The sequence below is a fragment of the Gilliamella sp. Nev6-6 genome, assembly GCF_001690605.1.
GTDB classification, from domain to species: Bacteria; Pseudomonadota; Gammaproteobacteria; order Enterobacterales; family Orbaceae; genus Gilliamella; species Gilliamella apicola_C.
Genome location: NZ_LZHP01000102.1, coordinates 1 through 47,959 on the forward strand (window position 1 = coordinate 1; position 47,959 = coordinate 47,959).

General features: G+C 37.4%; 63 protein-coding genes and 1 rRNA gene. 46 read left to right on the plus strand and 18 right to left on the minus strand.

Going from position 1 to position 47,959, the window contains the following annotated elements; genetic code table 11:
• The first annotated feature begins 80 nt into the window (after positions 1-80).
• Positions 81-1,540 (plus strand): IS1182 family transposase gene (locus A9G42_RS12680; RefSeq protein ID WP_257006433.1). Its coding sequence is split into 2 segments (ribosomal slippage): positions 81-654 and positions 654-1,540, totalling 1,461 coding nucleotides; the frame shifts between segments, so codons are not numbered across the junction.
• A 47-nt stretch (positions 1,541-1,587) separates the two neighbouring features.
• Here A9G42_RS12680 and A9G42_RS12685 read toward each other — a convergent pair.
• Positions 1,588-2,154, minus strand: a complete 567-nt coding sequence (locus A9G42_RS12685; protein ID WP_065653590.1) for a peptidylprolyl isomerase — start codon at positions 2,152-2,154, stop codon at positions 1,588-1,590.
• 468 nt (positions 2,155-2,622) lie between these two features.
• Between A9G42_RS12685 and A9G42_RS12690 the strand changes: the two genes are divergently transcribed.
• The 3 genes from A9G42_RS12690 to robA all read left to right on the plus strand — a co-directional run bounded on the left by A9G42_RS12690 (position 2,623) and on the right by robA (position 4,806).
• The gene (locus A9G42_RS12690) at positions 2,623-3,111 is read left to right on the plus strand and encodes a phosphoribosyltransferase family protein (protein ID WP_176700685.1); all 489 of its coding nucleotides are present in this window, start codon (positions 2,623-2,625) and stop codon (positions 3,109-3,111) included.
• Positions 3,112-3,216: 105 nt separating this feature from the next.
• On the plus strand, positions 3,217-3,792 hold the full coding sequence (nfuA, locus tag A9G42_RS12695) for a Fe-S biogenesis protein NfuA (RefSeq protein ID WP_065567189.1): 576 nt from the start codon (positions 3,217-3,219) through the stop codon (positions 3,790-3,792).
• A 96-nt stretch (positions 3,793-3,888) separates the two neighbouring features.
• Positions 3,889-4,806 carry an MDR efflux pump AcrAB transcriptional activator RobA gene (gene robA, locus A9G42_RS12700; protein ID WP_065653591.1) on the plus strand — a complete coding sequence of 306 codons (918 nt, stop codon included), beginning with the start codon at positions 3,889-3,891 and terminating at the stop codon, positions 4,804-4,806.
• A gap of 58 nt (positions 4,807-4,864) precedes the next feature.
• On the opposite strand, the gene trpR is transcribed toward robA, so the two are convergent.
• Positions 4,865-5,155 (minus strand): trp operon repressor, encoded by a 291-nt coding sequence (trpR, locus tag A9G42_RS12705; protein ID WP_218057753.1) that lies wholly within the window; start codon positions 5,153-5,155, stop codon positions 4,865-4,867.
• 11 nt (positions 5,156-5,166) lie between these two features.
• The gene (gene sltY / locus A9G42_RS12710) at positions 5,167-7,122 is read right to left on the minus strand and encodes a murein transglycosylase (protein WP_065653592.1); all 1,956 of its coding nucleotides are present in this window, start codon (positions 7,120-7,122) and stop codon (positions 5,167-5,169) included.
• A 162-nt stretch (positions 7,123-7,284) separates the two neighbouring features.
• On the opposite strand from sltY, the gene iscR reads away from it, so the two are divergent.
• From iscR to rplQ, 35 genes are all read left to right on the plus strand, one after another.
• Positions 7,285-7,740 carry a Fe-S cluster assembly transcriptional regulator IscR gene (gene iscR, locus A9G42_RS12715; RefSeq protein WP_065653593.1) on the plus strand — a complete coding sequence of 152 codons (456 nt, stop codon included), beginning with the start codon at positions 7,285-7,287 and terminating at the stop codon, positions 7,738-7,740.
• A gap of 38 nt (positions 7,741-7,778) precedes the next feature.
• Positions 7,779-8,993, plus strand: coding sequence for an IscS subfamily cysteine desulfurase (locus tag A9G42_RS12720; RefSeq protein ID WP_065653594.1), 1,215 nt, complete (start codon positions 7,779-7,781; stop codon positions 8,991-8,993).
• Between the two features lie 15 nt (positions 8,994-9,008).
• Positions 9,009-9,395, plus strand: a complete 387-nt coding sequence (gene iscU, locus A9G42_RS12725) for a Fe-S cluster assembly scaffold IscU (RefSeq protein WP_065567163.1) — start codon at positions 9,009-9,011, stop codon at positions 9,393-9,395.
• Positions 9,395-9,718 carry an iron-sulfur cluster assembly protein IscA gene (iscA, locus tag A9G42_RS12730; protein WP_065583270.1) on the plus strand — a complete coding sequence of 108 codons (324 nt, stop codon included), beginning with the start codon at positions 9,395-9,397 and terminating at the stop codon, positions 9,716-9,718. Before iscU ends, iscA begins: the two co-directional genes overlap by 1 nt.
• A 15-nt stretch (positions 9,719-9,733) precedes the next feature.
• Complete coding sequence (hscB, locus tag A9G42_RS12735; RefSeq protein WP_065653595.1) at positions 9,734-10,267, plus strand: Fe-S protein assembly co-chaperone HscB; 534 nt, start codon at positions 9,734-9,736, stop codon at positions 10,265-10,267.
• A gap of 36 nt (positions 10,268-10,303) precedes the next feature.
• Positions 10,304-12,163 (plus strand): Fe-S protein assembly chaperone HscA, encoded by a 1,860-nt coding sequence (gene hscA / locus A9G42_RS12740; protein WP_065653596.1) that lies wholly within the window; start codon positions 10,304-10,306, stop codon positions 12,161-12,163.
• 14 nt (positions 12,164-12,177) lie between these two features.
• The gene (gene fdx, locus A9G42_RS12745; RefSeq protein ID WP_065583273.1) at positions 12,178-12,516 is read left to right on the plus strand and encodes an ISC system 2Fe-2S type ferredoxin; all 339 of its coding nucleotides are present in this window, start codon (positions 12,178-12,180) and stop codon (positions 12,514-12,516) included.
• A 371-nt stretch (positions 12,517-12,887) separates the two neighbouring features.
• Positions 12,888-13,199, plus strand: a complete 312-nt coding sequence (gene rpsJ, locus A9G42_RS12750) for a 30S ribosomal protein S10 (protein WP_006120582.1) — start codon at positions 12,888-12,890, stop codon at positions 13,197-13,199.
• Between the two features lie 31 nt (positions 13,200-13,230).
• Positions 13,231-13,857 (plus strand): 50S ribosomal protein L3, encoded by a 627-nt coding sequence (rplC, locus tag A9G42_RS12755; RefSeq protein ID WP_065567159.1) that lies wholly within the window; start codon positions 13,231-13,233, stop codon positions 13,855-13,857.
• Positions 13,858-13,873: 16 nt separating this feature from the next.
• Positions 13,874-14,476 (plus strand): 50S ribosomal protein L4, encoded by a 603-nt coding sequence (gene rplD / locus A9G42_RS12760; protein WP_065567158.1) that lies wholly within the window; start codon positions 13,874-13,876, stop codon positions 14,474-14,476.
• Positions 14,473-14,775, plus strand: a complete 303-nt coding sequence (rplW, locus tag A9G42_RS12765) for a 50S ribosomal protein L23 (RefSeq protein ID WP_034885052.1) — start codon at positions 14,473-14,475, stop codon at positions 14,773-14,775. Before rplD ends, rplW begins: the two co-directional genes overlap by 4 nt.
• An 18-nt stretch (positions 14,776-14,793) precedes the next feature.
• The gene (gene rplB / locus A9G42_RS12770; RefSeq protein WP_065558580.1) at positions 14,794-15,618 is read left to right on the plus strand and encodes a 50S ribosomal protein L2; all 825 of its coding nucleotides are present in this window, start codon (positions 14,794-14,796) and stop codon (positions 15,616-15,618) included.
• Positions 15,619-15,637: 19 nt separating this feature from the next.
• Positions 15,638-15,916, plus strand: a complete 279-nt coding sequence (gene rpsS, locus A9G42_RS12775) for a 30S ribosomal protein S19 (RefSeq protein ID WP_024496505.1) — start codon at positions 15,638-15,640, stop codon at positions 15,914-15,916.
• A gap of 13 nt (positions 15,917-15,929) precedes the next feature.
• The gene (rplV, locus tag A9G42_RS12780) at positions 15,930-16,262 is read left to right on the plus strand and encodes a 50S ribosomal protein L22 (RefSeq protein ID WP_034884235.1); all 333 of its coding nucleotides are present in this window, start codon (positions 15,930-15,932) and stop codon (positions 16,260-16,262) included.
• Between the two features lie 14 nt (positions 16,263-16,276).
• Entirely contained in the window at positions 16,277-17,014 is a 738-nt protein-coding gene (gene rpsC / locus A9G42_RS12785) for a 30S ribosomal protein S3 (RefSeq protein WP_034884234.1), read from the plus strand.
• A 12-nt stretch (positions 17,015-17,026) separates the two neighbouring features.
• Entirely contained in the window at positions 17,027-17,437 is a 411-nt protein-coding gene (gene rplP, locus A9G42_RS12790) for a 50S ribosomal protein L16 (RefSeq protein ID WP_034911153.1), read from the plus strand.
• The gene (rpmC, locus tag A9G42_RS12795) at positions 17,438-17,629 is read left to right on the plus strand and encodes a 50S ribosomal protein L29 (protein WP_065567157.1); all 192 of its coding nucleotides are present in this window, start codon (positions 17,438-17,440) and stop codon (positions 17,627-17,629) included.
• A 1-nt stretch (position 17,630) separates the two neighbouring features.
• Positions 17,631-17,891, plus strand: a complete 261-nt coding sequence (gene rpsQ / locus A9G42_RS12800) for a 30S ribosomal protein S17 (protein WP_034911151.1) — start codon at positions 17,631-17,633, stop codon at positions 17,889-17,891.
• A gap of 194 nt (positions 17,892-18,085) precedes the next feature.
• A complete protein-coding gene (gene rplN, locus A9G42_RS12805; RefSeq protein WP_025314392.1) occupies positions 18,086-18,457 on the plus strand; it encodes a 50S ribosomal protein L14 in 372 nt (123 codons plus the stop codon).
• A gap of 10 nt (positions 18,458-18,467) precedes the next feature.
• Positions 18,468-18,782: a 50S ribosomal protein L24 gene (rplX, locus tag A9G42_RS12810; protein ID WP_065567156.1), complete on the plus strand. Its 315-nt coding sequence runs from the start codon at positions 18,468-18,470 to the stop codon at positions 18,780-18,782.
• A gap of 17 nt (positions 18,783-18,799) precedes the next feature.
• A complete protein-coding gene (gene rplE, locus A9G42_RS12815) occupies positions 18,800-19,339 on the plus strand; it encodes a 50S ribosomal protein L5 (protein WP_065558584.1) in 540 nt (179 codons plus the stop codon).
• Between the two features lie 11 nt (positions 19,340-19,350).
• A complete protein-coding gene (gene rpsN, locus A9G42_RS12820; RefSeq protein ID WP_025314395.1) occupies positions 19,351-19,656 on the plus strand; it encodes a 30S ribosomal protein S14 in 306 nt (101 codons plus the stop codon).
• Between the two features lie 17 nt (positions 19,657-19,673).
• Positions 19,674-20,066 carry a 30S ribosomal protein S8 gene (gene rpsH, locus A9G42_RS12825; protein ID WP_065567155.1) on the plus strand — a complete coding sequence of 131 codons (393 nt, stop codon included), beginning with the start codon at positions 19,674-19,676 and terminating at the stop codon, positions 20,064-20,066.
• An 11-nt stretch (positions 20,067-20,077) separates the two neighbouring features.
• On the plus strand, positions 20,078-20,611 hold the full coding sequence (gene rplF, locus A9G42_RS12830) for a 50S ribosomal protein L6 (RefSeq protein WP_065567154.1): 534 nt from the start codon (positions 20,078-20,080) through the stop codon (positions 20,609-20,611).
• 9 nt (positions 20,612-20,620) lie between these two features.
• The gene (gene rplR / locus A9G42_RS12835) at positions 20,621-20,974 is read left to right on the plus strand and encodes a 50S ribosomal protein L18 (RefSeq protein ID WP_025314398.1); all 354 of its coding nucleotides are present in this window, start codon (positions 20,621-20,623) and stop codon (positions 20,972-20,974) included.
• A 14-nt stretch (positions 20,975-20,988) separates the two neighbouring features.
• Entirely contained in the window at positions 20,989-21,489 is a 501-nt protein-coding gene (gene rpsE / locus A9G42_RS12840; RefSeq protein WP_025314399.1) for a 30S ribosomal protein S5, read from the plus strand.
• Between the two features lie 6 nt (positions 21,490-21,495).
• Entirely contained in the window at positions 21,496-21,675 is a 180-nt protein-coding gene (gene rpmD, locus A9G42_RS12845) for a 50S ribosomal protein L30 (RefSeq protein ID WP_025314400.1), read from the plus strand.
• A 5-nt stretch (positions 21,676-21,680) separates the two neighbouring features.
• The gene (gene rplO / locus A9G42_RS12850; RefSeq protein WP_065567153.1) at positions 21,681-22,115 is read left to right on the plus strand and encodes a 50S ribosomal protein L15; all 435 of its coding nucleotides are present in this window, start codon (positions 21,681-21,683) and stop codon (positions 22,113-22,115) included.
• 8 nt (positions 22,116-22,123) lie between these two features.
• Positions 22,124-23,464 (plus strand): preprotein translocase subunit SecY, encoded by a 1,341-nt coding sequence (secY, locus tag A9G42_RS12855; RefSeq protein WP_065587792.1) that lies wholly within the window; start codon positions 22,124-22,126, stop codon positions 23,462-23,464.
• 26 nt (positions 23,465-23,490) lie between these two features.
• Positions 23,491-23,604 (plus strand): 50S ribosomal protein L36, encoded by a 114-nt coding sequence (rpmJ, locus tag A9G42_RS12860; protein WP_025314403.1) that lies wholly within the window; start codon positions 23,491-23,493, stop codon positions 23,602-23,604.
• A 165-nt stretch (positions 23,605-23,769) separates the two neighbouring features.
• Complete coding sequence (rpsM, locus tag A9G42_RS12865; RefSeq protein WP_065567151.1) at positions 23,770-24,126, plus strand: 30S ribosomal protein S13; 357 nt, start codon at positions 23,770-23,772, stop codon at positions 24,124-24,126.
• A 15-nt stretch (positions 24,127-24,141) separates the two neighbouring features.
• Complete coding sequence (gene rpsK / locus A9G42_RS12870) at positions 24,142-24,531, plus strand: 30S ribosomal protein S11 (RefSeq protein WP_025314405.1); 390 nt, start codon at positions 24,142-24,144, stop codon at positions 24,529-24,531.
• A gap of 41 nt (positions 24,532-24,572) precedes the next feature.
• Complete coding sequence (gene rpsD, locus A9G42_RS12875; RefSeq protein ID WP_065567150.1) at positions 24,573-25,193, plus strand: 30S ribosomal protein S4; 621 nt, start codon at positions 24,573-24,575, stop codon at positions 25,191-25,193.
• A gap of 25 nt (positions 25,194-25,218) precedes the next feature.
• Entirely contained in the window at positions 25,219-26,208 is a 990-nt protein-coding gene (locus A9G42_RS12880) for a DNA-directed RNA polymerase subunit alpha (RefSeq protein ID WP_065567149.1), read from the plus strand.
• Positions 26,209-26,237: 29 nt separating this feature from the next.
• Entirely contained in the window at positions 26,238-26,624 is a 387-nt protein-coding gene (rplQ, locus tag A9G42_RS12885; RefSeq protein ID WP_065558593.1) for a 50S ribosomal protein L17, read from the plus strand.
• 190 nt (positions 26,625-26,814) lie between these two features.
• On the opposite strand, the gene A9G42_RS12890 is transcribed toward rplQ, so the two are convergent.
• The 4 genes from A9G42_RS12890 to fabI all read right to left on the minus strand — a co-directional run bounded on the left by A9G42_RS12890 (position 26,815) and on the right by fabI (position 29,907).
• Positions 26,815-27,018, minus strand: coding sequence for a SlyX family protein (locus A9G42_RS12890; protein WP_065567148.1), 204 nt, complete (start codon positions 27,016-27,018; stop codon positions 26,815-26,817).
• Between the two features lie 58 nt (positions 27,019-27,076).
• Complete coding sequence (gene radC / locus A9G42_RS12895; RefSeq protein WP_065653597.1) at positions 27,077-27,745, minus strand: RadC family protein; 669 nt, start codon at positions 27,743-27,745, stop codon at positions 27,077-27,079.
• 176 nt (positions 27,746-27,921) lie between these two features.
• On the minus strand, positions 27,922-28,482 hold the full coding sequence (gene slyD / locus A9G42_RS12900; RefSeq protein WP_065567146.1) for a peptidylprolyl isomerase: 561 nt from the start codon (positions 28,480-28,482) through the stop codon (positions 27,922-27,924).
• 636 nt (positions 28,483-29,118) lie between these two features.
• A complete protein-coding gene (gene fabI / locus A9G42_RS12905) occupies positions 29,119-29,907 on the minus strand; it encodes an enoyl-ACP reductase FabI (protein ID WP_065567144.1) in 789 nt (262 codons plus the stop codon).
• A gap of 194 nt (positions 29,908-30,101) precedes the next feature.
• Here fabI and tehB point away from each other — a divergent pair, with 194 nt between their 5' ends.
• The gene (tehB, locus tag A9G42_RS12910) at positions 30,102-30,962 is read left to right on the plus strand and encodes an SAM-dependent methyltransferase TehB (protein ID WP_065567143.1); all 861 of its coding nucleotides are present in this window, start codon (positions 30,102-30,104) and stop codon (positions 30,960-30,962) included.
• A 56-nt stretch (positions 30,963-31,018) separates the two neighbouring features.
• Here the strand turns inward: tehB and fmt are convergent, their stop codons facing one another.
• The 5 genes from fmt to rlmE all read right to left on the minus strand — a co-directional run bounded on the left by fmt (position 31,019) and on the right by rlmE (position 37,458).
• Complete coding sequence (gene fmt / locus A9G42_RS12915) at positions 31,019-31,972, minus strand: methionyl-tRNA formyltransferase (RefSeq protein WP_065653600.1); 954 nt, start codon at positions 31,970-31,972, stop codon at positions 31,019-31,021.
• Between the two features lie 545 nt (positions 31,973-32,517).
• Positions 32,518-33,590, minus strand: a protein-coding gene (locus A9G42_RS12920; RefSeq protein ID WP_442903205.1) for an IS3 family transposase whose coding sequence is annotated in 2 segments (ribosomal slippage) — positions 32,518-33,356 and positions 33,356-33,590 — 1,074 coding nt in all. Because the reading frame shifts where the segments join, the coding sequence is not laid out codon by codon here.
• 268 nt (positions 33,591-33,858) lie between these two features.
• Positions 33,859-34,695, minus strand: coding sequence for a dihydropteroate synthase (gene folP, locus A9G42_RS12930; RefSeq protein ID WP_065653598.1), 837 nt, complete (start codon positions 34,693-34,695; stop codon positions 33,859-33,861).
• A gap of 182 nt (positions 34,696-34,877) precedes the next feature.
• Complete coding sequence (ftsH, locus tag A9G42_RS12935) at positions 34,878-36,755, minus strand: ATP-dependent zinc metalloprotease FtsH (protein ID WP_082212204.1); 1,878 nt, start codon at positions 36,753-36,755, stop codon at positions 34,878-34,880.
• 76 nt (positions 36,756-36,831) lie between these two features.
• Positions 36,832-37,458: a 23S rRNA (uridine(2552)-2'-O)-methyltransferase RlmE gene (gene rlmE, locus A9G42_RS12940; protein ID WP_065582208.1), complete on the minus strand. Its 627-nt coding sequence runs from the start codon at positions 37,456-37,458 to the stop codon at positions 36,832-36,834.
• Positions 37,459-37,555: 97 nt separating this feature from the next.
• Here rlmE and yhbY point away from each other — a divergent pair, with 97 nt between their 5' ends.
• Positions 37,556-37,849: a ribosome assembly RNA-binding protein YhbY gene (yhbY, locus tag A9G42_RS12945; RefSeq protein ID WP_065582207.1), complete on the plus strand. Its 294-nt coding sequence runs from the start codon at positions 37,556-37,558 to the stop codon at positions 37,847-37,849.
• Positions 37,850-37,900: 51 nt separating this feature from the next.
• On the opposite strand, the gene greA is transcribed toward yhbY, so the two are convergent.
• Positions 37,901-38,377 carry a transcription elongation factor GreA gene (gene greA, locus A9G42_RS12950; RefSeq protein WP_065566577.1) on the minus strand — a complete coding sequence of 159 codons (477 nt, stop codon included), beginning with the start codon at positions 38,375-38,377 and terminating at the stop codon, positions 37,901-37,903.
• A 297-nt stretch (positions 38,378-38,674) separates the two neighbouring features.
• Here greA and A9G42_RS12955 point away from each other — a divergent pair, with 297 nt between their 5' ends.
• The 3 genes from A9G42_RS12955 to hslO all read left to right on the plus strand — a co-directional run bounded on the left by A9G42_RS12955 (position 38,675) and on the right by hslO (position 41,590).
• Positions 38,675-40,222, plus strand: a complete 1,548-nt coding sequence (locus A9G42_RS12955) for a hypothetical protein (protein WP_179854654.1) — start codon at positions 38,675-38,677, stop codon at positions 40,220-40,222.
• A 107-nt stretch (positions 40,223-40,329) separates the two neighbouring features.
• Positions 40,330-40,725 (plus strand): ribosome-associated heat shock protein Hsp15, encoded by a 396-nt coding sequence (hslR, locus tag A9G42_RS12960; protein ID WP_218057004.1) that lies wholly within the window; start codon positions 40,330-40,332, stop codon positions 40,723-40,725.
• A 1-nt stretch (position 40,726) separates the two neighbouring features.
• On the plus strand, positions 40,727-41,590 hold the full coding sequence (gene hslO, locus A9G42_RS12965; protein WP_065566580.1) for an Hsp33 family molecular chaperone HslO: 864 nt from the start codon (positions 40,727-40,729) through the stop codon (positions 41,588-41,590).
• Between the two features lie 215 nt (positions 41,591-41,805).
• Here the strand turns inward: hslO and tsaA are convergent, their stop codons facing one another.
• From tsaA to metN, 4 genes are all read right to left on the minus strand, one after another.
• Positions 41,806-42,519, minus strand: a complete 714-nt coding sequence (gene tsaA / locus A9G42_RS12970; protein WP_065566581.1) for a tRNA (N6-threonylcarbamoyladenosine(37)-N6)-methyltransferase TrmO — start codon at positions 42,517-42,519, stop codon at positions 41,806-41,808.
• 148 nt (positions 42,520-42,667) lie between these two features.
• On the minus strand, positions 42,668-43,570 hold the full coding sequence (gene metQ / locus A9G42_RS12975; protein WP_065587799.1) for a methionine ABC transporter substrate-binding lipoprotein MetQ: 903 nt from the start codon (positions 43,568-43,570) through the stop codon (positions 42,668-42,670).
• Between the two features lie 15 nt (positions 43,571-43,585).
• Complete coding sequence (locus tag A9G42_RS12980; protein WP_065566589.1) at positions 43,586-44,227, minus strand: methionine ABC transporter permease; 642 nt, start codon at positions 44,225-44,227, stop codon at positions 43,586-43,588.
• A 112-nt stretch (positions 44,228-44,339) separates the two neighbouring features.
• A complete protein-coding gene (metN, locus tag A9G42_RS12985; protein WP_065587800.1) occupies positions 44,340-45,371 on the minus strand; it encodes a methionine ABC transporter ATP-binding protein MetN in 1,032 nt (343 codons plus the stop codon).
• 116 nt (positions 45,372-45,487) lie between these two features.
• Here metN and gmhB point away from each other — a divergent pair, with 116 nt between their 5' ends.
• Positions 45,488-46,024: a D-glycero-beta-D-manno-heptose 1,7-bisphosphate 7-phosphatase gene (gmhB, locus tag A9G42_RS12990; RefSeq protein WP_065566584.1), complete on the plus strand. Its 537-nt coding sequence runs from the start codon at positions 45,488-45,490 to the stop codon at positions 46,022-46,024.
• Between the two features lie 504 nt (positions 46,025-46,528).
• Here the strand turns inward: gmhB and A9G42_RS14895 are convergent.
• The gene (locus tag A9G42_RS14895; RefSeq protein WP_082212207.1) at positions 46,529-46,711 is read right to left on the minus strand and encodes a DUF4184 family protein; all 183 of its coding nucleotides are present in this window, start codon (positions 46,709-46,711) and stop codon (positions 46,529-46,531) included.
• Positions 46,712-47,231: 520 nt separating this feature from the next.
• On the opposite strand from A9G42_RS14895, the gene A9G42_RS12995 reads away from it, so the two are divergent.
• Positions 47,232-47,959 (plus strand): 16S ribosomal RNA (locus A9G42_RS12995); the annotation flags it as partial.

The following is a 47,959-nucleotide window of genomic DNA, read 5'->3' on the forward strand; positions in this document are numbered from 1 at the left end:
CAGATTGATGACAAAGAACTCGCTTTTTGGCGAGTTCTTTGATCTAATAGAGAGGAGTCCACTATAAGAGAAGTTCTTCTATGCTAAAAAAACCAACTCCAGCGACACCAGAAAAAATAGAGCAAATCTCACTAGATGCGCTTGTCCCCCAAAATCATCTTGTTCGTAAAATAGCTAAAGTCATTGATTTTGAATTTATTCGAGAAGCGGTAGCACCACTTTATTGCCCGAATAACGGTCGTCCGGCAGAAGATCCGGTCAGACTGTTTAAAATCATGCTATTGGGGTATCTTTTCGGTATCCCCAGTGAACGTCGTCTGGTTCAGGAAATTCAGGTCAATTTAGCTTACCGCTGGTTTCTGGGAATGGGATTAACCGAAAAAGTGATTGACGCCTCAACACTTAGTCAAAATCGTCGCCGTCGGTTTAATGACAGTGAAATCTATCAACAGATTTTTGATAATATTGTTGAGCAGGCCATTGCCAAAGGGTTGATAAGTGGTCGGGTATTATATACGGACAGTACTCACCTAAAAGCAAATGCCAATAAAGGCAAAGCACGTAATGAGCAGCGTATTGTTGAGCCCAGTCAATATATTGATGCGCTTAATCAAGCCATCAACGCAGAAAGAGAATTAAACGGAAAAAAGCCTTAAAGCCATCGACGGTAGAGAAATACAAGGAGGTTAAAGTCAGTACAACAGATCCGGACAGTGGCTTTATGCATCGGGAAGGCAAGCCTAAAGGGTTCTTCTACTTAGATCACCGAACGGTTGATGGCAAACATAATTTAATTACCGATACCTATGTCACAGCTGGAAATATCCATGATTCCCAGCCTTACATGGCTCGATTAAAACGCCAGTTAGAGCGGTTTGGCTTTAATCCGGTTGGTGTCGGTCTTGATGCGGGTTATTTTACGGCTCCCATTTGCCATTTACTGCTGGCAGAGCAGATATATCCGGTGTTGGGTTATCGTCGTCCCACCCATGGTGCGAATCCCATCAGAAAAAAGCAGTTTATCTATAACAGTCAAAACGATACTTATACTTGCCCAAACGGGCAAACATTAATATATAAAACTACCAGCAGGGAAGGTTATCGTCATTATCATTCTGATGCAACAACCTGCAAAATCTGTCCGTTATTGTCACAGTGTACACAGAGTAAAAATACACAGAAAGTCATCACACGGCATATCTGGGAAGCAGATAAAGAGAAAGCCAACGAGATTCGTTTAAGTCAGTGGGGTAAAAAAGTCTATGCTCGGCGAAAAGAAACGATAGAGCGCAGCTTTGCTGATGCTAAACAACATCACGGACATCGCTATGCACGATTTAGAGGAAGAGCGCAGGTTCAAATGCAGTGTTTATTGGCCGCAACGGCTCAAAATATCAAGAAAATAGCGATAAAGCTATTTTTGTTACGTTTTTTTAGGCTATTTTTTAATTTATTTAATAAAATCCAAATTAAAAAGCCTATTTATGGTTTAAATAAAAAAATAAACCCCGAATTATATCGAGGTTTGTCATCAATCTGAAAGCCACTGTAAAAGTGGCTTTTTATTTCTTGAGCAAGTATTAATGTTTAATTGCTTTCAATAACCACAGCTTTTTTAATATAAACAGGCTCAACAGGTACGTTTTGATGAGGTCCCATACGTTTAGTTGGAACAGCGACGATTTTATCGACAACGTCCATCCCTTTAATTACTTTACCGAATACGGCATAGCCATATTGTTCTGGTGATTGGTAATTAAGAAAATCATTATTGACAACATTGATAAAAAATTGGCTAGTTGCACTGTTTATATCACTGGTTCTTGCCATTGCAATTGTACCACGCTCATTTTTTAAGCCATTATTCGCTTCGTTTCTAATCGGTGGGTTATTGTCTTTGAATTTTAGTTGATCATCAGCGCCACCACCTTGAATCATAAAACCAGGAATGACTCGATGAAAAGTTAGATTTTCATAAAAACCACTATTAACATAATCAAGAAAGTTTTTCGTAGTGCTCGGTGCGTGTTCGCTGTCTAATTCAAGTTCAATATCCCCCATGCTGGTTTGTAATAATACCTTGGTATCAGCTAAAGCAACGGTAGAAAATAAAGTGAGTAATGCTGTAATAAATAGCATTTTGATTTTTTCCATATATTAATTCCTTTATCCTGTGGAAGTTGGCTGATTATACTGGATATTTGATTATTATAAATATCTATTATGAAAAATTGGGTAATTTTTTGTGTTGTAACTCGCAGAAGTATTTTCTTGTATACAACGAAATAAGTAATATTCCTATTGTACTAATGTTCCTTGATAATTTGGAGTAGGTAAAGTGGCACTCTTATAACCAATTGTTGTTTTGGATTGCTACCGTTTTTATATTAACACGTTATGTTACCTGAAAATTTTTTTACAAACAGTTTATTAAATCTTATGCGATGTGTTTTGTGTGATATGCCTTTATTTTTGCCCCATCATGGCATTTGTTGTCAGTGTGTTAAAAATCTACCTAAATTTTATAAGGTTTGTCATCAATGCTGTTTACCGCATTCTTTATCGACTGATACCTGTTATCGATGTCGTGCAAAGCAACCGCACTGGGACGAGTTGATAGCTGTGTCTGATTATATTAATCCATTAAAAAAATTGGTTCATCATTTTAAGTTCTACAGTAAAATTGAATTAAATATTGCATTGGCAAGATTAATGTTTTTGGCATGGTATCAACGACGAGAAGCAGGTGCTTTAATTAAACCTGATTTGGTGACTTGTGTACCGTTACATCACATTCGCTACTGGTCTAGAGGTTTTAATCAAGCCGAGTTATTGGCAAAACCGATTGCTAGATGGCTAAATTGTGATTTTTACCCTCATTTGTTATCCCGTAAGCAAAATTTACGCGATCAAAAAAATCTATCTCTTACCGAAAGAATTACGAATGTCGAAACACTTTTTATGTGTCGCCAAGATCTCTCGCACAAATCGGTAATGCTTATTGATGATATTGTCACAACTGGTAATACAATTAATGCCATTAGCCAACAATTAAAAAAATGTGGTGCAACAAGTGTTCATGTTGTTTGTTTGTGCCGTACAGTATTGTAAAATCCTAAACAATCCCTATAATAACCAAGAAAGTTAGTCAACTATTATAATAAATGATGTTAGGTCTATTTGTACCTAATTATATTAATGTGAGGGGTTATGTCTATTATCACTATTTCTGAATCAGCTCAACAGCACTTTAAAAAATTGCTTGCTAATCAACCTGATGGAACACAAATTCGAGTATTTGTTATTAACCCAGGTACACCAAGCGCAGAATGTGGGGTTTCATATTGTCCAGCTGATACAGTAGAAGATAGCGATATAGAAGAGAAATTTAATGACTTTTCAGTTTTTATCGATGATATTAGTGCACCATTTTTAGAAGAAACTGTCATTGATTATGTGACTGATGAGTTAGGTTCACAATTGACATTAAAAGCGCCAAACTCGAAAATGAAAAAGGTGGCTGATGATGCCCCATTAATTGAACGCGTTAATTATGTGATTCAAGCTCAAGTTAACCCACAATTGGCAAACCATGGCGGGCATGTGAGCTTAGTTGAATTGACAGAAGATAACTATGCCATATTGCAATTTGGTGGCGGTTGTAATGGTTGCTCAATGGTTGATTACACTTTAAAAGAAGGCATTGAGAAACAATTAATGGCAGAGTTTCCTGAACTGGCAGGTGTTAGAGATATTACAGAACACCAAGCTGGCGCCCATTCTTTTTGCTAAATTTGAAAGAAAATAATTTTTACTTAGACCTTGCTTATTGCTAGGATTAAGTCATAATCGGTTGATGTTTGCCATTTGACATTATGATGGGGTTTTATGAATCAAGTTAGTATTATTTCAGATCTTATCGTTTGGATTGAAAGGAATTTGGAACAACCATTATCTATTGATCATGTTGCACGAAAATCAGGTTATTCAAAATGGCACTTACAACGTATGTTTAAAGAAGTTACTGGCCAGGTTCTTGGTACTTATATTCGTCATCGCCGTTTAACTTATGCAGCGCTTGCTTTACGTATGACAAGTAAGCCTATTTTAGATATTGCAATGCAATATCGTTTTGATTCTCAGCAAACATTTACCCGATCTTTTAAAAAACAATTTAATGAAACGCCAGCAAGTTATCGTCGAGGAGAATATTGGGATCCTACAGGGTTAACACCAGCTATTGAGCTAAATAAAAATCAGCTTTTATTGCCTGAGCCAAAATTTGTTAATATGCCAAAACAAACTTTTTGGGGAATTACCTATAAAAATAATTGTACATTAAGTCGATTGCTAGATGAAGAAATTAAACTCCGAGAGCAGTTTTTTAATAATTATTTATCTCGCTGTACACACAAAAATCAGAATCTACCCGATAAAATTTATGCATTTAATCAGATCTTAAAAAGTAAAGATAATGACAATGAGCGAGATCTTTTTTATACCATAGCCTTAGATCAGAATAATAATCTCGAATACATAGAACAATTTGTAAGTGAGGGTGGTTTATATCTTTGTTTTAAATATATTGGCACTCCTGATGAGTTTAGTGATTTTATTTCGCAAGTTCATTTAGCCGCGATGCCAGCGTTAAAGGTACGTTTGCGCAGTTCCAGTTGTGTAATTGAAATTCATCATAATCATCATAATGACATTACTGAATCAATTAAGAATATTACACATATGGAGTGCGATTATTGTGTGCCGGTTGTGACAGAAAGTGAAGTCAATATCCAACCAAATTTATAGCGACTAAATGTATTATAACGAGATCTAAAAAGCAATAGATAGATATTGACCGATGTATTTAGTTATCTGAGTTTAATAAAATATTTTCTAACCATTTTTTGAATTCTGGAGTTGCCTCTTTAAGGCTATTTGATCCCCTAGTTACTGTTGCAATCCCAATTTTAAGTTGCTCTTTGAGCTGGCGCTGATTGGTTGAACCATCAAGTAATGAATGTATAATTTTGACGCGAGTAATTAAAGCGTCGCGTTCATCAGCAGTCATTAATAACTTTAATATATCAAGTGAATAACCATCGTTAAATGCTTGGTGTAATATTCCAACGGTTTGTTTCCATTCTTTAGTTTTCATTGTAATCACCATTAATATTGTTGATTAAATTCATTGGGATTAAGAATATTGACATCTTTCTTTCCTAAGATTGTTTGATAAATATAATCATATACCAATACGTTTTTTACGTAGTTACGTGTTTCCGTAAACGGTATGCTTTCAATAAATGCGGCTGCGTCAAGTTTACCATTACTGTTATTAAGCCATTTTTTTACACGATTAGGCCCAGCATTATAAGCTGCTGAAGATAATATACGATTATTACTATTTTGTAGATAAACGGTATTTAGATACGAAGTGCCTAATTCTATATTGGTTTTAGGATCAAACAATTGTGCCGATGAGACATAAGTCACCGTATCTATTTTTTTAGCTGTTTCTTTTGCTGTCGCTGGCATTAATTGCATTAATCCGCGAGCACCAGCTGGCGATTTGGCGGTGCTATTAAGGGCACTTTCTTGACGAGATATCGCTAAAGCATAAGAAAGCGGAATACTTTTATTTTTTAATGCTTTGTTATATAAATCTTTGTACATAATGGGTAAACGTTCCGTCCAGTTATTCCAAAGCTTGCCAACAATGGTTGCTTGAATGCTAAGATCCCCCCATCCTTTTTGTAAGGCATATTGAGATAATGCTAAGTATTCACTTTTATTTGTTTGGTGATTCAACATATAACGCCATTCGTTACTTAATTCTGATACCATACCAAAATAACGTAATTCGTTAATTCTTTTTACATAAGGTTGATTGTCATATTTGGCTTTTAATGTTGATATTTCTGCTTGTGTAATTTTTGGCGACTGGTTCTTAAGTAAATAAGGTTGGTTAAGTGTTTGTGCACTTATCATGCCATAAAATCCACGTTTGTTTGTGAGCGCTTGTAAAATTTTATTAGCTTCATTTGTTTGTTTATTATTGAGTAATACTCGAGCTTGCCAGTATTGCCATTCTTCTTTTAATTGATCTTCTGGTGATAATTGCGCTAGCCAATAGGCAATATCAGAAAAGTTATAGGCATCTATGGCAAGGCGGATACGCTTTTCGACCAATGCCGTATCATGATATTTAGTAATATAGCTATCACGCCATTTTATTTGTTCATTAGTAGCGGAATCTTTAAAGTAGCTGTTGGCTAAACTCTTTTGTAATTCAGCTTGCTCTACTTCAGTTAACGCCTGCTGTTTAACTAATTTTGGCAATAACAATGCAGCTAAATTCATATCAGTTTTTACTAAGCGAGGGAATGATGCTAAGACTACTTTTTTAGTGAAGGTGCTAGCTTTAATATTTTTTGAAAAATCCTCTAACTTTTTGGGATTATCAAGTACAGCGAGCAAATTGATTTTAGTTGTTTTGTTGTTGTCATCAAGTAGGTTAGTTAGATGTTTGGCCAATTTTAAATTATTTGCTTCAATAGCAAGTTCAATGCGTAATAGTATTAAATTAGCTGTTCGTTTACCTGCTTGAGTCCAAGCGTTGATTAATGGATCACATGCAGAAGGAAGCTCTTTGCCAGTCTTCCAAAGTGATTCGATAGTACTGAAGGTAGTTTGGTTATTTCCTTGTTGTAGTAATGCATACTGATAGCGACAATTAGAGAGAATAGAATTATCTTTTGGAAAAGAAATGATTGAATTCCAGTCTTGACGAGAACTTAGTTCTGTTAGATAAGATTGTATTAGTGAGTCTGTTAATGGAAAGTCCTTATATTGGTTAACAAAGTCACTTACCATTTCAGGTGAAACCAATTTGATATTTTTTTGAAAAAACTGTACAGCAGCATAAGGATATAATGGATAATTTTTTATGCTAGAAAGCAATATTTGTTGGTCTTCAAAATTAAGCGATTGATAGGAATTAAGCCATTTTTGATAATGTTCTCGTTGCTCCTTTTGCGACCTGTCTGCGTAAACACTACCTGTGTAAATACTACATGTACAAAGTAGACATATTATCAAAAAATAACGTAATACTAATTTCATCCCTTAACTCCTATATTAATTTAGTTCGTTAGATTAGCATATTCTGTTACGATTCGTCGATAATCAACTAACGGCTTAATTCCTACTAAAATACTCAACTAAATACTTGACTAAATTAAATGGATATATACAATAAAGCGATAACGCATAGGGGAATGATTAATGAAATTGACATCAAAAGGACGATATGCGGTGACAGCAATGCTTGATGTTGCATTACATGCTGATTCAGGGCCTGTATCACTTGCAGAGATTTCAGAACGTCAAGAAATTTCACTTTCTTATCTTGAACAATTGTTTGCTCGTTTACGTAAAAATGGCTTAGTACGGAGTGTTAGAGGTCCTGGTGGCGGTTATATATTGAGTCGCTCTATGGATCAAATTGCGATTAGCTCAATTGTTAAAGCTGTTGATGAGACAGTGCATGCAACAAAATGTCATGGGCAAGATGGATGCCAAGGTGGTGTGAGATGTTTAACTCACACATTGTGGAATGAACTAAGTGAGCGAATTGAGGACTTTTTAACTAGCATTACGTTAAGTGAATTGGTTAATGATAAAGAAGTTAAAGCCGTTGCTAGCCGACAAAGTAATATACAACACGTTCAGATCAATTAATAAAAATAGAATATAGAATTTGTCATTGGGAGTGATTAATGAAACTACCTATTTATATGGATTATGCAGCGACAACCCCTGTTGATCCTAGAGTTGCTGAAAAAATGATGCAGTATTTAACCCCAAATGGGATTTTTGGTAACCCGGCATCTCGTTCTCATAAATTTGGTTGGCAAGCAGAAGAAGCAGTTGATATTGCTCGCAATCAAATTGCTGATCTTATTGGTGCTGATTCACGAGAAATTGTTTTTACATCTGGTGCAACTGAAGCCGATAATTTAGCGATCAAAGGCGCTGCTCATTTTAATCAAGCGAAAGGTAAGCACATTATTACTTGTAAAACTGAGCACAAAGCCGTGCTTGATACTTGCCGCCAGCTTGAGCGAGAAGGTTATGAAGTAACTTATTTAGCTCCTGAATCAGATGGTATTCTTGATTTAGATAAACTTGCAGAGGCAATGCGTAGTGATACAACTGTTGTATCTATTATGCATGTTAATAATGAAACAGGTGTTATTCAAGACATCGAGAAAATTGGTGAAATGTGCCGTGAACGAGGCATTGTCTTTCATGTTGATGCAACGCAATCTGTAGGTAAATTACCCATTGATGTGGCCAAGTTAAAAGTTGATTTAATGTCATTTTCTGGTCATAAGATTTATGGCCCAAAAGGAATTGGTGGACTTTATGTAAGACGTAAACCTCGTGTGCGAATTGAAGCGCAAATGCATGGCGGTGGTCATGAGCGGGGTATGCGCTCAGGCACGTTACCTGTGCACCAAATTGTCGGCATGGGTGAAGCGTACCATATAGCCAAAGAAGAAATGGCAGCTGAAATGCCTCGCCTTTTAGCGCTAAAAAATCGTTTATGGAATGGGTTAAAAGATATCGAAGAAGTTTACCTTAATGGTTCTTTGGAACACAGTGTACCAAATATTTTAAATGTGAGTTTCGCGTATGTTGAAGGTGAATCGCTTATGATGGCTTTAAAGGATTTAGCAGTTTCATCTGGTTCGGCATGTACATCTGCGAGCTTAGAGCCTTCTTATGTGCTACGTGCATTAGGGCTTAATGATGAGCTTGCACATAGCTCAATTCGTTTTTCATTGGGTCGATTTAGTACTGAAGAAGAAGTGGACTATGTGATTAAATTAATTAAAAATTCTATTGATAAATTAAGAGATTTATCGCCACTTTGGGAAATGTTTAAAGATGGTGTTGATTTAACAAAAATTAGATGGTCAGCCCATTAATATTAGGAGCAAATTATGGCATACAGTGAAAAAGTTGTTGATCATTATGAAAACCCTCGTAATGTAGGTTCTTTTGATCAAAATGATCCTAATGTCGGTAGTGGCATGGTTGGGGCGCCTGCGTGTGGCGATGTAATGCGTTTACAAATCAAAGTGAATGATAATGGCATTATTGAGGACGCTAAGTTTAAAACCTATGGTTGTGGTAGCGCAATTGCATCAAGCTCTTTAGTAACCGAATGGATTAAAGGTAAATCATTAGATGAGGCCGAAGCGATTAAAAATACGGATATTGCTGAAGAGTTGGCTTTACCGCCTGTTAAAATTCACTGCTCGATCTTAGCCGAAGATGCGATTAAAGCAGCAATCGATGACTATAAAACGAAAAAAGGACAACGTTAATGGCAATCACATTGACTAATAGCGCTGCTGATCGTGTTCAAGCTTTTTTAGCTAATCGTGGAAAAGGTATTGGATTACGATTAGGTGTTAAAACATCCGGTTGCTCAGGTATGGCCTATGTTTTAGAGTTTGCCGATGTGATTAATGACGATGATAGTGTCTTTGAAGATAAACATGTCAAAGTTATCGTTGATAAGAAGAGCTTAGTTTATATTGATGGAACAGAGCTTGATTTTGTCAAAGAAGGGCTAAATGAAGGCTTTAAATTCAATAACCCTAATGCTCATAATGAATGCGGTTGTGGTGAAAGTTTTAACGTGTAATTGGGCGCAATAATTATGGTTAATTATTTCGAGTTATTCAATTTACCTGTTCAGTTGCCGGTGGATGTGATTTCGTTAACAACCCATTATCAGCAATTGCAACGGCAATATCATCCAGATAATTTTGCTGTAGCAACTGATAGTGAAAAAATGGCCGCTGTGCAAAAATCAGCCACCATTAATGATGGTTATCAAATCCTAAAAAATCCGATAAAAGCTGCGGAATATTATCTATCTTTGCAAGGTTTTGATGTTGCCACAGAAAACAATATTATTCATGATGCCGATTTTTTAATGGAGCAATTTGCTTTACGTGAGAGGCTTGATAGTATTGAAAACCAAGCTAATTTTCAAGCATTAGATGACTTTCATAAAGAAATTATCGAACGTGAAAAAATGGTATATAACCAACTATTACAATTCATAGTAAAACAAGACATAGTAAAACAAGATTGGCAAAGTGCGCTTAATCAAATCTATAAGCTTCGTTATCTAGCTCGATTGATTGAACAAATCGAAAAGTTACAAGACAAACAATTTGATTTATAATTTACGATAAATGATGAATCAATAGAGATAGATTAAATGGTATTATTACAAATTAGTGAACCAGGACAAACACCAATGCCACATCAGCGTCGCATTGCAGTGGGTATCGATCTTGGTACAACTAATTCACTCGTAGCAACGGTTCGTAGTGGGCAAGCCGAGGTTTTACCCGATTTGCAAGGCGATTCATTGTTGCCATCGGTTGTACATTACGGTGTTGATCATGATGATAACCCTGTTATTACTATTGGTAAATATGCCAAATCCAATGCTATAAATGATCCCCAAAATACGGTTAGTTCTGTTAAACGATTAATGGGTAGAAGTTTAGCAGATATAGAACAATCCCATTTTCCTTATACCTTTTCGCAAACAGAAAGTGGTGTCCCGTTATTAAATCTGCCTAATGGTCAGGTTAATCCAGTACAAGTCTCTGCTGATATCTTGGTTGCACTCGCCGAACGAGCAAGAGAAAGTTTAAACGGTGAAATTGACGGTGCTGTGATAACTGTGCCAGCTTACTTTGATGATGCCCAGAGGCAAGCAACTAAAGATGCAGCAAAATTAGCTGGTTTACATGTGCTTCGCTTATTAAATGAACCAACTGCCGCGGCCATTGCTTATGGCTTAGATTCTAAAAAAGAAGGGGTCATTGCCGTTTATGATTTAGGTGGCGGAACTTTTGATATTTCGATTCTTCGCCTAAATAAAGGCGTTTTTGAAGTGCTAGCAACCAGTGGTGATTCTGCTCTTGGTGGTGATGATTTTGATAGGTTGCTTGCTGACTATATAAAAAAGGAATTTGGTTTAACTGATAATATAGATCCTATTATTAATCAAAATATTAGTTATCAAGCGACGGATATAAAAATATTACTGAGTAATGAAGATGTTGCTATATTTACACTTAATAATCAATCATTAACTATTACTCGTCAGCATTTTCAACAATTAATAGAGCCATTAGTTAAACGCACTTTGGCTGTTTGCCGTCGGGCGTTAAAAGATGCGCAAATAGGCGTGGATGAAGTGCTTGAAGTCGTTATGGTTGGTGGTTCTACTCGAGTACCGTTAGTAAGAGAATTAGTTGGTAATTATTTTAAAACCCAGCCGTTAACGTCTATTGATCCAGATAAAGTTGTTGCTATTGGAGCTGCCATTCAAGCGGATATATTAGTAGGGAATAAATCTGATTCTGATATGTTGCTACTTGATGTCATTCCATTGTCTTTAGGGATTGAAACTATGGGGGAACTAGTCGAAAAGATTATTCCTCGTAATAGCACTATTCCATGTGCAAGAGCGCAAGAATTTACCACTTTTAAAGATGGTCAAACAGCCATGATGATTCATGTCTTGCAAGGTGAGCGTGAAAGTGTTGCCGACTGTCGCTCCTTAGCTCGGTTTACATTGAGGGGAATTCCTGCTATGCCCGCTGGCGGTGCACATATACGGGTGACTTTTCAAGTTGATGCCGATGGTTTATTAAGTGTTACGGCGATGGAAAAATCAACTGGTGTAGAAGCTACAATTCAAGTTAAGCCCTCTTACGGTCTGACCGATAAAGAGATTGCGACCATGATTCAAGATTCAATTAGTCATGCACAGCAAGATAAACAAGCCAGAATGCTTGCTGAAAAAAAAGTTGAGGCGGCACGTGTGCTAGAGAGTTTACAAGGCGCTTTAGACAAAGATGCTGATTTATTAAACGATAGCGAGCTTAGCCAAATTTTAGCCGCTCAGCGCCAATTGCAAGTAGCACGTGAGTCAGATGATAGTTATACAATTGAAAAGCACATTAAAATTGTTGATAGTGTGACACAAGATTTTGCCGCTAGGCGAATGGATAGGTCAATCCATCGTGCCTTAGCTGGCCATAAAGTTGATGATATTTAACTAACGGGATTATTATGCCAAAAATTACTTTTTTACCCAATGCCGATCTTTGCCCTGAAGGAAAAACTGTTGAAGCGCAGGAAGGTGAATCTATTTTAGACGTGGCATTGCGCAATGATATTGAAATAGAGCATGCTTGTGAGATGTCTTGTGCTTGTTCTACATGTCACTGTATTGTTCGTAAAGGGTTCGAGTCACTTGAGGAAAGTGATGAGCAAGAAGATGATATGTTAGATAAAGCCTGGGGAGTCGAGCCTTATAGCCGTTTAAGTTGTCAAGCTCGTGTAGCGAATGAAGATCTAGAAGTCGAAATTCCAAGATATAGCCTTAATCACGCCAAAGAAGATCATTAATTAATAGTCAGAATGATTACCTATCTATAATTTGATGTAAAGAATAATATTAAGCTTGGTGATTCGTTTTAAATTTCATAATTTTGAACCGATAATCAAGCGAACAGCCATATCTTTCGATTCTAAATATCTGTATTTATTTCTTGCCGTTAGTTAATTAACAGGGTATAATCAGCCCACTTTGTTTATTGCCTTTATATAAACAAATGATGAAAAGATATAATTTCTACAACAGAAAATAGCTAATTATATCGACAATACTCCCGATTTGGGGGTTACGAAAAAGAACGGATTACACTCTCCTGTCAATCGAAACAGGGCAAGAGGAGTAGTCTTTTGTTATAACTTTTAAATAATGGAGCTCTGGTCTCATGTCGAACCAAAGAATCCGTATCCGGTTAAAAGCGTTTGATCATCGTTTGATTGATCAATCAACTGCTGAAATTGTAGAAACTGCGAAGCGCACAGGTGCGCAGGTTCGTGGTCCTATTCCATTACCGACACGCAAAGAGCGTTTTACTGTATTGATCTCTCCGCACGTTAACAAAGATGCGCGTGATCAGTATGAGATTCGCACTCATAAGCGTCTAGTTGATATTGTTGAGCCAACTGAAAAAACAGTTGATGCTTTAATGCGTCTAGATCTTGCTGCCGGTGTTGATGTGCAGATCAGTTTAGGTTAATCCTAGGCTGAATGATTGAGAGGTCGAAACAATGATTGGTTTAATCGGTCGTAAAGTAGGAATGACACGAATCTTCACTGAAGAGGGTGTTTCTATTCCTGTCACCGTAGTAGAAGTTCAAAGTAATCGTATTACTCAAGTTAAAACCCTTGAGAATGATGGTTATCAAGCTATTCAGGTTACTACTGGCAGTAAAAAAGCAAGCCGCGTAAATAAACCTGAAGCAGGTCATTTCGCTAAGGCTGGCGTTGAAGCTGGTCGTGGTCTATGGGAATTCCGTTTTGAAGAAGGTGAATTTACTGTAGGTCAAAGTATTAACGTTGATATTTTTACTGACGTTAAAAAAGTTGATGTTACTGGAACATCTAAAGGTAAAGGTTTTGCTGGCGTTACTAAACGTTGGAATTTCCGTACTCAAGATGCGACTCATGGTAACTCTTTGGCACACCGTGGTCATGGCTCTATCGGTCAAAACCAAACTCCGGGTAAAGTGTTTAAAGGTCGTAAAATGGCAGGTCACTTAGGTAATGAACGTGTAACAGTTCAAAACTTAGATATTGTGCGTGTTGATGCAGAACGTAACCTTTTATTAATTAAAGGTGCAGTTCCTGGTGCAATCAATAGTGACGTAATTGTTAAACCAGCAATCAAGGCTTAACGTCGAGGAGATAGAGATGGAATTAGTAGTAAGAGACGCGCAAGCGCTTTCTGTTTCCGAAACTACCTTCGGACGTGAGTTTAATGAAGCGTTAGTTCACCAAGTAGTTGTTGCTTATGCATCTGCTGCTCGTCAAGGCTCACGCGCACAAAAAACTCGTGCAGAAATCGCTGGTTCAGGTAAAAAACCATGGCGTCAAAAAGGCACTGGTCGTGCTCGTTCAGGTTCTATTAAGAGCCCAATTTGGCGTAGTGGTGGTGTAACATTTGCAGCAAAACCACAAGATCATAGCCAAAAAGTTAACCGTAAAATGTATCGTGGTGCATTAAAGAGTATTTTCTCTGAATTAGTGCGTCAAGAACGTTTAGTTGTGGTTGAAACATTTACTGTTGAAGCACCTAAGACTAAATTATTAACTCAGAAATTAAATGATATGAATCTTAATGATGTTCTTATTATCGCTTCTGAAGTTGATGAAAATCTTTTCTTAGCAGCACGTAACTTGCATAAAGTTGATGTGCGTGATGTAGCAGGTATTGATCCAGTTAGTTTGATTGCATTTGACAAAGTGGTTATCACTGTTGATGCCGTTAAACAAGTAGAGGAGATGTTAGCATGATTCGTGAAGAGCGTCTGCTTAAAGTCCTGCGAGCACCACATGTTTCTGAAAAAGCATCTATTTCAATGGAAAAAACAAATACATTAGTATTGAAAGTTGCTAAAGATGCTACTAAGAGAGAGATTAAAGCCGCAGTTGAACAACTATTTGAAGTTAAAGTAGATGACGTTAATACACTTGTTGTTAAAGGTAAAGTTAAACGTCGTGGTCAACAAATCGGTCGCCGTAGCGACTGGAAAAAAGCTTACGTTACTTTAGCAGAAGGTCAAAATTTAGACCTTGCTGGCGTCGCTGAGTAATTCGGAGGAGTAAGAACAATGGCAGTTGTTAAGTGTAAACCTACATCTCCGGGTCGTCGCCACGTTGTTAAAGTGGTTAACCCAGAGTTGCATAAAGGTAAGCCTTATGCACCGTTGCTTGATTCAAAAAGCAAAACTGGTGGTCGCAATAATAATGGTCGAATCACTACCCGTCATATCGGTGGTGGTCATAAGCAACATTATCGTATTGTCGACTTTAAGCGTAATAAAGATGGTATTCCAGCAGTTGTTGAACGTTTGGAATATGATCCAAACCGTAGTGCAAATATTGCATTGGTTTTATATAAAGACGGTGAACGTCGTTATATTTTAGCGCCTAAAGGCTTAAAAGCAGGTGATCAGATCCAATCTGGTGTTGATGCATCAATTAAAACAGGTAACTGTTTACCAATGCGCAATATTCCAGTCGGTTCTACCGTGCATAACATTGAAATGAAACCAGGTAAAGGCGGACAACTTGCTCGCTCGGCTGGTAGCTATGTGCAAATCGTTGCACGTGATGGTGCTTATGTAACATTACGCCTACGTTCAGGTGAAATGCGTAAAGTATTATCTGATTGCCGCGCCACTATTGGTGAAGTGGGTAACTCAGAACATATGCTTCGCGTACTAGGTAAAGCGGGTGCAACGCGTTGGCGTGGTGTTCGTCCTACTGTTCGTGGTACAGCAATGAACCCGGTAGACCATCCACATGGTGGTGGTGAAGGTCGTAACTTTGGTAAACATCCTGTGTCTCCATGGGGTCAAAAAGCCAAAGGATTGAAAACGCGTAGCAACAAACGTACTGATAAGTATATTGTTCGCCGTCGCAATAAGAAATAATTAATATAGAGGATTAGCTATGCCACGTTCTCTCAAGAAGGGTCCTTTTATTGACCTACACTTGCTGAAGAAGGTAGAGAAAGCGGTGGAAAGCGGGGACAAGAAACCAATTCGTACTTGGTCCCGTCGTTCAACGATCTTTCCTAACATGATCGGTTTGACCATCGCTGTCCATAATGGTCGTCAGCACGTTCCAGTTTATGTTTCCGATGAAATGGTTGGTCATAAATTGGGTGAATTCGCGCCGACTCGTACTTATCGCGGTCACGCAGCTGATAAGAAAGCTAAGAAGAAATAAGTAGGAGAAAGAGATGGAAACAATTGCAAAGTACCGCCACGCTCGTTCTTCTGCACAAAAAGTTCGCTTAGTTGCAGATCTTGTTCGCGGTAAGAAAGTGTCTCAGGCACTAGATATTTTAACGTACACCAATAAAAAAGCGGCTGTACTTGTTAAAAAAGTATTAGAGTCTGCTATTGCTAATGCAGAGCATAACGATGGTGCTGATATTGATGATCTAAAAGTTGCGAAAATTTTCGTAGACGAAGGTCCAACCATGAAGCGCATTATGCCTCGTGCGAAAGGTCGTGCAGATCGAATTTTGAAGCGTACGAGTCACATCACCGTGATCGTCTCAGATCGCTAGGCTGGAGAATAGCAATGGGTCAAAAAGTAAATCCAAATGGTATCCGATTAGGCATTGTCAAGCCTTGGACATCTACATGGTATTCGGGTACAAAGACATTCGCTGATAATTTAGAAAGTGATTTTAGAGTGCGTGAGTTCTTAAATAAAGAATTAGCTCAAGCGTCAATCTCTAAAATTGTGATCGACCGTTCAGCAGAAACTAACGTTCGAATTACTATTCACACCGCTCGTCCAGGGATTGTGATTGGTAAAAAAGGTGAGGACGTTGAAAAATTACGTAATGCCGTAGCTTCTATTGTCAATAAATATAAAGACAAAAAAGAGAAGCGTGATGTTGCGGTACAAATTAATATTGCAGAAGTTCGCAAACCAGAACTTGATGCAAAATTAGTTGCTGACAGCATTACTTCTCAGTTAGAACGCCGTGTTATGTTCCGTCGCGCTATGAAACGTGCGGTACAAAACGCAATGAAAGCGGGTGCTAAAGGTATCAAAGTTGAAGTAAGTGGTCGTTTAGGCGGCGCTGAAATTGCTCGCAGTGAGTGGTACCGTGAAGGTCGTGTGCCTTTACATACCTTACGAGCTGATATCGACTATGGATTGTCTGAAGCATTAACTACCTATGGTATTATTGGTGTTAAAGTGTGGATCTTCAAAGGTGAGATCCTTGGTGGTATGGCTGCCGTTGAACAAGCAGAAAAACAACCTGCTGCTCAACCGAAAAAGCAGCGCAAAGGCCGAAAACAATAAGGAGCGTCGCTGATGTTACAACCAAAGCGTACAAAATTCCGTAAAGTGCACAAGGGCCGCAATCGTGGTCTTGCTGTAAGTACTGATGTTAGTTTCGGTACATTCGGTCTTAAGGCTGTAGGTCGTGGTCGTTTGACTGCGCGCCAGATCGAAGCGGCACGTCGTGCAATGACTCGTGCAGTTAAGCGTCAAGGTAAAATCTGGATTCGAGTTTTCCCTGATAAACCAATTACTGAAAAACCACTTGCAGTGCGTATGGGTAAAGGTAAGGGTAACGTTGAATACTGGGTTGCTCAGATTCAACCAGGTAAAGTCCTTTATGAAATGGACGGTGTACCGGAAGAAGTTGCTCGTGAAGCATTTGCGTTGGCAGCTGCAAAACTGCCAATTAAAACCACCTTTGTGATTAAGACGGTGATGTAAATGAAAGCAAAAGAGCTACGCGAAAAAAGCGTTGAAGAGTTAAATACTGAACTTCTTAATTTATTACGTGAGCAATTTAACTTACGTATGCAATTAACTGGAGGTCAGTTAACACAGACTCATATGTTAAAACAAGTGCGTCGTAATATTGCACGTGTTAAAACGTTATTAACTGAGAAGGCGGGTGCGTAATATGACTACTGAAGTAAAAATTCGTACTCAGCAAGGTCGTGTTATTAGCGACAAAATGGATAAATCTATAACTGTAGCTATTGAACGTAAAGTGAAGCATCCGTTATATGGTAAGTTCATTAAACGTACGACTAAATTGCATGTACATGATGAAAACAACGAGTGTGGTATTGGTGATACTGTAGAAATTAAAGAGTGTCGTCCATTATCAAAAACCAAATCTTGGACTCTTGTTCGAATCGTTGAAAAAGCAGTTATTTAATCTTTTTGATTGAAAACTGTACATAATATAATAAACGGCTTAGTAGCCGTTTATTTTATGCTATCCATTTTATGTGAGTGGTGTTATACTATACGCCCTCACATAAGTGGGTTTTTGGTTGTCTATTCTTATCCATGGTAGTTGAGGTGGATGAAGGTAGATTAGACAATAATTTATTTATACGGAGCATTAAAATGATCCAAGAACAGACTAGGCTAGATGTTGCCGATAACTCTGGCGCACGTAGTGTAATGTGTATCAAGGTTCTCGGTGGCTCGCACCGTCGTTATGCAGCGGTAGGTGATATCATCAAAGTTACCATTAAAGAAGCAATTCCTCGTGGTAAAGTTAAGAAAGGTGATGTGCTTAAAGCTGTTGTAGTGCGCACTAGAAAAGGTGTTCGTCGTCCTGATGGATCTGTCATTCGTTTCGATCGTAATGCTTGTGTTATTTTAAACAATAACAGTGAGCAACCGATAGGTACGCGTATTTTTGGACCGGTCACTCGTGAACTTCGCTCTGAGAAGTTTATGAAGATCATTTCATTAGCACCAGAAGTACTGTAAGGAGCGGGTAATGGCAGCGAAAATCCGTCGAGAAGATGAAGTTATCGTGTTAACCGGTAAAGATAAAGGTAAACGCGGTAAAGTAAAAAGCGTTTTGTCTACAGGTAAAGTGATTGTTGAAGGTATTAATTTGGTGAAAAAACACCAAAAACCAGTACCTGCATTAAATCAAGAAGGTGGAATTGTTGAAAAAGAAGCAGCAATTAATGTTTCTAACGTGGCAATTTTCAACCCAGCTACAGGCAAAGCAGATCGCGTAGGCTTTCGTTTTGAAGACGGTAAAAAAGTCCGTTTTTATAAGTCTACTAATGAATTAATCAATTAAGTAATTTGGAGTGTACGATGGCGAAACTGCATGATTACTACAAAGCACAGGTAGTAAATAAACTGCAAGAACAGTTTGGCTACAAATCTGTCATGCAAGTCCCTCGGATCGAAAAGATCACCTTGAATATGGGTGTGGGTGAAGCAATTACTGATAAGAAATTATTAGATAATGCTGTTGCAGATTTAGCAGCAATCAGTGGTCAAAAACCACTTGTCACTAAAGCACGCAAATCAGTTGCTGGTTTTAAAATCCGTCAAGGGTATCCTATTGGTTGTAAAGTCACTTTACGTGGCGAACGTATGTGGGAATTTTTTGAACGTCTAGTTTATATTGCTCTTCCTCGTACTCGAGATTTCCGCGGTTTAAGCGCAAAATCTTTTGATGGTCGTGGTAACTATAGCATGGGTGTTCGTGAACAAATCGTTTTCCCTGAAATCGATTATGATAAAGTTGATCGTGTTCGTGGTTTAGATATTACTATCACAACTAGTGCACAATCAGATGAAGAAGGCCGAGCTTTATTATCTGCCTTTAACTTCCCATTTCGTAAGTAAGGTAGGGCATAATGGCTAAACAATCAATGATTGAACGCGATAAGAAACGCGTAAAGCTAGCAGAAAAATATTTTGCAAAGCGTCAAGAATTAAAAGCGATTATCTCTGATCTTAATGCATCAGATGAAGATCGTTGGAATGCAGTGCTTAAATTGCAAACGCTTCCTCGTGATTCTAGTCCATCACGTCAACGTCGTCGTTGTCGTCAAACTGGTCGTCCTCATGGCGTCCTTCGTAAGTTTGGTTTAAGCCGTATTAAGGTTCGCGAGTCAGCCATGCGTGGTGAGATTCCTGGTCTTAAAAAGGCAAGTTGGTAATCAGGGGAGTGTTATAGATGAGCATGCAAGATCCTATAGCAGATATGTTGACCCGTATTCGTAATGGTCAATCTGCGAATAAAGTTGCAGTCACCATGCCTTCCTCTAAGCTAAAAGTGGCAATTGCCAATGTGCTAAAAGAAGAAGGTTATATCGGAGACTATAAAGTTGTTGGTGACACTAAGCCAGAATTGGAAATTACTTTGAAGTATTTCCAAGGCAAAGCTGTTGTAGAAAGTATTAAACGTGTTAGCCGTCCAGGTTTACGTATTTATAAGCGTAAAGATGAATTGCCAAAAGTTATGGCTGGATTAGGTATCGCAGTTGTTTCTACTTCTAAAGGTGTTATGACTGATCGTGCAGCACGCCAAGCGGGTCTTGGTGGTGAAATTATCTGCTACGTAGCGTAAGGGAGAAAAAAATGTCTCGTGTTGCAAAAGCACCTGTCGTTGTTCCTGCTGGCGTAGAGGTAAAACTCGATGGTCAGGTAATTACGATTAAAGGTAAAAATGGCGAGTTATCTCGCACAATAAATAATGCTGTTGTGATTAATCAAGAAGAGGGTCAAATTAAATTTGCTCCTCGCGATGGCTTTGCTGATGCTTGGGCTCAAGCTGGTACGGCTCGTGCATTGATTAATGCGATGGTTATTGGTGTTACTGAAGGTTTTACTAAAAAACTTCAGCTAGTTGGTGTCGGTTATCGTGCACAAGTTAAAGGTAATGCAATTGGTTTATCTCTTGGATATTCACATCCAATTGAACATCAATTACCTGCAGGTGTGTCAGCTGAATGTCCTTCTCAAACTGAAATTGTACTGAAAAGTGCTGATAAACAGTTAATTGGACAAGTGGCTGCAGATATCCGTGCTTATCGTCGTCCTGAACCTTATAAAGGTAAAGGTGTTCGTTACGCAGATGAAGTTGTGCGTACTAAAGAAGCTAAGAAAAAGTAAGGTAACACTATGGATAAGAAATCAGCTCGTATCCGTCGTGCAACTAAAGCGCGTCGCAAGATGCATGAATTACTTGCAACTCGCTTGGTAGTTCACCGCACTCCGCGTCATATTTATGCGCAGATTATCGCACCAAACGGATCAGAAGTACTGGCAGCCGCTTCTACATTAGAAAAAGCTATCAGTGAAAGTTTAAAATACACCGGAAACAAAGATGCAGCAGCGGCGGTTGGTAAAGCAATTGCAGAGCGTGCATTAGCGAAAGATATCAAAGAAGTTTCATTTGATCGTTCAGGTTTCCAATATCATGGTCGAGTTCAGGCGCTAGCAGATGCTGCTCGCGAAGCTGGCCTACAGTTCTAAGGTAGGAGTTAAAGATGTCAAACATCGAAAAACAAGCTGGTGAACTGCAGGAAAAACTAATCGCAGTTAACCGAGTTTCTAAAACCGTAAAAGGTGGTCGTATTTTTAGTTTTTCTGCACTAACAGTTGTTGGTGACGGTAATGGCCGCGTAGGTTTTGGATATGGTAAAGCACGTGAAGTACCAGCAGCAATTCAAAAAGCAATGGAAAAAGCACGTCGTAATATGATTAATGTTGCTTTAAACAACGATACTTTACAGCATCCAGTTAAAGGTGCTCACACAGGTTCTCGTGTTTATATGCAACCAGCATCAGAAGGTACCGGTATTATCGCTGGTGGTGCGATGCGTGCCGTTTTAGAAGTTGCTGGTGTTCGTAACGTTCTGGCTAAAGCATATGGTTCTACTAACCCAATTAATGTGGTTCGTGCAACTATTGATGGCTTAGAAAATATGAAATCACCAGAAATGGTTGCTGCTAAGCGTGGTAAAACCGTCGAAGAAATTTTGGGGTAATTAACCATGGCAAAAACAATTAAAATTACACAAACCCGTAGTTCTATTGGTCGTCTACCGAAGCATAAAGCAACGTTAGTTGGATTAGGATTACGTCGTATTGGTCATACTGTTGAGCGTGAGGATACTCCTGCAATTCGTGGTATGGTAAACCAAGTTTATTACATGGTTAAAGTTGAGGAGTAATAGTAATGCGTTTAAATACTTTATCTCCTGCTGAAGGTTCAAAGCATGCACCGAAACGCCTAGGCCGAGGAATTGGTTCTGGGTTAGGTAAAACAGGTACTCGTGGTGTTAAAGGTCAAAAATCCCGTTCAGGTGGTGGCGTTCGCCGTGGCTTTGAAGGTGGTCAAATGCCTTTATATCGTCGTTTACCAAAATTTGGTTTTACCTCACGTAAAGCTTTAGTTACAGCTCAAGTTCGTCTTTCTGATTTAATGAAGGTTGAAGGCGATATTGTTGACTTAAATAGCTTAAAAGTTGCAAATGTGATTAATTCACATATTGAATATGCAAAAATCATGTTATCTGGCGAAGTAACTAAACCAGTAACTGTTCGTGGTATTCGAGTAACTAAAGGTGCTAAAGCTGCAATTGAAGCTGCTGGCGGAAAAATTGAGGAATAATTAGAAAGATGGCAAAGCAACCAGGATTAGATTTTCAAAGAGCACGAAGTGGTAGCGGTGAGCTTACAAGACGCTTAATGTTTGTGCTTTTAGCGCTTATTGTTTTTCGTCTAGGTTCTTACGTTCCAGTTCCTGGTATTGATACTAAAGCGTTATCGGACTTACTAGCAAAAGCATCTTCAAATGGTATTGTTGGTATGTTCAATATGTTCTCTGGTGGTGCTTTAAGCCGTGCTTCAATTTTTGCTTTAGGGATAATGCCTTATATTTCTGCATCGATTATAGTGCAGCTATTAACTACAATTAGTCCTAAATTGTCAGAATTGAAGAAAGAAGGTGAATCAGGTCGTAAGAAAATTAGTCAGTATACGCGTTATGGTACATTAGGGCTAGCGATAGTGCAGGCTGTTGGTATTGCGACTGGTTTACCTAATCATCCAGATTACGGTCATGTAGTGATTAATCCTGGATTTTCTTTCTATTTTATTGCATCGGTTAGCTTAGTTACTGGCACTATGTTTCTTATGTGGCTAGGTGAGCAGATCACAGAGCGAGGCGTAGGCAATGGTATTTCGATCATTATCTTTGCTGGTATTGTGGCTGGTCTTCCTCATGCAATATATGAAACTATTGAACAAGCTCGTTCTGGTTCACTGCACCCGATTTTACTATTAGTGGTCGCTGCCTTAGTGGTTGGTGTGACTTATTTTGTTGTTTTTGTTGAGCGTGGTCAACGTCGTATTGTTGTTAACTATGCACAGCGACAACAAGGTCGTCGTATTTATGCGGCGCAAAGCACGCATTTACCATTAAAGATTAATATGGCAGGTGTCATTCCTGCAATATTTGCTTCAACAATTGTTATGTTACCATCTATGATGGCTTCTTGGTTCCAAGGAGATGGTGAAGGCTGGAGATATATTATGGTACTTATCAATCAATATTTCTCTCATGATGAACCGTTATATATAATCTTTTTTGTGGCGGCAATTATCTTCTTTTGTTTCTTTTATACAGCATTGGTTTTCAATCCGAGGGAAACAGCAGATCAGCTTAAAAAATCTGGTGCATTTATTCCAGGTATCCGCCCAGGCGAACAAACTTCTAAGTATATTGACAAAGTGATGACTCGTTTAACACTAATTGGCGCGATATATATTACTGTTGTTTGTTTGATTCCAATGTTTATGACAAGTGCAATGAAAGTTCCAGTCCAATTTGGTGGAACATCGTTATTAATTGTTGTTGTTGTAATCATGGATTTTATGGCACAAGTACAGACTTTAATGATGCCAAATCGTTATGAGTCAATGTTAAAGAAAGCGAATCTTAAAGGCTACGGTCGGTAAGTTAGCCAGAAGTTACGGAGAAAAATATGAAAGTTCGTGCTTCAGTCAAGAAATTATGCAGAAATTGTAAAATCATTAAACGTAATGGCATTGTTCGTGTTATTTGCGTTGAAGGTAAACATAAACAACGTCAAGGTTAATTTATTTAACTGGAAGTTGATTTGCATATTTTTCTTGCCAAAGTATAGTAAAGCTGGCTAGAATAGCCAGCTTAGATTTAGTTGTGAATTCACCGTTTGAGTATCCTGAAAACGGGCTTTTCAGTATGGTGAATTTGCTAAACATTAACAATAAAGGAGTGCATAGTGGCCCGTATAGCAGGCATTAACATTCCTGATCAACAACATGCTGTGATTGCTTTACAAGCGATTTATGGTATTGGAGCTACCCGTGCTAAGACAATTTGTTCTGAAGCCGGTATTCCTGAAAATGTTAAGATCAGAGAACTATCTGAAGATCAGATTGAAAAGTTACGTGAACAAGTCGCTAAATTTACCGTTGAAGGTGATTTACGTCGTGAAGTAACTATGAGTATCAAGCGTTTATTAGACCTTGGTTGTTATCGTGGCATGCGTCACCGTCGTGGACTTCCTGTTCGCGGTCAACGCACAAAGACTAACGCTCGTACCCGTAAGGGACCGCGTAAGCCAATCAAGAAATAATTGAGGTATAATTAAATGGCAAAGACACCTGTTCGTACACGTAAACGTGTAAAAAAGCAAGTTTCTGATGGTATAGCTCATATTCATGCATCATTCAACAATACAATCGTAACTATTACCGATCGTCAAGGTAATGCGTTAGGTTGGGCAACCGCTGGTGGTTCTGGTTTCCGTGGCTCTCGTAAGTCAACACCTTTTGCAGCTCAAGTAGCAGCGGAACGTTGTGCTGAAGCTGTCAAAGATTACGGAATTAAAAATCTGGAAGTTATGGTAAAAGGACCTGGTCCTGGTCGTGAGTCAACAATTCGTGCATTAAATGCTGCGGGCTATCGCATCACTAACATTACTGATGTTACTCCGATTCCTCATAACGGTTGTCGTCCACCAAAGAAACGTCGTGTTTAATTTATTAAACATTGAATGTTTAGGATTATTGGAGAAATAAAATGGCAAGATATTTGGGACCAAAACTCAAATTAAGTCGTCGCGAAGGTACAGATTTATTCCTTAAATCTGGTGTCCGAGCGGTTGACAGTAAATGTAAATTAGAACAAGCTCCTGGGCAACATGGTGCGCGTAAACCGCGTTTATCAGATTATGGTGTTCAGTTACGTGAAAAACAAAAAGTTAGACGTATTTATGGAATTTTAGAACGTCAATTCCGTAATTACTACAAAAGCGCAGCGCGTATTAAAGGCAATACAGGTGAAAACCTACTTGGTCTTTTAGAACGTCGCTTAGATAACGTTGTTTATCGCATGGGATTTGGTGCTACTCGCGCTGAAGCTCGTCAATTAGTTAGTCATAAAGCTGTTCTTGTTAATGGTCGCGTTGTAAATATTGCATCTTACCAAGTTTCACCTGAAGATGTGATTAGTGTTCGCGAAAAGTCAAAAAAACAAGCACGTATTAAAGCCGCTTTAGAGTTAGCTGAACAACGTGAAAAACCAACATGGTTAGAAGTTGATGCTAGCAAAATGGAAGGCGTATTTAAACGCTTACCAGAACGTTCAGATTTATCTGCTGACATCAACGAACATTTGATCGTCGAACTTTACTCTAAGTAAAGTTTAGCACTTAAGAGAGGACATAATGCAGGGTTCTGTAACAGAGTTTTTAAAACCTCACCTAGTTGATGTTGTTCAATACAGCCAAACACACGCCAAAGTGACTTTAGAGCCACTTGAACGTGGTTTTGGTCATACTTTAGGTAATGCACTACGCCGCATTTTATTATCATCTATGCCGGGATATGCAGTAACCGAAGTTGAAATTGACGGTGTTCTGCATGAGTACAGTACTAAAGAAGGCGTTCAAGAAGATGTACTTGATATTTTGCTTAATTTAAAAAAATTAGCAGTGCGTGTACATACTAAAGATGATGTTATGCTGACGTTAAATAAATCAGGTATTGGTGCAGTAACCGCATCTGATATCACTCACGATGGTGATGTTGAAATTGTTAATCCTGATTTAGTAATTTGTCATCTTACTGATGCCAATGCTTCAATTAGTATGCGTATTCGTGTACAACGAGGACGTGGTTATGTCCCTGCTTCTGCTCGCGTTAAGTCAGAAGATGAAGAACGACCAATAGGTCGTTTGTTAGTTGATGCATGTTATAGCCCTGTAGAGCGTATCGCATATTCTGTTGATGCTGCTCGTGTGGAACAACGTACGGATTTAGATAAGCTTGTTATCGATATGGAAACAAATGGGACTATCGATCCTGAGGAATCTATTCGTCGTGCATCAACTATTTTGGCTGAACAACTTGAAGCTTTCGTTGATTTACGTGATGTGCGTCAACCAGAAGTGAAAGAAGATAAACCGGAATTTGATCCAGTTCTCTTACGTCCAGTAGATGATTTGGAATTAACTGTTCGGTCTGCTAATTGCTTAAAAGCAGAAGCAGTTCATTATATTGGTGATTTAGTGCAACGTACTGAAGTTGAGTTACTTAAAACTCCTAATCTTGGTAAGAAATCGCTTACTGAAATTAAGGATGTGCTCGCCTCTCGTGGTTTATCTTTAGGCATGCGTCTTGAGAATTGGCCACCAGCAAGTATTGTTGAAGACTAAGATAAAATTTATATAAGAAGGATAAAGTTATGCGCCATCGTAAAAGTGGTCGTCAACTGAACCGAAATAGCAGCCATCGTCAAGCAATGTTTCGTAACATGACAAGTTCACTTGTTGAACATGAAATCATCAAAACTACATTGCCTAAAGCAAAAGAGTTGCGTCGTGTTGTTGAACCGTTAATTACGCTAGCCAAAAGCGATAGCGTAGCTAATCGCCGTCTGGCTTTTGCTCGTATCCGTGATAAAGATACAGTGAAGAAATTATTTTCAGATTTAGGCCCACGTTTTGCTACCCGTCCTGGTGGTTATGTACGTATTTTAAAATGTGGTTTCCGTGATGGAGATAATGCTCCAATGGCTTATATCGAATTAGTTGATCGCCCTGCAGTAGAAGCAGAAGCAACAGCTGAATAATTATTAAATCATTGCGTATTAAAACCGGCTATATGCCGGTTTTTTATTTTCTCATTTACACTTATTGTAATTATATTTTAAATTATAAAGTGCCAACCTTATTTAAAGTTAGTTGTCAGTTAAATGATGCTAAAGAATTATCAACTAACTAAGGCAGGTGAATAACAATTATCGATGTAAGTGTAGTTAGCTAATAATGAGGTGGTGGTGTTTCTTCCGATAAGTTGGCAATATTCGATGATTGTGTTGCTTGTAGCTTTTGTGATAATAAAGTCAATTGCTCTTTTAATTTGCTGATATCTGCTTGAAGGGTTGTTACCATACGGTTTAATTCCTCAATGGTAACTTCTTGAAAAGCAACTTTAGTTTCAAGTAATTCTAGTTGTTGATTCATAAAAACAGGCTTATGTATGCATATAATATATATGCTATATTGTAAGTAAAAATGGCTATCAAATCCATCCTCGTTCGGCAAAAGAGACATATTCGCCTTTACCAATTACAAGGTGATCAATAATACGAATATCAATCAAGTTACAAACTTGATCTATTTTTACTGTTAGCGTACGGTCAGCTTGACTTGGTTCGGCTATGCCTGAAGGGTGGTTGTGTGCCAAAATTAATGCAGCGGCATTATATTGTAATGCTCGTTTAGCGATTTCTCGAGGGTGAACTTCTACACAATTATAGGTACCGATAAACATTTCTTCTGATGAAATAACATGATTTTGGTTATCTAGAAAAATCACCATAAAAACCTCACGTTCTTTATCTGCCAAGCGGCTAGCTAAATAATGGTGGGTTAGTGCTGGTGAAGTCAGTGAGTTTTCATTGGATATTTTAACTTTTAGATATCGATGTGACAACTCGACAACAGCTTTTAGTTGGGTGTATTTCGCTGTGCCTAACCCCTGCTTTTTGCAAAAATCACTATGGCTTGCATTAATTAAATTATAAAAAGAACCAAACTCATTTAACAATTTTTGTGATAGTTCTAAAACAGGTAAGCCTTTGGTGCCTGTTCGTAAAAAAAGTGCAAGTAATTCTGCATCACTGAGAGTTTCAACGCCAAATTTTAACAGCTTTTCCCGTGGCATCAACGAAGCTGGTTGTAAAGACATAATGCTAAATTCCAATAATAGCAAAATCTAGATTATTAACGGAAAAATTAACAGTACAAAACAGTGTTGTAAAATATTGGGATTTATTTCACAAATTATTAAGTAATATTTTGGATATCTGGCAAATAAAAAGCGCTATATAGCGCTTTTATCATTACATCCTAAACGACGACAACTTAGTGGCAACCGCAACCGCCATGGCCTCCGCCACAACAACCACTATCATCATCTTCATGGTCATGTCCACCACAACCGCAACCGCCATGATCATGCCCATGCTCACCATGAATATGACCGTGGGCTATTTCTTCTTCTGTGGCTTCACGAATAGCTAATACTTCAACGTTAAATTTTAGATCTTGTCCCGCTAGCATATGATTACCATCAATAGTGATATTATCGCCATCGATAGCGGTAATTTCAACTGGTAAAGAACCATGCTCAGTATCAGCAAAAAAGCGCATACCAACTTCTAATTCATCCACACCGACAAACACATCACGAGGAACATTTTGCACAAGTGCATCATTAAAATCACCATATGCATTAATTATCTCAACTTCAAATTTATCACCAACTTGATGACTTTCTAGGGCTTTTTCAAGATCTTGTAATAAGTTTCCTGCGCCATGCAAATACTCAAGCGGAGCAGTTGCTGTTGCTTCATCAACAAGAACGCCATCTTTCGTTCTAACTTGGTATGCTATACTTACTACTGTGTTTTTTGCTATTTTCATTTTATCTCCAACGGGCTATAACGAGCAAATAAGCTGTAGATTTTAGCTGAAAAAAGATTATCTGTATGCTAATTTCTCTTTTATTTTGTAAAAATATTTTAGGAAAGTATAATGATCAAGTAGCATTATGAAAGCAATTTATTCAAATAAAATAAAAATATTGGGTATTATTCTTGATAAAGGTATTTTACTCACTTTCGATATTTAATCAGGATGAAGTGATAAATATCCCTTAATAAACAGATCTCATTCTAATATTGGCGCTAGCTAGATAATTGATATTAGAAATAGTCCAACTTTGAGATGATTTAATCGATGATCAAATAAAATTGTTTTATGAAGTTTTTTAAAATAAAAAAATTGATAGATAATTATTGTTTTTGTGGGATTCTTGTCCAATAGAAGCTATTTGAATTACTGATGAGGAGCTTTTGGCATAACGCAGTTAATTGTTTATATTATTGGCAAATAACAGCTGATTATTCTCTAAATTCTGTAATGAATTGATGCAGTATTCGAGTCAATAAGACAAGTTTAATGCTCAATATCATCTCATATAAGATGTAATCAAATAGTATTCCTTATAAATAATTAGAATAATCTCTCCCGCCTGAGGCGAGAGAGAAAATCATAAGTTTATTTAAGCTCTAACTCATTCATTGCAGCAATACTAAACCCACCATCAACATGGATGACTTCGCCAGTAATGCCAGATGCTAGATTTGAGCATAAAAACGCAGCCGAATTGCCCACATCTTCGGTAGTAACTGTGCGACGAATTGGCGTGACTGATTCACAATGAGATAACATTTTCTTGAAGTCTTTAATGCCAGATGCTGCAAGCGTACGAATTGGTCCTGCTGAAATGGCATTAACGCGCACACCTTCTGGTCCCATGGCATTTGCCATATAACGAACATTGGCTTCTAATGATGCCTTAGCTAGGCCCATTACGTTATAGTTAGGAATCGCACGTTCAGCACCTAGATAAGAAAGAGTGACTAAAGCTGAATTTGGATTTAACATCGATCGGCATGCTTTTGCCATCGCAACAAAACTATAAGAGCTGATGTCATGTGCAATAGCAAACCCTTCACGAGTTACTGCGTTAACATAATCGCCATCTAATTGATCGCCAGGTGCAAAAGCAATAGCATGGACAAATCCGTCAAATTTATCCCAAGTTTTTGCAAGTTCTGCAAATAGTTCAGTGATGCTATCATCGTGAGCGACATCGCAAGGTAAAACGATTTTAGAACCAAAATCAGCAGCGAATTCTTCAACACGTGTTTTTAATTTATCATTTTGATAAGTAAAAGCTAATTCAGCTCCTTCACGATGCATCGCTTGTGCAATACCATAAGCAATAGAACGATTACTTGCAACACCAGTAACCAGTATGCGCTTACCTGCTAAAAATCCCATAAATTATTCCTCTAATGTTTCTACTTTAATAGATTAGGATAGTGACGATTATATGTTGATAACGGCAATTGCGCCACAATAAATTTATGTTTCGCAACTTGTTGTTATTTTATCTTGTGTTACTGTGAGTTGTTTATGTGCTTAGCCATTGACTATAATAGCTAACTATTAATTTGTTTTAAGGATGATGCAATTTGAAAAACTTAGTTAATTATAAAATGTTGCCAATTTGGGATGCGCAAAACTTACCGCCATCATTTAGCGAAAAGCACAATACCCAAGCGGGCACTTGGGCAAAATTACATATTATTGCTGGTAGTTTGGATTTTGAAATGCTAACTGAGCAAGGCGAGGTCATAAGTCGACATCACTATGATATTGAGCATCAACCACCATTTGTATTGCCTCAGCAGTGGCACCGTATTGCCAAGGTGTCAAATGATCTACAATGCCAACTCGCTTTTTATTGTCAACCCGAGGATTACACGCATAAAAAGTACCAAATGACTAAGACGCATTCTGAAGTCGTGTCAGCGTGTCAATTTATTCCTAGGGGGCGGGTGTTAGATCTTGGCTGTGGATCTGGTCGTAATTCGCTTTATCTTCAGCGGTTAGGCTTTGATGTAGAGGCGGTAGATAAATCTCAATCAAGTATTGAGAATCTACAACAAATTATTACAAACGAAAATTTGCCACGTATAAATGCTACGATTTATGATATTAACCAAGCAAACTTAAAAGGTGAATATGATCTAATTATCTCAACTGTTGTGATGATGTTTTTACAACCCGATAAAATCCCAGATATTATTCATAATATGCAACAAGTTACCCAATATGGCGGTTATAATTTAATTGTTTGCGCAATGTCAACGGATGATTACCCATGTTCTATCGGATTTTCATTCACATTTAAAAAACAAGAATTATTAAATTATTATCAAGATTGGGAGATCATAAAATATAATGAAGATATTGGCCAATTGCATAAAACAGATATTCATGGTAACCGAATAAAATTAAGGTTTGCTACACTTTTGGCGAGAAAACGATAAATATTACAGGATGAAATCCTGTAATATTAGCGCTTAGATTGTGAGCCTACGTATTGTTAACCCATGCTTAGTTGTTCACCAACAACAAACCATGTTTTACGAGAATTTAATAAATCTTGCGCTGACATCGGCTTTTTACCTGCAGGTTGTAGAAGTGTTATATTCAATGCATTTTGGCTAGTTGCAATACAAATACCATTTTTATCTGCTTTTAAAATAGTGCCTGCTGGTTGTTCTGTGTCAATTTCAACAACAGCGGCTTGCCATACCTTAATCGGCTCACCATTAATGTCAAAATAGCTAACTGGCCATGGGTTAAAAGCGCGAATACAACGTTCAAGTTGCTTAGCAGGTAAACTCCAATCAAGTTTTGCCTCCTGTTTTGAAAGTTTTTCGGCATAGGTTGCTTGTGATGAATCTTGCCTTTCTGGTTGGATTCTTCCTTCGCCGATTAAGGCTAATGTATCAAGTAGCGCTTGTGGTCCTAATTGGGCTAGTTTTTCATACAGTGATGCGCTGGTGTCGGTATGCTCAATTGGGCAAGAAAGTTTATATAACATATCACCCGTATCAAGCCCTGCGTCCATCTGCATGATAGTAACACCTGTAACTTGATCGCCAGCCCAGCAAGCACGTTGAATAGGTGCTGCACCACGCCAACGTGGTAGTAATGAACCATGCACATTCAAACAGCCTAATTTAGGCATATCAAGTACAGATTGTGGTAAAATCAGCCCGTAAGCAACAACAATCATAATATCAGCATTTAATTTTTCAATAATTTTTTTATTTTCTTCATTTTTAAGCGTTACTGGTTGATAAACAGTAATATCATGCTCAACAGCCAATTGCTTAACAGGGCTTGCTGTTAACTTATTACCACGACCAGCAGGTCGGTCGGGTTGAGTAAAAACAGCAATCACATTATGGTGAGACTCAATTAGCGCCTTTAGATGAGTCGCGGCAAAATCAGGTGTGCCAGCAAAAATAATATTTAATGGTTTAGTTATATGTGGCATTAGCGTTATATCCATAATTAAAAGATAATAGAAATTATACCCCAAATTTTAGCAAGAATCTTTAATCAGCAAGGAGTGATATTTATTTGTGTGCTTTCGGGCGTGTTAAACTTGCTCCGTTGGTGGTTTATTCTGATGCCAAATAACAATCGTCCACAGCCGATTGGGGGGGTTAAAAATGGGATATTTGGCGCTTAAAAATCATTCAGAAAACCCATTGATTTTATTGAAGTTTTTATTTTTTCTGGATTAAAACATGAAATGTAATTTTAAACCCAGTGAAGTGAAGGCAATAGAAAGGTAATTTATACTAGCTACGTCGCATCACCACAATTTGGTGATTGTTATGCATTATAATCATTTTTCTAGGAAGAAACGATACTCGATTTTCATATTATTACAAGCTGAAAAGAATAAAAAGAGATAGATCAATGACTCAATGAGCATTTTTTGACAATAGATTGGGAGATAAAAAAGAAATTCGAAACATAATTAATGTAAATACCCCAAACTTAGTACACAACTCACGTAGAAAATCATGCTGCTTGTTTTAGTGTTTTATACTCAATCGGTGTCATGTTATTTAATGCCTCATGCGGTCTTTCGGTGTTATAAATGGTTAGCCATTCTTCGGTTACCTTTCTTGCTTGTTCTAGATTATTAAATAGATATAAATCGAGTACTTCAGTACGATAGGTACGATTAAATCGTTCAATATAGCCATTTTGATAAGGGCTACTGGGCTGGATATAATCAATAGTTATACCATGTAATTTAGCCCAGTTGGTAAAGGTTTTTCCTGTAAATTCTAGCCCATTATCGACCCGTATTTTTAATGGATACCCATGATATTCGTCCAGTTTATCTAAGTAACGGGTAATCCTTCCTGCTGGTAAGCTTACTGCAATATCAATACCTAACGCCTCACGATTAAAGTCATCGATGACATTGAATGCCCTAAAGCGACGTTGATTACGACTACTGTCACTCATAAAATCCATTGACCAGCATTCACCTTGTTTATTGGGGACTAATAACCTTTCCGGACATCGTGGAGGAATGCGTTTTTTACGCTTTACCCTGAGATTAAGCTTTAATTCACAATACACCCGATATACCCGTTTATGATTCCATTGATAGCCGAGCTTTCTGATACGATTAAAACACTTAGGAAAGCCCCAGCGTAAATGCCGGTCTGTGATAGCATTCAACACCGAAATAATCACGGAATCATCCTGTAACTTAGATTGATAATAGTAAGCACAACGGCTTAAACCAACAATGGCACAACTCATCGTAATAGTGACTGAATGATTTTTTTGTAGTTGCTGTGCCCACGTTTTACGTGCACCAGTTGGCACTAAAGCTTTTTTATGATTTCTTCCTGAAGCTGGGATTTTAAGCTCAGTTCGGCAAACATCTGCTTAAGCTTGCGGTTTTCCGCTTCGAGTTCTTTTAGACGTTTGATATCCGAAGTTTCCATACCGCCATATTTTTCTCGCCATTTATAGAAAGTTGAATTGCCCATACCATATTTACGGCACAGCTCTTTAACGGGAATACCCGCTTCAGCTTCTTTTAAAATAGCTACGATTTGATGTTCAGTCATTTTTTCATCATTAAATCCCCTTTTCTTTTATCATAGAGAATTTTCTACTTTTTTGCTGTACTATTTTAGGGGGTAGTTACAATAAAGAAAATACCATATTTATTGAACCCACGCCCAAGAGAAAACGGCATAAGTTTAAAAGCCAGTCTTTTTTTATTTTAAGGCGTCAAGGCGAATTGCACTTCATGGTGCAGCCTAGAAAAATAAAATCAATGGCTTTTCTGACTGTTTTTAGTGCAAAATGTCTTGTTTTCAACTGTCCAACCTATTAGCCTTGCTCTGCAAGCGTTGCTTGGACAATCCGCAATGCATCAAAAGTTTCTTTAACATCGTGTACACGAATAATTTGGGCTCCTTTCATGGCTGCAATTACGGCACATGAAATACTGCCGAGCGTACGTTCTTGTGGCGGTACATTTAATACTTGCCCAATCATCGATTTTCGAGACATGCCAACCAATAAGGGTAAGTTGAAATGATGGAACTTTTCAAGCATTGCTAATAGGCGGTAATTATGGGCTAGTGTTTTGCCAAATCCAAAACCAGGATCGAGTATGATTTTTTCACGGGCAATACCAGCATTTAAGCAACGATCTATATGCTTTGCAAAAAATAGGTCGACTTCTTGATATATATCTTGCTTGTAGTACGGCGCATTTTGCATGGTTTTAGGATCGCCTTGCATGTGCATGATGCAAACAGGTAGCCCTGTTTGTGCAGCAGCTTCAATAGCGCCAGGCTCTGTAAGGGCTCGAATATCATTGATTAGGTGAGCACCTGCTTTAGCAGATTCTGTCATGACTTGTGGTTTTGAGGTATCAACCGATATCCAGACATCAAAATAACGAGCAATTTTTTCAACTAGGGGGATAACGCGGTTAAGCTCTTCATCAACGGAAACCTCGGTTGCACCTGGGCGTGTTGATTCACCACCTACGTCAATAAATGTTGCGCCAGCTTGAATCATGCTATCAACACGGCGCATGGCATCATTAAGATTGTTATAAGTCCCACCGTCAGAAAACGAGTCTGGCGTCATATTTATAATGCCCATAACTTGTGGGAATGAAAGATCCATCACTTGATTTTTAAAATGTATTTCCATGATTAAAAGCCTTATATGGTTAGTGTTAATAATGCAACAATTTAAATGGCATTGAAACTTATCAACTAGGTTGTTAAATTTTTAGCTTACTTGTTGTTTTATTCAGGTAAATTTACTTATCATCTATTTTTATTTTACCGATAAAAAACGCGCCGTAGCGCGTTATATTTTATTTGAGCTTATTAACCTTTTGATTGAGGCGGTATGTCACTTCCTTCATTGGGTATTTTGCTTGCTGCGTGTTCGTCACTTTCAGTCCAATCATCAGGCGCTGTAATCGGGCGACGTGCAATTAAATCTGCAACTTGTTTTGCTCCAATGGTTTCATACTTCATTAGTGCATCTTTCATTGCATGAAGGATATCGATATTGTCAGTTAATATTTGACGAGCTCGTTGATAATTACGATCGATAATGGCTCTGACTTCTTCGTCGATAATTCTAGCTGTTTCGTCAGAAATATCTTTTGGTCGTCCGTATGAATTATCATCGGTTTCGTAAAATAATGGACCTAAGCGTTCAGAAAATCCCCATTGTGTTACCATCGCTCGTGCATATTGTGTGGCAACTTTTATATCATTTGATGCACCAGTAGAAATTTTATTGGCACCGTAGATGAGTTCTTCTGCAAGTCGTCCACCATAAAGGGTTGCAATATCGCCTTCCAGTTTTTCACGACTTTCACTAACACGATCACCTTCAGGTAGGAAGAAGGTTACACCAAGTGCGCGCCCACGTGGAATAATGGTGACTTTATGGATAGGATCATGATCAGGCATTAAGTAGCCAATAATGGCATGTCCTGCTTCATGATAAGCGGTTGAAATAAGTTGCTCTTGAGTCATGGTTAATGAACGTCTTTCCGTGCCCATGTTAATTTTATCTTTAGCTTCTTCAAATTCATCCATTGTGACCACACGCTTATTGCGACGTGCAGCAAATAAAGCCGCTTCATTGACTAAATTCGCTAATTCTGCACCAGAATAGCCCGGCGTTCCACGTGCTAGTACCGATAAATCAACATCAGATCCTAGAGGCACTTTACGCACATGCACTGCAAGAATTTGTTCTCGACCTTTCATATCCGGTAAGCCAATTTGTACTTGGCGGTCAAAACGACCTGGACGGAGTAAGGCAGGATCTAAAATATCAGCTCGGTTGGTTGCTGCAATAATGATGATGCCACTATTAGCTTCAAATCCATCCATTTCAACTAGCATTTGGTTTAATGTTTGTTCACGTTCATCATGCCCGCCCATTGAGCCTGCGCCACGTTTTCGGCCTACAGCGTCAATTTCGTCAATAAAGATGATACAAGGCGCATGTTTGCGCGCTTGTTCAAATAGATCTCGGACACGTGATGCTCCCACACCAACAAACATTTCAACAAAGTCCGAACCTGACATGCTGAAAAAAGGCACTTTGGCTTCGCCAGCGATTGCTTTTGCTAGTAATGTTTTACCTGTACCTGGAGGCCCAACCATTAAAATACCTTTTGGAATTCGTCCACCTAGTTTTTGGTATTTACCTGGATCTCTTAAAAAATCGACCACTTCAGTGACTTCTTGTTTTGCCTCTTCACTGCCAGCAACGTCGATAAATTTGGTTTTAACTTGGTCTGGCGTTAGCATTTTGGCTTTGCTTTTGCCAACTGACATTGGACCACCTTTACCACCACCTTGCATTTGGCGCATCATAAAGAGCCAGAACCCAATAAGTAAAATGATAGGGAACCAAGAAATAAATATGCTCATTATTAAACTTGGTCTTTCATCAGGTGCACCATAGACAGGTACTTTATTGGCTAACAAGTCATCCATTAGTTTTTCATCTAAATAAGGGATGTAAGTGACGTAGTTGCCATTATTTTTGGTTGTGGCAATAATTTCACGTCCTTTAATATGCACTTCTTGGAGATTACCAGCTGTGATATCGGAATTAAATTGGGTATAATTGACTTGAGGTCCGCTATTGGATATTGAACTGAATTGGTTAAATACAGTAATCAATACTACAGCAATAACTCCCCAGATCAGTAAATTCTTTACCATGTCGTTCAAAAGAAAAACCTCTCATAAAAATTAACAGTTACGACTAAATTTAACGAAGTATGGTACTACAAAATTATACAACTGGCTACTTCATCCCCATTGCAACAATATAAACTTCTCGAGACCTAGCTCGCGAAGCCTCTGGCTTACGAATTTTGACTGTTTTAAACATCAAACGTACCTGTTTTAGGTATTCTTCAAATCCTTCACCTTGAAACACTTTGACAATAAAATTACCATTAGGCGCAAGCACATCTCTACACATCTCTAATGCAAGCTCTACTAAATACATGGCTCTGGGGATGTCAACAGCAGGTTGCCCGCTCATATTTGGCGCCATATCTGACATGACAACCTGAACTTTTTCTTCACCAACTCGCTCAAGTAACGCTTTTAGAACGGCTTCGTCCCGAAAATCACCTTGCAAAAAGTCAACACCTACAATAGGATCCATTGGTAACAAATCACAAGCAATAATGCGACCTTTGTTACCTATAAGTGATGCAACATATTGTGACCAACCACCAGGCGCAGCACCTAAATCAACAACGGTAATGTCTGGTTTGAATAATTTGTCACTTTTTTGTATTTCTTCGAGTTTGAACCATGCTCTAGAGCGTAGGCCTTTTTTTTGTGCTTGTTGTACAAAGCGATCATTAAAATGTTCATTGAGCCAACGCGTTGAACTTGCTGAGCGTTTTTTATTACTCACAGCTAATAAATCCTTAATGTAAAGAGGTCACTTCATTGATTACAAATATATATAAGGGTAGAATAGCAAAATTACAACTTAAAGTGATAAAAATTTAATGAATTTATCGAATAAACAAAAACAGTATTTAAAAAGTGAAGCTCATCATTTAAAACCTATAGTGATGATTGGGGCCAATGGATTTACCGAGGGAGTGCTTGCCGAAATTGACAACGCCTTAAATTTCCATGAGTTAATTAAGATTAAGGTTTCTGCGGAAGATCGCGAAACGAAGAAGCTTATTTGTGATGCTATTATTCGTGAAACAAAGGCTTTGCCAGTGCAATTGGTGGGTTCTAACTTTACCATTTTTAGACCAAGTGAAGATAAGAAAATCACTTTACCTAAATAAATGCGACAACAGGGCTATAAGCCCTGTTTGTTATTTATAATGTATTTAAGATTAGATATATTCCACTTTAATAATATCAAATTCCACATCACCACCAGGCGTTTTAATTTGTACAGTATCGCCATCTTCTTTGCCGATTAAACCTCTAGCAATCGGTGAATTGACTGAAATAAGATTCTGCCTGTAATCAGCCTCATCATCACCTACGATACGATAGGTTGTTTCTTCGTCTGTTTCTACATTGATAACGGTTACTGTTGCACCAAAAATAATACGCCCAGTATTTTTTACTTTTGTTATGTCAATAATTTGTGCTTGTGAAAGTTTGCCTTCAATTTCTTGAATACGGCCTTCACAAAAGCCCTGCTGTTCTCTTGCTGCATGGTATTCAGCATTTTCTTTTAAATCGCCGTGAGCTCTTGCTTCAGCTATGGCGGCTGTTATTTGTGGTCTTTTGACATTTTTGAGCTCTTCAAGTTCGGCTCGTAATAATTCAGCTCCCTTAACCGTCATTGGGATTTGTTTCATCTAGGTATCTCCCGTTTTTACTTATAGTAAATAAAAATAACTCTCCCTTATCTTAATCAAAGAAGGGGGAAAGTGAGTTGTTCAGTTATTATTTAAAAATATATAATGAAAGTTTATATCTTAACTGTAAAACCAACTTAACCACAAATCATTTATACTCAATGAGGTGCTATTTTGGTTAAAATCAGTTATCGTAATGCAATTATTCATAGTTCATTATAACAATTAAATTTATTTATGCGACGATTACGATTTTATATCATCATTTTTCTATTCATTTTTTGGCTTTTAGTTTTGTTGTCTTATTTTGTTGTGCAAACCTCTTTTGGTGCTAAAATAGTTAGTCAGCAATTATCTAGATTAAGTTCTTATACAATTTCAATAGGCAACGTTCATCATTCGCTTTCAAATTTCTATGAATTGGCTTTTGATGAAGTCGTTGTGAGCGATAATAAGCAAGAAATTATTCATATTCCTAAATTAGTGATAGGATTGGATAAAAGCAATCTTTGGCAATTATCTCACTTTAATTATATTACCATTATTAACGGCGCGGTTGCTGATACTCACTTTGGCCACTATGCCTTTTCAAGTAATACGCTAAAATTTGTTAATTCAAACGTTGATGTTCTGGTCAACAATGGAAAAGACAAACTTTCATTCAATAAAATTAATGGGGGTATTCAACCTTTTATTTCATCGGGAGCAGGTCAATATCAATTTGATTTTTCTTCACAAGATGTTTTAGTGAATCAAATTCCAATAAAATCACTACTTATTCAAGGGTTCCATCGCGATGGTGTTACAACGATTACTAATTTAGGTGGAAATATTAATAACGGCTTTTTTGTGAGTAAATTAAAAGTGCTCGCTGATAATAGTTTGAATATTGAACAATTAAAGTTACATAATATCAATTTCCAATCAACAGATGAGGCGTTTTGGAGCAACTATTCCCATATTTTGCCAAAATTAACTATTAAGCAATTATCAATACTTGAAAGTAGTATACAATTGCCTCATTTTTTAATTGAGAAAGGCAATATTGAAGTAACCAATCTTTGTTATGATGATAAGTGGCGTTTTGAGCAAAGCTCTTTTACTTTTAATGCTGATAATGTTGTTTTACATGAGCAGTCATTTTCGTCGGTATTGGTTCAATTATCATCCGATAATCAAGAAGTGACGATTCAAAAAGCGTTAGCGAAATGGAATAAAGGCAGTATAAATTTTTCTGGAAAATGGAAAGATAATGACCTACAGCTAGAGAAATTAACATTAGCCGATATCAATTATGACGTTCCTGAAAAATTTGAGCTACCCGTGTTACCCGATATTTTTAAGCATATTATAGTTGATAAACTTGATATTTTACAAAGTTTAATAATTAGAAAATACAGCGATTTTCCGTTTAGCCTATATAATTTTCAAGCTTCAGGTTCAAATGTTGTTTTAGCTGAAAATCAAAAATTAGGCATATTTTCAGGAACTGTGTTTTTTAAATCAGAAAAAGGTTCGTTTAATAGAGTTGATATTCGTTATCCAGATCTGGTCCTAAAATTTGATGCTCAAAATCATGCTTTGTTAACTTTTGGCTCTTTAGTTAATAGTGGCATGATCGAATCCCAAGCAGATATTGATCTGTCGCAAAATGAGCCGTTATCTTTGAAATTTAATGCATATAATATCACCAGTTCGTTGTTAGAAGACTGGAAATTGGTAAAGCAACCTCCAACAGCGATAAATTATTCAGCTAATTTACATGGACAATTTCGACCATTTAGCTTTGCAGGGGTGTTTTCGACAAACGAGGGAAATGATTATATTATCAATCTTGAGCATTGATTTTTATAAAAGCATCGTTATATAACTGGTTAAGATGTATAAGATGCGCTTTCTATGTGTGTTTGAGTGTGAAAGCTCAACAATTAGTATGATATGAGGGTGTTATTTTGCTTGTAAGATTAGATAAATGGCTTTGGGCTGCAAGATTTTATAAGTCTCGCTCATTAGCTCGAGAAATGGTTGAAGGTGGTAAGGTACATTATAATGGTCAGCGCTCTAAACCAAGTAAAATTGTTGAAGTTGGGGCCATTTTAACGCTTCGCCAAGGTTTGGATCAAAAAACAATTCAAATTTTAGCTATTAGCGAGCAACGAAAAACTGCTACTGAAGCTCAACAACTTTATCTAGAAACTGCCGATAGTATTGTTAAACGAGAAGCAATGGCACAAGCACGTAAACTCAATGCATTGACAATGCCGCATCCCGATAGAAGACCTGATAAAAAGGAGCGGCGCGATTTGATTAAATTTAAATACAATAGGCAACAAGGTGACAACAATTAATATGGATACTTTAAATCGTTTTTTATTTGATAATCATCCGATTCGTGGTGAAATTACCCGTCTTGAGCAGACGTATGAAGCGATTTTAGATAATCATTCATACCCAATTGCGGTACAAAAATTACTTGGTGAATTGTTGGTTGTAACCAGTTTATTAACCGCAACACTAAAATTTGAAGGTGATATTGCTGTGCAGTTGCAGGGGGATGGCGCTTTATCTTTAGCGGTAGTGAATGGTAATGATCAACAACAGTTACGTGGTGTTGCTCGAGTTAACGGCGAGATCGCTGATAATGCGACGCTTAAAGATATGGTAGGTAATGGTTATGTTGTTATCACTATCACACCAAAACACGGTGAGCGTTATCAAGGAATTGTCGGCTTAGAAAAAGATACGCTTATTGGTTGTATCGAAAACTATTTTATGCAATCGGAACAACTGCCAACGCGCTTATTTGTCAAAACGGGAGTGTATAATAATAAGCCAATGGCAGCAGGCATTTTATTGCAAGTTTTGCCCGCTCATGAAAACACCTATGAATCATTTGAGCATCTTAGTGCATTAACTGAGACAATGACTAGCGATGAGCTGTTTCAGCTTCCGACTGATGAGATTTTATACCGCCTATATAATCAAGAAGACGTACGCCTTTTTGAAACACAGGATATTATTTTTAAGTGCGGATGTTCACGCCAACGTTGCGAGAATAGCTTAATGACCTTACCAAATAATGAGGTTGATGAAATTCTAGCTGAACAGGGCGGCAAAATTGATATTCATTGTGATTATTGCGGAAAGCATTATTTATTTGATTCAATCGATATTGCCGAAATGAGAAGCAAACATAACTTTAGTTATCATTGATATTGCAGATAAAAAGAACCACTAAAACTTATAAAGTTTTAGTGGCAAAGTGAAATATAGGGAAATTAAACCCGCATTTAGTCTATCAGAATTGGCAAAAGATACCAATTTTTTTAACAGTTTCATGTAATTTTTTATTAAAGACACTGATAAACCTGCTTTTCATTAATAAAAATTTAGAATAAAGAACATATTTGATCTAAATTTTTGTCTAACTAACATATATTATCTATATAGATATCTTCAACAAGAGCGTGTTGATTACTGATCTTCCATTTAATATTAAAATGGTAAAGCGTCAGTCCATAGGTTTGTTCATTAATTTTTTTTTGTTTGTAGGCAGGCCTTGGATCTTGAGAAATAACTTGGGTAATGAGCTCAGTGAGCTGAGGATAATCCTGTTTTTGTAAATCTAAAATTAATTGTGCTTTTTGTGAAAATGTAACAGTTAGCTTTTCTTCTGGTGTAGATTGTGCGTATCCTGCAAATGCATCTGAATGGCTGTCACAATAAGGAATATAAGGCTTGATATCAATAATTGGTGTGCCATCGACTAAATCTAGGCTACCTAGTTTTAAAATGACCTGTTTATTTTCAACAAGGATGTCTTTTAATTCAACAGCAGAAAGCCCTATATGGTTAGGTCTAAATGGCGAACGTGTAGCAAATACTCCCATTGTTTTATTGCCGCCTAAACGCGGAGGGCGTACGGTTAATCTCCATTTTTCAGGAGCAATATGGTGAAACAGGAATAATAGCCATAAATGTGAAAACTGTTCCAGCCCTTTAACACTGACGGGATCATTGTAAGGCGCTAATAAGTAAAGCTCGCCTTGTCCTGCGTTAACTAAATTAGGTTGCCTTGGCACAGCAAATTTTTCACTATAAGGGGAACGGATTATGCCGATTGGCTTTATTTGATATGTCATTGTTTATTGATTTATAGAAAATTTTTAAGTGGATTGGTTTATTTTCTTTATGCTAATCGTTTTCATGCTAATAGCTTTTATGCTAATAGCTTTCCGCCGATAACAGAAGCTGGCGGAATTGATAGTAATAAGTATTTATTGTAAGTTATTACCAACCGCGAATAGCGCCACCATTAAAGATTTGGTTAGCTTTTTCTGCCACTGCGTCAGTTTGGTATGCTTTAACAAAGTTTTTTATGCTTTCATTCTCTTTGTCAGCTTCACGAGAAACAATAATGTTAACATAAGGGGATTCTTTATCTTCTACAAAAATACCATCTTTACTTGGTGTTAAGTTGGCTTGCCCTGCAAAGGCGTTATTGATAATTGCAAGATCAACTTGAGCATCATCTAATGAACGTGGCAACATTGGTGCTTCAAGTTCAACGATCTTATAGTTGTAAGGATTGCTAGTGATATCAAGTACAGTAGGCAATAAACCTTTAGATTTATCAACTGTAATCATGCCTTCATGTTGTAATAATAATAACGCTCGTCCTAAGTTGGTTGGGTCATTAGGAATAGCAATAGTTGAATTAGCTGGAATAAAGAAGGTTTCACCGCGTGGTGATGTCACTTTTACACCTTCACCTGTTTCTGTTGATTCTTCAATCGGTTTTAATTTGCGAGAATAGCTTGAAATTGGATAAACAAATGAGTTTCCAACAACAGCTAATTTATAGCCACGTTCTTTTATTTGCTCATCTAAATAAGGCTTATGTTGGAACGCGTTTACTTCAATTAAGCCATCATTTAATGCTTGGTTTGGTGTAACGTAATCGTTAAAAATAACTAGTTCAACATCTAAATTATAAAGATCTTTTGCTTGTTGTTTAGCTACTTCGGCAACCTCTTGTTCAGGACCAGAAATCACTCCTACTTTGATAGAACTTACTTTAGCAGGCTCTGCTGATTTGTTATCTGTTGTAGCTGGTTGTTTATTATTATCACAGCCAGTTAAAAAAAATGTACTTACCAATGTGCTAATAAGTACTAGCTTTTTAATAGACATATATTTCTCCCAAAATTAATGATGTGTAACTCGTTTAACAATCCTATTGCCAATAAATTGAATAATAAAGACAATAATAATTAATATAACCAAAACAGTATTCATTATAGCAGGCTTGTAGCCGTTGTAACCATATTGAATAGCTAGTTGTCCAAGACCTCCAGCGCCAACGGCTCCGGCCATCGCAATGTATCCTGTCAAAGTAATTAAGGTAATCGTCATGCTATTAACAATTACAGGTAATGATTCAGGTAATAAAACCTTATATATAATTTGAAATGGTGTTGCTCCCATTGAGCGAGCCGCCTCAATTAACCCTTTAGGTACATCTAACAATGCATTTTCAATCATGCGTGCAATTAATGGCGATACACCAATACTTAACGGTACTACAGCTGCTTGTTTACCTATAAAGGTTCCCATTAACAACGTGGTAAAAGGAATAATCCATACAATTAGTATAATGAACGGAATAGAACGAAATATATTAGTAATAAATGAAATAGCACTATTAGTTATATAGCAATCTAAGATCTGCCCTTTGCGTGTTGTATAAAGCAATATTCCAATAGGTAATCCAATCACTGTTCCCCAAAAACCCGATAGAAAGATCATATAAAGGGTTTCATCAGTGGCTTGTGCCATTTTCAATAGCATAGCTTGATTAAAACCATTGTATGATGAACAAAAAGCAACAAAGTCACCCCAAAAGCTGTATTGGGATAAATAATGAAATAGTGATTCGAAAGGTTTAAAGGAAGGAATAAAATCAAACATAGCCGAGAACCTCTACTTGGGTATTATTTTTTATTAAAAATTGAATTGCTGGTGCCATACTTTTCGGGTTCCCTTTCATTTCTGCTAGCATTAAGCCAAATTTAACCCCCCCTGCATAATCCATTTGTGCACTAATAATATTACTATCAATTTCAAATTCTTTAGCAATTTGCGATAACAAGGGGGAGTCGACAGAAACTCCCGTAAACTCTAAACGTACTAAAGGATTGAGCCCTTCTTTTGGTTCAGGTGATAGCCTTGTTAAATAATCATCAGGAATATTAAGATGCAAGGTTGATTGAATAAATTGTCGTGCAATATCTGTTTTTGCATGTGAGAACATTTCACCTACTGATGATTGTTCAACCAATTCTCCATTGCTGATCACTGCTACTTGATCACAAATTTGTTTTACTACATCCATTTCATGTGTGATTAATAAAATGGTTAGTCCTAATTTTTGGTTGATATCTTTTAATAATGCCAAAATTGAATGAGTGGTTTCAGGATCAAGGGCACTTGTTGCTTCATCGCATAATAAAACTTTGGGCTCACTTGCTAAAGCTCGGGCAATGGCAACACGTTGTTTTTGACCGCCAGACAAATTGGAAGGATAAGCATCGGCTTTTTCAGCTAAGCCAACTAATTCAATTAATTCATTAACCTTTTGCTTGATTTTTGATTTTGGGGTTTGGCTTAATTCAAGAGGAAATGCAATATTATCAAATACTGTCCGTGAAGAAAGTAAGTTGAAGTGTTGAAAAATCATGCTTATCTTTTGACGTATTTTGATTAACTTTCTATTTGGTAGATGTGTTATTTCTTGATTATCAAAAAAAATTTTACCACTAGTCGGTTTTTCTAGAAGATTAACACAACGAATAAGTGTGCTTTTTCCTGCCCCTGATTTACCGATAACACCATAAATTTTTCCTTGAGGAACATGTATTGTAATGTCTTTTAATGCATGAATTGGCGTTTTATTATGTTCGAATATTTTCGAAATATGTTGTAACTGTATCATAATATATAAAAATAAAATGTGAATAGGCGAATATTAAGACGTCTAGACATCTAAGTCAATCGATAATATGCTATGCGAAGTAGAGCAATACCTAAATTAAAAGGAAAAGAGTCAATATGAAACCAGCTATTTTTTTAGATCGAGATGGTACTATTAATGTAGATTATAATTATGTGCATACCATTGATAAATTTCATTTTATTGATGGTGTTATTGATGCGATGCAAGAGCTCAAGAAAATGGGTTTTTTGTTAGTCATCACAACAAACCAATCAGGTATTGCCCGAAACATATTTACTGAAGAACAATTTCACACGTTGACAGAATGGATGGATTGGTCACTACAAGATCGCGGTGTTGATTTAGATGGTGTGTATTATTGCCCTCATGATCCGTTAATTGATAACTGTGAATGTCGCAAACCAAGTCCCGGTATGATTCAAACAGCAGCCAAAGAACTAAAAATTGATATTGCTAATTCCTATATGGTTGGGGATAGAGTGTCTGATTTATTGTCGGGTAAAAAAGCGGGTGTTAAAAAAACCGTATTAGTAAAAACGGGTGATACCATAACAGAAGAAGCATTAGAACAAGCTGATTGGGTTATTGATAGTTTGGCTGATCTGCCAAAAAGAATAAAAAACCAATCTTGATTGTGGTTTTAACTAATACAGTGTTTAGATTAAACGCTGTATTAAAGTGATACTTTTAAGTCTTAGTGAGGCAATGGTTAATCCAATAAAACAGGCACTAATAAAAGTAACAACAGTTATACCTAGCTGATTTATAGAATAAAGAATAGCTGCCAAATATAAAAATAAGCAAAGTAATAAGTACTATTAAGCTCCAATATGGAAAATCAACTTTATCCTGTTTAGATGTTACAATTGGTAAATAATAAATAGTCCCACCAAACTCATACCGATTAATGAACTACCATGTTGTAATAATTTATAAATTGGAATTTCCATTTTCCCTATATTAACAGTATCTTGTAATAAACTGAAAGTTGAACAAAGCAACCCCCCAATGCTGACAGCAATATTTATTCCAGTTGAAAATTAAAGAATTAGCAAATCGCTTATAAAAGAAATTAGGTAAATTTTTAATTAAAGTATTTTGGACAATAAAATGAAAAATATAGGCAATAACTAGGGTCATTGATAAATCAAATAAAAAATACCAGCTAGACTATGATTTAAAGTGTTTTTTACCTCCATTCTTAAGAAGTATTCAAAATCGGGCGCCATACTACCAATAATCAAAGCCGTCATAGAAAATAGGTGGGGTTTCTTATATAGAAGTAATATGATAGCAGGATGAGCGAATGTAAAAGGCATTTTTTATTCTAACTTAATAAAGCGTATTTAATTTGAAGTTATTTTGTCTGTTATAAAAAATATAATTAACTAGCAAAGATATTAAAATTTGCATTTACAATAACTAACTTTAGTTTGTTTTTAGCTCATCTTGAATAAAAAAAACGCAAACAAGAATAAAATGCACAATAACCTCTTGCGCGAATTTTTAAAGTCCCTATAATGCGCATCCACTGACACGGCGTCAGCGAAAAGCTGAGGCAAGTTAGTGAAAAAAGTAAGATCAAAAATTTTGAAAAAAGATCTTGACGAATAAAAAAGGTTAGCGTAGTATACGCAACCCTTGAGACAGCGAAGTAAATTGACGAAAAGTTAGTTGATTTAAAAAAGCTGTTAGCTCTTTAAAAATAAGAAACAGACAATCTGTGTGGGCACTTACGAGACAAAAGATAAAGTCTACGGACTAAAAAATTAAGTCTTGATAAGTGACACTGAAGATTCATTTGAATATGTCAGAGACAGTTATTGAGCATCAAACTTTAAATTGAAGAGTTTGATCATGGCTCAGATTGAACGCTGGCGGCAGGCTTAACACATGCAAGTCGAACGGTAACATGAGTGCTTGCACTTGATGACGAGTGGCGGACGGGTGAGTAAAGTATGGGGATCTGCCGGATGGAGGGGGACAACAGTTGGAAACGACTGCTAATACCGCATAAAGTTGAGAGACCAAAGCATGGGACCTTTGGGCCATGCGCCATTTGATGAACCCATATGGGATTAGCTAGTAGGTGGGGTAAAGGCTCACCTAGGCGACGATCTCTAGCTGGTCTGAGAGGATGGCCAGCCACACTGGAACTGAGACACGGTCCAGACTCCTACGGGAGGCAGCAGTGGGGAATATTGCACAATGGGGGGAACCCTGATGCAGCCATGCCGCGTGTATGAAGAAGGCCTTCGGGTTGTAAAGTACTTTCGGTGATGAGGAAGGTGTTGTATCTAATAGGTGCAACAATTGACGTTAATTACAGAAGAAGCACCGGCTAACTCCGTGCCAGCAGCCGCGGTAATACGGAGGGTGCGAGCGTTAATCGGAATGACTGGGCGTAAAGGGCATGTAGGCGGATAATTAAGTTAGGTGTGAAAGCCCTGGGCTCAACCTAGGAATTGCACTTAAAACTGGTTAACTAGAGTATTGTAGAGGAAGGTAGAATTCCACGTGTAGCGGTGAAATGCGTAGAGATGTGGAGGAATACCGGTGGCGAAGGC

Bases quoted from the DNA above. Each gene is read 5' to 3' on its own strand.
- rplF (WP_065567154.1), top strand. From the start codon at position 20,078: ATGTCTCGTGTTGCAAAAGCACCTGTCGTTGTTCCTGCTGGCGTAGAG.
- rpsH (WP_065567155.1), top strand. From the start codon at position 19,674: ATGAGCATGCAAGATCCTATAGCAGATATGTTGACCCGTATTCGTAAT.
- rpsE (WP_025314399.1), top strand. From the start codon at position 20,989: ATGTCAAACATCGAAAAACAAGCTGGTGAACTGCAGGAAAAACTAATC.
- A9G42_RS12720 (WP_065653594.1), top strand. From the start codon at position 7,779: ATGAAACTACCTATTTATATGGATTATGCAGCGACAACCCCTGTTGAT.
- rplB (WP_065558580.1), top strand. From the start codon at position 14,794: ATGGCAGTTGTTAAGTGTAAACCTACATCTCCGGGTCGTCGCCACGTT.
- metN (WP_065587800.1), bottom strand. From the start codon at position 45,371: ATGATACAGTTACAACATATTTCGAAAATATTCGAACATAATAAAACG.
- A9G42_RS12890 (WP_065567148.1), bottom strand. From the start codon at position 27,018: ATGAATCAACAACTAGAATTACTTGAAACTAAAGTTGCTTTTCAAGAA.
- A9G42_RS14895 (WP_082212207.1), bottom strand. From the start codon at position 46,711: ATGCCTTTTACATTCGCTCATCCTGCTATCATATTACTTCTATATAAG.
- sltY (WP_065653592.1), bottom strand. From the start codon at position 7,122: ATGAAATTAGTATTACGTTATTTTTTGATAATATGTCTACTTTGTACA.
- A9G42_RS12980 (WP_065566589.1), bottom strand. From the start codon at position 44,227: ATGCTATTGAAAATGGCACAAGCCACTGATGAAACCCTTTATATGATC.
- rplO (WP_065567153.1), top strand. From the start codon at position 21,681: ATGCGTTTAAATACTTTATCTCCTGCTGAAGGTTCAAAGCATGCACCG.
- hslO (WP_065566580.1), top strand. From the start codon at position 40,727: ATGGATACTTTAAATCGTTTTTTATTTGATAATCATCCGATTCGTGGT.
- radC (WP_065653597.1), bottom strand. From the start codon at position 27,745: ATGTCTTTACAACCAGCTTCGTTGATGCCACGGGAAAAGCTGTTAAAA.
- iscU (WP_065567163.1), top strand. From the start codon at position 9,009: ATGGCATACAGTGAAAAAGTTGTTGATCATTATGAAAACCCTCGTAAT.
- fabI (WP_065567144.1), bottom strand. From the start codon at position 29,907: ATGGGATTTTTAGCAGGTAAGCGCATACTGGTTACTGGTGTTGCAAGT.
- rplR (WP_025314398.1), top strand. From the start codon at position 20,621: ATGGATAAGAAATCAGCTCGTATCCGTCGTGCAACTAAAGCGCGTCGC.
- rplN (WP_025314392.1), top strand. From the start codon at position 18,086: ATGATCCAAGAACAGACTAGGCTAGATGTTGCCGATAACTCTGGCGCA.
- rplD (WP_065567158.1), top strand. From the start codon at position 13,874: ATGGAATTAGTAGTAAGAGACGCGCAAGCGCTTTCTGTTTCCGAAACT.
- rpmJ (WP_025314403.1), top strand. From the start codon at position 23,491: ATGAAAGTTCGTGCTTCAGTCAAGAAATTATGCAGAAATTGTAAAATC.
- rpmC (WP_065567157.1), top strand. From the start codon at position 17,438: ATGAAAGCAAAAGAGCTACGCGAAAAAAGCGTTGAAGAGTTAAATACT.
- rpsQ (WP_034911151.1), top strand. From the start codon at position 17,631: ATGACTACTGAAGTAAAAATTCGTACTCAGCAAGGTCGTGTTATTAGC.
- A9G42_RS12880 (WP_065567149.1), top strand. From the start codon at position 25,219: ATGCAGGGTTCTGTAACAGAGTTTTTAAAACCTCACCTAGTTGATGTT.
- rplP (WP_034911153.1), top strand. From the start codon at position 17,027: ATGTTACAACCAAAGCGTACAAAATTCCGTAAAGTGCACAAGGGCCGC.
- A9G42_RS12685 (WP_065653590.1), bottom strand. From the start codon at position 2,154: ATGGAAAAAATCAAAATGCTATTTATTACAGCATTACTCACTTTATTT.
- rplQ (WP_065558593.1), top strand. From the start codon at position 26,238: ATGCGCCATCGTAAAAGTGGTCGTCAACTGAACCGAAATAGCAGCCAT.
- rpsC (WP_034884234.1), top strand. From the start codon at position 16,277: ATGGGTCAAAAAGTAAATCCAAATGGTATCCGATTAGGCATTGTCAAG.
- greA (WP_065566577.1), bottom strand. From the start codon at position 38,377: ATGAAACAAATCCCAATGACGGTTAAGGGAGCTGAATTATTACGAGCC.
- rplW (WP_034885052.1), top strand. From the start codon at position 14,473: ATGATTCGTGAAGAGCGTCTGCTTAAAGTCCTGCGAGCACCACATGTT.
- rpsK (WP_025314405.1), top strand. From the start codon at position 24,142: ATGGCAAAGACACCTGTTCGTACACGTAAACGTGTAAAAAAGCAAGTT.
- rpmD (WP_025314400.1), top strand. From the start codon at position 21,496: ATGGCAAAAACAATTAAAATTACACAAACCCGTAGTTCTATTGGTCGT.
- rpsD (WP_065567150.1), top strand. From the start codon at position 24,573: ATGGCAAGATATTTGGGACCAAAACTCAAATTAAGTCGTCGCGAAGGT.
- fdx (WP_065583273.1), top strand. From the start codon at position 12,178: ATGCCAAAAATTACTTTTTTACCCAATGCCGATCTTTGCCCTGAAGGA.
- folP (WP_065653598.1), bottom strand. From the start codon at position 34,695: ATGGAAATACATTTTAAAAATCAAGTGATGGATCTTTCATTCCCACAA.
- rpsS (WP_024496505.1), top strand. From the start codon at position 15,638: ATGCCACGTTCTCTCAAGAAGGGTCCTTTTATTGACCTACACTTGCTG.
- hscA (WP_065653596.1), top strand. From the start codon at position 10,304: ATGGTATTATTACAAATTAGTGAACCAGGACAAACACCAATGCCACAT.
- rpsN (WP_025314395.1), top strand. From the start codon at position 19,351: ATGGCTAAACAATCAATGATTGAACGCGATAAGAAACGCGTAAAGCTA.
- rpsJ (WP_006120582.1), top strand. From the start codon at position 12,888: ATGTCGAACCAAAGAATCCGTATCCGGTTAAAAGCGTTTGATCATCGT.
- gmhB (WP_065566584.1), top strand. From the start codon at position 45,488: ATGAAACCAGCTATTTTTTTAGATCGAGATGGTACTATTAATGTAGAT.
- robA (WP_065653591.1), top strand. From the start codon at position 3,889: ATGAATCAAGTTAGTATTATTTCAGATCTTATCGTTTGGATTGAAAGG.
- rplC (WP_065567159.1), top strand. From the start codon at position 13,231: ATGATTGGTTTAATCGGTCGTAAAGTAGGAATGACACGAATCTTCACT.
- hscB (WP_065653595.1), top strand. From the start codon at position 9,734: ATGGTTAATTATTTCGAGTTATTCAATTTACCTGTTCAGTTGCCGGTG.
- tsaA (WP_065566581.1), bottom strand. From the start codon at position 42,519: ATGACATATCAAATAAAGCCAATCGGCATAATCCGTTCCCCTTATAGT.
- iscR (WP_065653593.1), top strand. From the start codon at position 7,285: ATGAAATTGACATCAAAAGGACGATATGCGGTGACAGCAATGCTTGAT.
- iscA (WP_065583270.1), top strand. From the start codon at position 9,395: ATGGCAATCACATTGACTAATAGCGCTGCTGATCGTGTTCAAGCTTTT.
- secY (WP_065587792.1), top strand. From the start codon at position 22,124: ATGGCAAAGCAACCAGGATTAGATTTTCAAAGAGCACGAAGTGGTAGC.
- rplV (WP_034884235.1), top strand. From the start codon at position 15,930: ATGGAAACAATTGCAAAGTACCGCCACGCTCGTTCTTCTGCACAAAAA.
- yhbY (WP_065582207.1), top strand. From the start codon at position 37,556: ATGAATTTATCGAATAAACAAAAACAGTATTTAAAAAGTGAAGCTCAT.
- slyD (WP_065567146.1), bottom strand. From the start codon at position 28,482: ATGAAAATAGCAAAAAACACAGTAGTAAGTATAGCATACCAAGTTAGA.
- rplE (WP_065558584.1), top strand. From the start codon at position 18,800: ATGGCGAAACTGCATGATTACTACAAAGCACAGGTAGTAAATAAACTG.
- trpR (WP_218057753.1), bottom strand. From the start codon at position 5,155: ATGAAAACTAAAGAATGGAAACAAACCGTTGGAATATTACACCAAGCA.
- rplX (WP_065567156.1), top strand. From the start codon at position 18,468: ATGGCAGCGAAAATCCGTCGAGAAGATGAAGTTATCGTGTTAACCGGT.
- metQ (WP_065587799.1), bottom strand. From the start codon at position 43,570: ATGTCTATTAAAAAGCTAGTACTTATTAGCACATTGGTAAGTACATTT.